This window comes from Janthinobacterium breve (assembly GCF_051380895.1).
Lineage (GTDB): Bacteria > Pseudomonadota > Gammaproteobacteria > Burkholderiales > Burkholderiaceae_D > Janthinobacterium.
In genome coordinates, this window is sequence record NZ_JBNYXY010000015.1 from 115344 (window position 1) to 161138 (window position 45795).

General features: G+C 58.2%; 39 protein-coding genes, 2 rRNA genes and 3 pseudogenes (1 of these 44 cut by a window edge). 12 read left to right on the top strand and 32 right to left on the bottom strand.

The window, feature by feature from the left end; genetic code table 11:
* Nucleotides 1–1099, top strand: partial view of an Asp-tRNA(Asn)/Glu-tRNA(Gln) amidotransferase subunit GatB gene (gene gatB / locus ACQ4W0_RS27260; protein WP_436579625.1) — the 3' portion only. Its footprint begins 377 nt before the window's first position; only the last 1099 of its 1476 coding nucleotides appear in the window; its start codon lies beyond the left edge, outside the window; its stop codon occupies nucleotides 1097–1099.
* A 119-nt stretch (nucleotides 1100–1218) separates the two neighbouring features.
* Nucleotides 1219–2256 (top strand): oxidoreductase, encoded by a 1038-nt coding sequence (locus ACQ4W0_RS27265; protein ID WP_436579592.1) that lies wholly within the window; start codon nucleotides 1219–1221, stop codon nucleotides 2254–2256.
* 6 nt (nucleotides 2257–2262) lie between these two features.
* Here ACQ4W0_RS27265 and ACQ4W0_RS27270 read toward each other — a convergent pair whose 3' ends face one another.
* The 5 genes from ACQ4W0_RS27270 to ACQ4W0_RS27290 form a co-directional block, all read right to left on the bottom strand.
* Nucleotides 2263–2577, bottom strand: a complete 315-nt coding sequence (locus ACQ4W0_RS27270; RefSeq protein ID WP_426089311.1) for a hypothetical protein — start codon at nucleotides 2575–2577, stop codon at nucleotides 2263–2265.
* A complete protein-coding gene (locus ACQ4W0_RS27275) occupies nucleotides 2577–3041 on the bottom strand; it encodes a carboxypeptidase regulatory-like domain-containing protein (RefSeq protein ID WP_436579593.1) in 465 nt (154 codons plus the stop codon). Before ACQ4W0_RS27275 ends, ACQ4W0_RS27270 begins: the two co-directional genes overlap by 1 nt.
* A 65-nt stretch (nucleotides 3042–3106) precedes the next feature.
* Entirely contained in the window at nucleotides 3107–3298 is a 192-nt protein-coding gene (locus ACQ4W0_RS27280; RefSeq protein ID WP_092716721.1) for a YqaE/Pmp3 family membrane protein, read from the bottom strand.
* Nucleotides 3299–3391: 93 nt separating this feature from the next.
* Nucleotides 3392–4258: an alpha/beta fold hydrolase gene (locus ACQ4W0_RS27285; RefSeq protein WP_436579594.1), complete on the bottom strand. Its 867-nt coding sequence runs from the start codon at nucleotides 4256–4258 to the stop codon at nucleotides 3392–3394.
* Between the two features lie 21 nt (nucleotides 4259–4279).
* Nucleotides 4280–5173, bottom strand: a complete 894-nt coding sequence (locus ACQ4W0_RS27290; protein ID WP_436579595.1) for a LysR family transcriptional regulator — start codon at nucleotides 5171–5173, stop codon at nucleotides 4280–4282.
* 126 nt (nucleotides 5174–5299) lie between these two features.
* Between ACQ4W0_RS27290 and ACQ4W0_RS27295 the strand changes: the two genes are divergently transcribed.
* Both ACQ4W0_RS27295 and ACQ4W0_RS27300 read left to right on the top strand, forming a co-directional pair.
* Nucleotides 5300–6043: a sulfite exporter TauE/SafE family protein gene (locus ACQ4W0_RS27295; protein ID WP_436579596.1), complete on the top strand. Its 744-nt coding sequence runs from the start codon at nucleotides 5300–5302 to the stop codon at nucleotides 6041–6043.
* Complete coding sequence (locus tag ACQ4W0_RS27300; RefSeq protein ID WP_436579597.1) at nucleotides 6043–6285, top strand: GNAT family N-acetyltransferase; 243 nt, start codon at nucleotides 6043–6045, stop codon at nucleotides 6283–6285. The genes ACQ4W0_RS27295 and ACQ4W0_RS27300 overlap by 1 nt, the downstream gene beginning before the upstream one ends.
* Here ACQ4W0_RS27300 and pyrE read toward each other — a convergent pair.
* Nucleotides 6282–6944 carry an orotate phosphoribosyltransferase gene (pyrE, locus tag ACQ4W0_RS27305; RefSeq protein ID WP_436579598.1) on the bottom strand — a complete coding sequence of 221 codons (663 nt, stop codon included), beginning with the start codon at nucleotides 6942–6944 and terminating at the stop codon, nucleotides 6282–6284. The genes ACQ4W0_RS27300 and pyrE overlap by 4 nt on opposite strands.
* A 108-nt stretch (nucleotides 6945–7052) precedes the next feature.
* On the opposite strand from pyrE, the gene ACQ4W0_RS27310 reads away from it, so the two are divergent.
* Nucleotides 7053–7829 carry an exodeoxyribonuclease III gene (locus tag ACQ4W0_RS27310; RefSeq protein WP_436579599.1) on the top strand — a complete coding sequence of 259 codons (777 nt, stop codon included), beginning with the start codon at nucleotides 7053–7055 and terminating at the stop codon, nucleotides 7827–7829.
* A gap of 6 nt (nucleotides 7830–7835) precedes the next feature.
* On the opposite strand, the gene ACQ4W0_RS27315 is transcribed toward ACQ4W0_RS27310, so the two are convergent.
* The 13 genes from ACQ4W0_RS27315 to ACQ4W0_RS27375 all read right to left on the bottom strand — a co-directional run bounded on the left by ACQ4W0_RS27315 (nucleotide 7836) and on the right by ACQ4W0_RS27375 (nucleotide 20610).
* A complete protein-coding gene (locus ACQ4W0_RS27315; protein WP_436579600.1) occupies nucleotides 7836–8735 on the bottom strand; it encodes an RluA family pseudouridine synthase in 900 nt (299 codons plus the stop codon).
* A gap of 1 nt (nucleotide 8736) precedes the next feature.
* On the bottom strand, nucleotides 8737–9639 hold the full coding sequence (locus tag ACQ4W0_RS27320; RefSeq protein WP_436579601.1) for a M48 family metallopeptidase: 903 nt from the start codon (nucleotides 9637–9639) through the stop codon (nucleotides 8737–8739).
* On the bottom strand, nucleotides 9620–10879 hold the full coding sequence (locus ACQ4W0_RS27325; RefSeq protein ID WP_436579602.1) for an AmpG family muropeptide MFS transporter: 1260 nt from the start codon (nucleotides 10877–10879) through the stop codon (nucleotides 9620–9622). The genes ACQ4W0_RS27320 and ACQ4W0_RS27325 overlap by 20 nt, the downstream gene beginning before the upstream one ends.
* A complete protein-coding gene (metW, locus tag ACQ4W0_RS27330; RefSeq protein ID WP_070222822.1) occupies nucleotides 10879–11490 on the bottom strand; it encodes a methionine biosynthesis protein MetW in 612 nt (203 codons plus the stop codon). Before metW ends, ACQ4W0_RS27325 begins: the two co-directional genes overlap by 1 nt.
* Nucleotides 11487–12686, bottom strand: coding sequence for a homoserine O-succinyltransferase MetX (metX, locus tag ACQ4W0_RS27335; protein WP_436579603.1), 1200 nt, complete (start codon nucleotides 12684–12686; stop codon nucleotides 11487–11489). The genes metW and metX overlap by 4 nt, the downstream gene beginning before the upstream one ends.
* A gap of 134 nt (nucleotides 12687–12820) precedes the next feature.
* A complete protein-coding gene (gene ptsP / locus ACQ4W0_RS27340; RefSeq protein ID WP_436579604.1) occupies nucleotides 12821–14563 on the bottom strand; it encodes a phosphoenolpyruvate--protein phosphotransferase in 1743 nt (580 codons plus the stop codon).
* 44 nt (nucleotides 14564–14607) lie between these two features.
* Nucleotides 14608–14877: an HPr family phosphocarrier protein gene (locus tag ACQ4W0_RS27345; RefSeq protein WP_034749416.1), complete on the bottom strand. Its 270-nt coding sequence runs from the start codon at nucleotides 14875–14877 to the stop codon at nucleotides 14608–14610.
* Nucleotides 14878–14969: 92 nt separating this feature from the next.
* Entirely contained in the window at nucleotides 14970–15374 is a 405-nt protein-coding gene (locus tag ACQ4W0_RS27350; protein ID WP_035824452.1) for a PTS sugar transporter subunit IIA, read from the bottom strand.
* Between the two features lie 2 nt (nucleotides 15375–15376).
* Nucleotides 15377–16345 (bottom strand): glutathione synthase, encoded by a 969-nt coding sequence (gene gshB, locus ACQ4W0_RS27355; RefSeq protein WP_436579605.1) that lies wholly within the window; start codon nucleotides 16343–16345, stop codon nucleotides 15377–15379.
* Between the two features lie 97 nt (nucleotides 16346–16442).
* The gene (gene gshA / locus ACQ4W0_RS27360) at nucleotides 16443–17741 is read right to left on the bottom strand and encodes a glutamate--cysteine ligase (protein WP_436579606.1); all 1299 of its coding nucleotides are present in this window, start codon (nucleotides 17739–17741) and stop codon (nucleotides 16443–16445) included.
* A 204-nt stretch (nucleotides 17742–17945) separates the two neighbouring features.
* Nucleotides 17946–19481 (bottom strand): ammonium transporter, encoded by a 1536-nt coding sequence (locus tag ACQ4W0_RS27365; RefSeq protein ID WP_436579607.1) that lies wholly within the window; start codon nucleotides 19479–19481, stop codon nucleotides 17946–17948.
* Nucleotides 19482–19492: 11 nt separating this feature from the next.
* Nucleotides 19493–19831, bottom strand: coding sequence for a P-II family nitrogen regulator (locus ACQ4W0_RS27370; protein WP_010393464.1), 339 nt, complete (start codon nucleotides 19829–19831; stop codon nucleotides 19493–19495).
* A gap of 11 nt (nucleotides 19832–19842) precedes the next feature.
* Complete coding sequence (locus tag ACQ4W0_RS27375; RefSeq protein WP_436579608.1) at nucleotides 19843–20610, bottom strand: TorF family putative porin; 768 nt, start codon at nucleotides 20608–20610, stop codon at nucleotides 19843–19845.
* Nucleotides 20611–20879: 269 nt separating this feature from the next.
* Here ACQ4W0_RS27375 and ACQ4W0_RS27380 point away from each other — a divergent pair, with 269 nt between their 5' ends.
* Both ACQ4W0_RS27380 and ACQ4W0_RS27385 read left to right on the top strand, forming a co-directional pair.
* Nucleotides 20880–21128, top strand: coding sequence for an accessory factor UbiK family protein (locus ACQ4W0_RS27380; RefSeq protein WP_092716695.1), 249 nt, complete (start codon nucleotides 20880–20882; stop codon nucleotides 21126–21128).
* Between the two features lie 111 nt (nucleotides 21129–21239).
* Nucleotides 21240–22103 (top strand): annotated as a pseudogene (locus ACQ4W0_RS27385) (YifB family Mg chelatase-like AAA ATPase); the annotation flags it as partial.
* A gap of 469 nt (nucleotides 22104–22572) precedes the next feature.
* Here ACQ4W0_RS27385 and ACQ4W0_RS27390 read toward each other — a convergent pair.
* The gene (locus ACQ4W0_RS27390; protein WP_436579609.1) at nucleotides 22573–23610 is read right to left on the bottom strand and encodes a hypothetical protein; all 1038 of its coding nucleotides are present in this window, start codon (nucleotides 23608–23610) and stop codon (nucleotides 22573–22575) included.
* Nucleotides 23611–23811: 201 nt separating this feature from the next.
* On the opposite strand from ACQ4W0_RS27390, the gene ACQ4W0_RS27395 reads away from it, so the two are divergent.
* The gene (locus ACQ4W0_RS27395) at nucleotides 23812–25611 is read left to right on the top strand and encodes a hypothetical protein (RefSeq protein ID WP_436579610.1); all 1800 of its coding nucleotides are present in this window, start codon (nucleotides 23812–23814) and stop codon (nucleotides 25609–25611) included.
* Nucleotides 25612–25621: 10 nt separating this feature from the next.
* Nucleotides 25622–25765, top strand: a pseudogene (locus ACQ4W0_RS27400) (transposase); the annotation flags it as partial.
* A gap of 194 nt (nucleotides 25766–25959) precedes the next feature.
* On the opposite strand, the gene ACQ4W0_RS27405 reads toward ACQ4W0_RS27400, so the two are convergent.
* The 10 genes from ACQ4W0_RS27405 to ACQ4W0_RS27450 all read right to left on the bottom strand — a co-directional run bounded on the left by ACQ4W0_RS27405 (nucleotide 25960) and on the right by ACQ4W0_RS27450 (nucleotide 43437).
* Nucleotides 25960–27144 carry a hypothetical protein gene (locus ACQ4W0_RS27405; protein WP_436579611.1) on the bottom strand — a complete coding sequence of 395 codons (1185 nt, stop codon included), beginning with the start codon at nucleotides 27142–27144 and terminating at the stop codon, nucleotides 25960–25962.
* Nucleotides 27141–33389 carry an AAA domain-containing protein gene (locus ACQ4W0_RS27410; RefSeq protein ID WP_436579612.1) on the bottom strand — a complete coding sequence of 2083 codons (6249 nt, stop codon included), beginning with the start codon at nucleotides 33387–33389 and terminating at the stop codon, nucleotides 27141–27143. Before ACQ4W0_RS27410 ends, ACQ4W0_RS27405 begins: the two co-directional genes overlap by 4 nt.
* Entirely contained in the window at nucleotides 33386–34045 is a 660-nt protein-coding gene (locus tag ACQ4W0_RS27415) for a 4Fe-4S single cluster domain-containing protein (RefSeq protein WP_436579613.1), read from the bottom strand. Before ACQ4W0_RS27415 ends, ACQ4W0_RS27410 begins: the two co-directional genes overlap by 4 nt.
* Before the next feature lie 3 nt (nucleotides 34046–34048).
* Nucleotides 34049–35896, bottom strand: coding sequence for an AAA family ATPase (locus ACQ4W0_RS27420; protein WP_436579614.1), 1848 nt, complete (start codon nucleotides 35894–35896; stop codon nucleotides 34049–34051).
* 657 nt (nucleotides 35897–36553) lie between these two features.
* Nucleotides 36554–37045, bottom strand: a complete 492-nt coding sequence (locus ACQ4W0_RS27425; RefSeq protein WP_436579615.1) for a helix-turn-helix transcriptional regulator — start codon at nucleotides 37043–37045, stop codon at nucleotides 36554–36556.
* 367 nt (nucleotides 37046–37412) lie between these two features.
* A complete protein-coding gene (locus tag ACQ4W0_RS27430; RefSeq protein ID WP_436579616.1) occupies nucleotides 37413–38351 on the bottom strand; it encodes a hypothetical protein in 939 nt (312 codons plus the stop codon).
* Nucleotides 38352–38851: 500 nt separating this feature from the next.
* Entirely contained in the window at nucleotides 38852–39979 is a 1128-nt protein-coding gene (locus tag ACQ4W0_RS27435; protein ID WP_436579617.1) for a TniQ family protein, read from the bottom strand.
* The gene (locus tag ACQ4W0_RS27440) at nucleotides 39937–40827 is read right to left on the bottom strand and encodes a TniB family NTP-binding protein (RefSeq protein ID WP_436579618.1); all 891 of its coding nucleotides are present in this window, start codon (nucleotides 40825–40827) and stop codon (nucleotides 39937–39939) included. The genes ACQ4W0_RS27435 and ACQ4W0_RS27440 overlap by 43 nt, the downstream gene beginning before the upstream one ends.
* Nucleotides 40824–42749: a TnsB C-terminal domain-containing protein gene (locus ACQ4W0_RS27445; RefSeq protein WP_436579619.1), complete on the bottom strand. Its 1926-nt coding sequence runs from the start codon at nucleotides 42747–42749 to the stop codon at nucleotides 40824–40826. Before ACQ4W0_RS27445 ends, ACQ4W0_RS27440 begins: the two co-directional genes overlap by 4 nt.
* On the bottom strand, nucleotides 42739–43437 hold the full coding sequence (locus ACQ4W0_RS27450; RefSeq protein WP_436579620.1) for a TnsA endonuclease N-terminal domain-containing protein: 699 nt from the start codon (nucleotides 43435–43437) through the stop codon (nucleotides 42739–42741). Before ACQ4W0_RS27450 ends, ACQ4W0_RS27445 begins: the two co-directional genes overlap by 11 nt.
* 77 nt (nucleotides 43438–43514) lie before the next feature.
* Between ACQ4W0_RS27450 and ACQ4W0_RS27455 the strand changes: the two are divergent.
* From ACQ4W0_RS27455 to ACQ4W0_RS27465, 3 genes and pseudogenes are all read left to right on the top strand, one after another.
* A pseudogene (locus ACQ4W0_RS27455) lies at nucleotides 43515–44210 on the top strand (ATP-binding protein); the annotation flags it as partial.
* A 64-nt stretch (nucleotides 44211–44274) separates the two neighbouring features.
* The gene (locus tag ACQ4W0_RS27460; RefSeq protein ID WP_436579621.1) at nucleotides 44275–44820 is read left to right on the top strand and encodes a hypothetical protein; all 546 of its coding nucleotides are present in this window, start codon (nucleotides 44275–44277) and stop codon (nucleotides 44818–44820) included.
* Nucleotides 44821–45000: 180 nt separating this feature from the next.
* Nucleotides 45001–45345, top strand: a complete 345-nt coding sequence (locus ACQ4W0_RS27465; protein WP_436579622.1) for a DUF1840 domain-containing protein — start codon at nucleotides 45001–45003, stop codon at nucleotides 45343–45345.
* Nucleotides 45346–45405: 60 nt separating this feature from the next.
* On the opposite strand, the gene rrf (ACQ4W0_RS27470) is transcribed toward ACQ4W0_RS27465, so the two are convergent.
* Together rrf (ACQ4W0_RS27470) and rrf (ACQ4W0_RS27475) are read right to left on the bottom strand one after the other, a co-directional pair.
* Nucleotides 45406–45518 (bottom strand): 5S ribosomal RNA (gene rrf / locus ACQ4W0_RS27470).
* A 177-nt stretch (nucleotides 45519–45695) separates the two neighbouring features.
* Nucleotides 45696–45795: ribosomal RNA gene (rrf, locus tag ACQ4W0_RS27475) — 5S ribosomal RNA — on the bottom strand; the annotation flags it as partial.

Sequence of the window (45795 nt, forward strand, 5' to 3'; positions counted from 1 at the left end):
CCTGACGCGCGCCCACCTGGAAGAAGACGCCGGCAAGTCCCTGCATGAAGACTATGCGGGCATGAGCGGCATCGACTTGAACCGCGCCGGCACGCCTCTGCTGGAAATCGTCTCGGAACCGGAAATCCGCAGCGCCGCCGAAGCCGTGGCCTACGCCAAGGCCCTGCACTCGCTGGTCATGTGGCTGGGCGTGTGCGACGGCAACATGCAGGAAGGCTCATTCCGCTGCGACGTCAACGTCTCCGTGCGCCCCGTCGGCCAGAAGGAATTCGGCACCCGCTGCGAAATCAAGAACCTGAACTCCTTCCGCTTCATCGAGGAAGCCGTGCACGTCGAAGTACGCCGCCAGATCGAACTGATCGAAGACGGCGGCAAGGTCGTGCAGGCAACGCGCTTGTATGATCCGGACCGCAAGGAGACGCGCGAAATGCGCAGCAAGGAAGACGCCCAGGATTACCGCTATTTCCCGGACCCTGACCTGCCGCCGCTGGTCATCTCGCCAGAGTGGATAGCCACCGTCAAGGCCTCGATGCCGGAACTGCCGGCCGCCATGCGCGCGCGGTTCATCAGCGAATACGCGCTGCCGGACTACGATGCGCTGGTGCTGACGCAATCGAAATCCATGGCCACCTATTTCGTCGCCGTGGTCGACAAGGCCGGCAAGGAAAACGCCAAGGCCGCCGCCAACTGGCTGATGGGAGACGTGGCGTCGACCCTGAACCGCGAAGGCGTGGACCTGGACGACGCGCCCGTCTCCGCGGCGCAGCTGGCCGCCATGCTCAAACGCATCGCCGACGGCACGATCTCGAACAAGGCAGCAAAAGAGGTCTTCGCAGGCATGTGGGAAGCGAAGTCAAACGACGAAAACCTGGTCGACGCCATCATCGATGCCAAGGGCCTGAAGCAAATTTCGGACTCGGGCGCCCTGGAAGCCATCGTCGACGAAGTGCTGGCGGCGAACCCCAAGTCGGTGGAGCAGTACCGTGCCGGCAAGGAAGCGGCCATCAACGCGCTGATCGGCCAGGCCATGAAGGCATCCAAGGGCAAGGCCAACCCGGCCCAGCTGACGGAACTGCTGAAGGCCAAGCTGGCGGGATAAGCGCCCCTGCTTGCCAGGAAGGGATGCTGCGGCATCCCTTTTTTATGCACCGCATCGGCGCTGGCACCGCCCGCTTGCAGGTATGATCATGGATTCTTCCACGCACCCGCGAATACGCCATGAACAAGATCAAAACCGGTCTGGTCGGCTACGGCTTTGCCGGCTCCACCTTCCACGCTCCCGTACTGTCCACCATCGAGGCCCTGGAATTGACGGCCGTCGCCTCCAGCAAGCCGGAACTCGTGCAAAAGGATTGGCCGCACGCGACCGTGTATGCGGAAGCGGCGCAGCTGTTTGCCGATCCGTCCATCGAGCTGGTCGTCATCGCCGCGCCCAATGCAGCGCATTTCAGCCTGGCCCTGGCGGCCCTGCAAGCGGGCAAGCACGTGGTGGTCGACAAGCCATTTACCATTTCCAGCAATGAGGCACAGACCCTGATCGCCCTGGCGCAAGAGCGCAAGCTGGTACTCAGCGTGTATCACAACCGGCGCTGGGATGGCGACTTCCTGACCCTGAAAGCGCTGCTGGCGCAAGGCACCTTGGGCCGCATCGCCAGCGTCGAATCGCATTTCGACCGTTTCCGCCCCGAGATCCGCCAGCGCTGGCGCGAGTCCGGCGCACCCGGTGGCGGCTTGCTGTACGATCTGGGCCCGCACATGCTGGACCAGGCGATGCAGCTGTTCGGCCAGCCGGAAAAGCTGTACGCCGATATCGCCCTGCAGCGCGATGGCGCGCAGGCTGTAGATTATTTCCACCTTGTGCTGTACTACGACCGGCTACGCGTGGTGCTGCAAGCCGGCTGCCTGGTGAAGGCGCCAACGGCGCGTTTCGCCGTGCATGGCGACAAGGGGAGTTTCGTGAAGTTTGGCCTCGACCCGCAGGAAGACGCCCTGAAGGCGGGCGGCAGGCCGGGCCAGCCCGGCTGGGGCGTGGACCCCGTGCGCGGCGCGCTGCACCTGGGCACGCAGCCGGACGGGCATTGCGAACACATGGAGATGCAGGCGGGCCGCTACCAGGACTTTTACCAGGGCATGGCCGACGCCATCCGCCACGGCGCAGCGGCGCCCGTGGCGGCCGAAGACGCGGCGGCGACGATACGCCTGATCGAACTGGCGCTGCAAAGCGCTGCCGAAGGGCGCGTACTCGCGGTCAGCTGATCAAGGTTAATTAATGACGAAGGCCAGCACCACAGCGCCCAGCGCCAGCAGGGCCAGGCCGCAAATGAACAGCAGCTCGCCCCACCATTCGTAGCGCAAGCGCGACTGGCCGGGGCGCAGCGACATGAACGAGAGCACGGCGCTGACGAGAAAGACGATGGCATCGACGGCGAGCAGCTTGTCGATGGCCACGCGCACCTCGCCGCGCGGCGCCAGGTGCCCGATCGACAGCACCGTCATGCATACACCGACCATCGTCGCCGACGTGGGCAGGATATGCGCCGACAAGCCCCGTTCGGGTGCCTTGCCGTCGCCTGGCATCAAGGCCGGCCCTGGTTCGTTCCCGCCGGCCAGACCAGCTCCACGCGCGCGGACGATCCCGCCTTGACCTGCACCTTGCGTTCCAATGTCTTGCCGGCCAGCGTGGCGCGCAGGCTGTAGCTGCCTGGCGCCAGTTTCGCCAGCAGGAACGGTCCGTTGGCCGTCATTTCCAGCACCTGCGCGCCCTTGGCGTCGCGTATCTCCAGCTTCACGTCGGAGGCAAATTCCGCCTTGCCCGCCGCCTGCACGGAAAACACCAGGCTCAAAGGCCAATGCCGGCTGGCGCTCTTGATGGCAGTCGACTCATCGAGGCCGATGCCGCCACTCAGGTATTCCACCGCGCCGCTCTTTTGCACGGGCGGCAAAGCGCTATCGCCCTGCGCCTGCGCCGCACTTCCCAGCAACAGCCCGGCAGCCAGCATTGCCGCCGCCAGGCCCAGCGTACCGCGTCTGTTTTGTGCCATCTCACTCTCCTCATGTCGATTGAATCAGAATAGGAAGCGCAGCTTAAACAGGGCTTAGCCCCATATCAGCGCCGGCGCATGGCCTCGGCGATCTTCTGGTCCGTCTTGTACTGGCTCAACGCATACACGGCCCAGATCGTCGCTGGCAGCCAGCCGATCAAGGTGATTTGCAGGATCAGGCAAATGATGCCGGCAATGGGGCGGCCGATGGTGAAAAAGGTCAGCCATGGGAGTATCAGGGCAATCAGCAAGCGCATCGTTCGTTCCTTGAGTATTCCCCTGTGCCGCGGGGACCGGGCCGGCGCGCCGGCGGTAAAATCAATTTATCCGATTATAACGATACCTGGGACTCACGCCGGCACGGGTGGGAGCAGCTTTTCCATCCAGGCCAGGATCGCGGCAAAGATCACGTCGCGGTTCACTTCATTGAAATTCTCGTGGTAATTGGCCGGATAGTAGTGATAGTCGAGCAGGCCCTCGGGCACGCTGCGCAGCATGCTTTCCGTGGCGCGGCTGTCGGCCAGCTTGTCGTCGCCGGCCACCACGGCGAACAGGGGGAAGCCCCAGCCCGACAAGCCGCCCGCCAGTTCCTTTTGCGCCGACGTCAAGGCATGGGCGAAGCGCACCGACGCTGCACTGGCGCGGATGCCGTCGCGCTCGTCCTGGAAATGGCGCGCGGTGATGGTTTGATCATGCGTCAGCAGCATAGTCAGATTCCCCAGCGGTACCTTCATCGTCGGAAAGCGCTTGGCCAGCCAGCCGGACAGCATCTGCAGCACCTTCGGCACGGGAATCGCATTCACGTAATACGGCGACGAGATGATGAAGCCCCGGATGGCCGGGTCGCCCGCAAAACGCCGCAGGCCCAGGTGTGTGGCGATCAGGCCGCCCATGGAATGGCCCATGACGAAAATCGGCAAGCCCGGATACGCCTGCTTGACCCAGGCGAGGAACCGTTCCTCGTCGTCGAGGAAGGCCTCGAATGACGGAATATCCACCTTGCGCTTGCCATCGTGGCCCACCATGTCGAAGCTGACGGTGGCGATGCCGTGCTGGCGGAAGGTCAGCGCCGGCGTGACGTAGTCGCCCGCATGCGCCATGCCGCCGTGGATCGCCAGGATCACGGCACGCGGATGCTCCGGCTGCCAGATATGGATGGGCCGCTCGACCTGGTCGCTGCACAGCAGGCTGGCCATCTTGTCTTCTGAAAAACGCATCGCTGCTCCTGTCATGCCCTGTCACGCCTTCAGATGATCGATCAACTGGCGCGCATACAGGGGTAATTCACTGAACTGGCGCACGCAGATCGTCAGATTGCGTACCGACCAGGGATCGGATAATTCCAGGCAGCGCAGCGCCATCGTCTGCTGGCAGCGACTTGCCGCCGCCAATGGCACCACGCTGATGCCCACGCCGCTGGCCACCATGCGGCACACGGCATCGAAACTGCGCAGGCGCACGCGCACCTTCAACGGACGGCCCAGGCGCGCCGCGTGCATGCCCAGGTACTGCTGCATCGCGCTGTCGTCCGCCAGGCCGATGAAATCGTGATCGAGGACGCTGGCAAAGTCGACGACGCCATCCTGTCCAAGGGCGCGGTGATGCACGCCATCGGCCGCCGCGATCACCACCAGCCGGTCGGGGCGGAACAAAAACGTCTGCAAGCCGCGCATGTCGACCGAGTCGGACACGATGCCCATGTCGGCCAGCCCTTCCGAGACGGCCTTGACGATATCGTAACTGAGGCGCTCTTCCAGGTCGATGGTCAGATTCGGATGGCGGTCGAGAAATACGCCCAGCGCCTCGGGCAAAAATTCGCTGAGCGCGGCCGTATTGCACAGCAGCCGCAACTGCCCTTTCAAGCCGCGCGCAAATTCACCGAGTTCGCCGCGCATTTTCTCCATTTGCAGTAATACCAGCCGCGCGTGATGCAGCAAAGTCTGGCCCACGGGGGTCGGCTCCACGCCACGCCGTCCGCGCAGCAGCAGGGGCATGCCCAGCATCTCTTCCATGCCGCGCACGCGCGCACTGCTGGACGCCAGCGCCAGGTGACTGCGCGCAGCGCCCGCCGTCAGGCTGCCCGCTTCCACGACGTTGACAAACAGCTGCAAGTCGACCAGATCAAAACGCATGACAGATCCCCCTTTTCGCCATCTTATCAGCCTTCGTATTTTACTTAGGCTGACTCAAAATAATCCACCTTGGCGAAAGCCGCAAGCACGCGCAGAATTCACACAAAATCACTGGGAAATAAAAAAATGGAGACGTCATTTCTGCTGGCCGTCGGCGCCAGCTTTCTCGTCGCTGGCTTCGTCAAGGGCGTAGTCGGACTGGGCTTGCCGACGGTGGCCATGGGCACGCTCAGCCTTGTCATGCCGCCCGTGCAGGCGGCAGCCCTGCTGATCGTGCCGTCGATGGTGACGAATGTCTGGCAACTGGCGGCCGGGCCGGGCTTGCGCGCCCTGCTGCGGCGCTTGTGGCCCTTGCTGGCCAGCGTTATGGCGGGCACCTTGGCGGGAGGCGCCCTGCTACCGAAGGACAGCGGCGCGTGGGCAGTCGTCGCGCTGGGCGTGGCGCTGATGCTGTACGCGCTGGCGGGACTATTCTCGCTGCAGTTGCGCGTGCCGGCGCGGCACGAAGCCTGGCTCGGGCCCTTAGCGGGCGCCGCGACAGGACTGGTGACGGCCGCCACGGGCGTGTTCGTCATCCCCGCCGTGCCCTATCTGCAAGGACTGGGGCTGGCGCGCGATCCGCTGGTGCAGGCGCTGGGCCTGGCGTTTACGGCATCGACCGTGGCGCTGGCGGCCAGCCTGGCCCTGCACGGCGACTTCAGCCTGGGCGCGGCGGGCGCTTCCGCGTATGCGCTGCTGCCGGCGCTGGTCGGCATGCTGGCCGGTCAATGGTTGCGCGGACGCATTGCACAGCCGGTGTTCAAGCGATGTTTTTTTATCGGCCTGTTCGCCCTGGGCCTGCATGCGGCGCTCAAGCCATGGCTGGCGTGATGCACATCGACTGGCAAGGGGACAGCGCGCTGTGCGCGTGGATCGACGGCCAGCAAGTGGCCATGCTCGACATCAGCAGGCGTGCCGATGAAGTGACGGTGAACATGCTGTTCGTAAAACCGCCGTTCCGGCGGCGCGGCATCGGCGGCGCGCTGTTGCGGCGGCTATTGCAATGCCACCCACAAGCCGGCGCCGCCTGCAGCGACCCGCGGCTGCGGGCGCTGCTGGAAAAAACTACTTAAATACCGTAGCGGGTGCGGTAGGCGGAAACCGCTTCTTTGTACTTTAGCAGTTCCGGATCGGCGCCAGCGCCATTCAGGTAACCGAACAAGTCGTCCAGGTTGCCGATCGAGATGACGGGAATGCCGTACTGTTTCGATACTTCCTGCACCGCCGAACTTGGCGACAACTGGCCATCGGGCCCCGAACGCTCCATGCGGTCCAGTGCGATCAGCACGGCGCATGGTTCGGCGCCGGCGGCGCGGATCATGTCCACCGATTCGCGCACCGAGGTGCCGGCCGAGATCACATCGTCAATGATGACAACCTTGCCATGCAGCTTGGCGCCGACGATGGTGCCGCCTTCGCCATGGTCCTTGGCTTCCTTGCGGTTGAAGGCGAACGAGGTGTTGCGGCCCTTGCCGGCCAGCGCCACGGCGGTGGCCGACGCCAGGGTGATGCCCTTGTAGGCGGGGCCGAACAGCATATCGAATTCGACGCCCGAGTCGAGCAGGGTCTGCGCGTAGAACTGCGCCAGCTCGGCCAGGGTGGCGCCGTCATGGAACAAGCCCGCATTGAAGAAGTATGGCGATGATCGCCCGGCCTTGGTGGTGAACTCGCCAAACCGCAAGACTCCCTTGGATACTGAAAACGCGATAAACTGCTGGCGTAAATTATTCACATTAGCCTCATTTTTTAAAAGTGCCTGTATTTTAATCCGCGCGCAGCGGCGAGACAATCGCCATGCCGCGCCCGCCGGCCCCGTCCAGCGCCCTTTCACTCTCAACCTATGCCAAAAATTATCTCCGCCAACCTGAACGGCATCCGTTCCGCCGCCAAAAAAGGCTTTTTCAACTGGATGGGCACGCAGACGGCCGATTTCATCTGCGTGCAGGAATTGAAGGCGCAGCTGCCCGACATGACGCCCGAATTCCTCAATCCGCACGGCTATCATGGCCATTTCCACTATGCCGAGAAAAAAGGCTATTCCGGTACGGGCGTGTACAGCAAGGTCGAACCGGATGCCGTGCATATCGGCTTCGGCAGCCCCGAATTCGATGCCGAAGGCCGCTACGTACGCTGTGATTTTGGCAAGCTGTCCGTCATTTCCGTGTACTGCCCGTCCGGTTCTTCCGGTCCGGAACGCCAGGAAGCCAAGTTCCGCTTCATGGAACTGTTCCTGCCGCACCTGCTGGCATTGAAGGCGCTGGGCCGCGAAGTGGTCATCTGTGGCGACTGGAATATCGCCCACCACGAGATCGACCTGAAAAACTGGAAGGGCAACAAGAAGAATTCCGGCTTCCTGCCGGAAGAGCGCGCGTGGCTGACGCGCGTCTTCGACGAAGTGGGCTTTGTCGACGTGCACCGCGGCCTGGACAAGCGCGAAGACCAGTACACGTGGTGGAGCAACCGGGGCCAGGCCTACGCGAAGAACGTAGGCTGGCGCATCGACTACCATGTCGCCACCCCCGGCATCGCGGCGCAGGCGCATACGGTCAGCGTCTACAAGGACGAGCGGTTCTCCGACCATGCGCCCCTGATCATCGATTACACCATCAAGGCGTAAGCCCCCTCACAGGCTGCGCCGGCTCTCGAAGCGGCGCGGCTCGCCCGTCAAGGGGTCGACAAACGCGATCGCACGCGCCAGCAATTGCAGCGGCTGCGACATGTCGTCTTCCTCGCATGGCGAGGCCAGCGGATAGAACGCATCGTTGACGATGGGGATGCCCAGCGCAGCCAGGTGCACGCGCAACTGGTGCTTGCGGCCCGTGTGCGGCTGCAGGCGGTACAGACTCATGTCGCCGCGCCTTTCGATCACGTCGATGATGGTTTCCGAATTCGCCTCGCCCGCTTCCTCGCGCATGAGGAAGAACTGGTCTGCCTCGACCATGCGGCTGCGATAGGTAAACGGAAAATCCCTCCCCTCCAGGTGCGGCGCCAGCGCCTCATAGACTTTGTGCACTTCGCGGCGCTGGAATAGCGTCTGGTAGGCGCCGCGGCTAGCCGGCTGACGCGAGAAGAGAACCACGCCAGCCGTCTCGCGGTCGAGGCGGTGGATGGGCGTCAGCTCGGTGCAGTCCAGGTTTTTCTTCAGGCGCGTCAGCAAGGTCTCCTGCACGAAGCGCCCGGCCGGCGTCATGGGCAGGAAGTGCGGCTTGTCGACCACGATCAAATGCGCGTCCTGGAACAGGATCTCTTCCTGGAAGGGGATCGGCGTTTCCCGTTCCAGCTCGCGGTAGTAAAAAATGCGCATGCCGCGCCGGTATGCGCTGTCTGGCGCCAGCACGGCGCCGTCGCCATTGACCACGTCGCCGCGCGCCATCCGGTCCTGCCATTGCGCGGCGCTGATCTGCGGATAGCGCTCGACCAGGAAGGTGATCATGTCCGGCCACTGCCCTTCCGGCAGCCACAGATAGCTGGCCGCCACGCCATCGCGCATGGGCAGCGGCACAGGGCTGCGACGGGAAGACATCCTAGCGCGCGGCGATGGCGTTGCTGCGGTAGGGCGGCAAGGCGTCGACGCTGACGCCCTTGCTGCGCGCGTACAGCGGCAGCACTTGCGCCATGTGGCTGTTCATCTGCGAGATGCGGTCGCTACCCGAAGGGTGGGTCGAGAGGAATTCCGGCGGCGCGCCCTTGCTGACTGCCGCCATCTTCTGCCACAACACCACGCCGGCGCGCGGGTCGAAACCGGCGCGCGCGGCCAGGTCCATGCCGATCAGGTCTGCCTCGCGTTCATCGTCGCGCGAGAACTTCAGCATCACGCCCTTGGCGGCCATGTTCGTGGCGGTGCTGGTCAGGTTCGGATCGACACCGAGCCAGGCCGACAGGCCAGCGCCAGCGAGCTTGGCGCCGACGGCGGCCAGATTGCCCTTGCCGGCCTGCGCTTGCGAATGTTCACGCAAAGCGTGTGAAATTTCATGTCCCATGACGACGGCTACTTCATCGTCAGTCAGATTCAGCTTGGTAATAATGCCGCTGTAAAAAGCGATCTGTCCGCCCGGCATGCAGAAGGCGTTGACCTCGTCGGAATTGAGCAGGTTGATCTGCCAATTCCAGTTGGCCGCCGCCTCGTTCCAGCGCGTAGCGAAGGGGATGATGCGCTGGGCGATAGCGCGCAGGCGTTTCACTTGCGGGTCGCTGTCGGGCACCAGCGCATTTTTTTCCTTCGCTTCATTGACCAGCTGCGTATATTGCTGCTTCGATTGTGCATTGAAATCGGTACCGCCGGCAAAGATGCGCGAGGTCGACAAGGGGCGCACCTTGATGCCATCCTGCATCGTAGCTTGCTGAGCGTGGGCGGACAAAGGGGCCAGGGCCGTGGCCGCGCACAGGCTGGCCAGGATGGCGTAACGTCTAAGGGATATTGGTGCCATTGGCAGACCTCCATGGAGCAATTTTAGGCAGCATCATCATGGCCGGGAAGGCCAGGAAGAAGCAAACAATGAAAAACGAAAACCAGCCCAGTTCGGCGACAAGAAAACCGACCGAGGCATTGATCAGAGTGCGCGGCACGGCGCTCAGACTGGAAAACAGCGCATATTGCGTGGCCGTGTAGCGCGGGTCCGTGGTGCGCGACAGGAACGCGACAAAGGCGGCCGCGCCCAGCCCCAGGCTGGCGAAGGCTTCAAAACCGATCACGGCGCTGAGCAGCATGGTGTTCGGCCCCACCTGCGCCAGCCAGGCAAAACCCAGGATGGCGATGGCCTGCAGCGCGCCAAATACCCACAGTCCCCGGTTGATGCCCAGCTTGAGCATCCATATGCCGCCCACCACGCCGCCGGCCAGGCTGGCCCAGAAACCCGTGGTGTTGGCGGCCAGGCCGATCTGCGTCATGGAAAAACCCAGGTCCAGGTAAAACTTCGTCGCCAGCGCCGTGGCCATGCTGTCGCCGATTTTATAGAGTAATACGAAGGCGAGGATCCACATTGCGTTACGCCAACCATCGCGCGCGATGAATTCCTGGAACGGCAAGATAATCGCTTCGCGCATGGTCTTCGGTGGCGAGCCGTAGACGGTGGGTTCCTTGATCAGCAAAGTGCAGACCAAGCCCGGCAACATGAAGGCGGCCGTGATCCAGAAGACGGGCTGCCACGGCATGCGGTCGGCCAGGATCAGCGACAGCGCGCCCGGCACCATGCCCGCCACCTTGTACGCGTTGACGATGACGGCGGCGCCCAGTCCCTGCTCGTTATCGGAAAGGATTTCGCGCCGGTAGGCGTCGATGACGATGTCCTGGCTGGCCGACAGGAAGGCGACGCCGCCGGCAGCGGCCGCGATCAGGCCGATCTGCGTAAGCGGGTCGAGCATGCCCATGCCGCCGATGGCAAAAAACAGCGCCACCTGCGTCAGGGCCATCCAGCCGCGCCGGCGTCCCAGCCCGAGGATGCGGTAGCGGTCCATCAGGGGCGCCCACAGGAATTTCCAGATATACGGGAACTGCACCAGGGCGAACAGCCCCAGCGCCTTCACATTCAGTCCCGACTTGGCCAGCCATGCCTGCAGCAAATACAGCAGGATGAACAAAGGCAGGCCGGAACTGAAGCCCAGCACCAGCACGGCCAGCATGCGGCCGTTGAAGTAGGAACGCCAGCCTGGCGCCGGACTTGTCGTCATCAATGCACCGCTTTTTTACGCAGGCGGAAGACGGCCAGGTCACCGCGCAGGTTCGGCAGCACGGAGACCATCTTGCCTTCGGCCAGGGCCACGCATTCGATCACTTCCAGGCCGCACTCCTCGGCCAGTTCGCGGAAGTCGTTGATGGTAGCGCAGCGCACATTGGGCGTGTCATACCACTGGTAGGGCAGCGATTTCGACACGGGCATGCGTCCTTTCAGCAGCGCCACGCGGTGCGGCCAGTAGGCGAAGTTGGGGAAAGAGACGATGGCTTCGGCACCCACGCGCACGATATCGCGCAACAACGGCTCGACCTGCTTCATCATCTGCAAGGAGGACAGGCACAGCACCGTGTCGAAGCTGTTGTCACCAAAGATGGCCAGGCCTTTTTCCATGTCCTGCTGAATCACATTGACGCCGCGCAAAGTACTGGCCAGCACCTTGTCGTCGGCAATCTCGATGCCATAACCGCTGCATTCCTTGTCGCTTTGCAGATACTGCAGCATCACGCCTTCGCCGCAGCCCACGTCCAGCACATGCGCGTTGTTCGGCACCCAGTGGGCGATGAAGGCCAGGTCAGGGCGCAGTGCGCTCAATTCGTCAAAAGTCATGCGGTCTCCTTGGCGCCCTGGCGGACGGCGGTGTGCTGTGCAAGAGCGGGCAAGCCCGCCCCGATATCGTTCCATACCTGGCCATAATAGGCGCGCACCATGTTCATGTAGCGCGCATCTTCCAGCAAAAAGGCGTCGTGGCCGTGCGGCGCGTCGATTTCCGCATACGTGACCTGGCGGCGGTTGCACACCAGCGCTTCGACGATTTCGCGGCTGCGCTCAGGCGAGAAGCGCCAGTCGGTGGAAAACGAGGCGAGGAAGAATTTGGCTTTCGTGCCCGACAGGGCCTTGGCCAGGTCGCCGCCATGCGCGCGCGCCGGGTCGAAGTAGTCGAGCGCCTTGGTAATGAGCAGATAGGTGTTCGCGTCGAAGTATTCGGAGAACTTGTCGCCCTGGTAGCGCAAATACGATTCGATCTCGAAATCGATGCCGAAGCCGAATTTGTAGTCACCCGTCTGCGCCGCGTCGCGCAGCTTGCGGCCGAATTTCTCGGCCATGTCGTCATTCGACAAATAGGTGATGTGGCCCACCATGCGCGCCACGCGCAAGCCATTCTTCGGCACCACGCCGTGCGCATAGAAGTCGCCGCCATGGTAATCGGGGTCGGACAGGATGGCCTGGCGCGCCACGTCATTGAAGGCGATATTTTGCGCCGACAGCTTGGCCGTCGAGGCGATCACCACGCAGTGGCGCAGCCGCTCGGGGAACATGATGCTCCACGCCAGCGCCTGCATGCCGCCCAGGGAGCCGCCCATCACGGCGGCGAACTGGATGATGCCCAGCTCATCGGCCAGGCGCGCCTGCGCGCTGACCCAGTCTTCCACCGTGACGACGGGGAAAGAAGCACCATATGGCTTGCCGGTGGCGGGATTGGTGTGCATGGGGCCCGTCGAGCCGAAGCAGGAACCCAGGTTGTTGACGCCGATGACGAAGAATTTGTTGGTGTCGAGCGGCTTGCCGGGACCGACCATATTGTCCCACCAGCCCGTGCTCTTCGGCTCGTCGGCATACACGCCGGCCACGTGGTGCGAGGCATTCAGGGCGTGGCAGACCAGCACCGCGTTCGATTTGTCGGCGTTCAGGGTGCCGTAGGTTTCATACATCAACATATAGTCCCGCAGCGATGCTCCGCTTTGCAGCTGCAGGGGTTGCGCAAAATACATGGTTTGCGGCGAAACAATTCCAATGGATGACATGTGTGTCGGTTTATAAAAGGGGGTGGCCCCACGGGCCATGGTCGATGCAGCACCGCGATGATAGGTTCTGCAACTTTAACACCAGGAAACATCTTGCCGCGCGCGATGTCTCCTGATGCTGATAAAGCGACAGTTTACATGAGCTGCAACTGTTGTACGGCTTCCGCGATCACATTTGGTTCCATGGAGCGCATAATTTTGCGCATTTGTGGTGCGATCAGGCCCAAGTCGCTGTTGAGGATCTCTTGCTTGACCGCCAACAGCTGGGCCGGATGCATGGAAAACTCGCGCAGTCCCATACCCAGCAGCAAGCGCGTGAGCTTCACGTCGCCCGCCATTTCGCCGCAGACGGCCACGTCGATGCCCGCCTTGTGGCCGGCGGCAATCGTCATGGAGATCAGCTGCAGGACGGCCGGGTGCAGCGGATTGTACAAATGCGCCACTTCGTAATCGACGCGGTCGATGGCCAGGGTGTACTGGATCAAATCATTCGTACCGATCGACAGGAAATCCATGCGCTTGACGAACATGGGCAGGGCCAGCGCGGCGGCCGGTATCTCGATCATGGCGCCCACTTCAACGGCATCGTCGAACTTGACGCCCTCCTCGCGCAGGCTGGCCTTCGCTTGTGCGATCATGGCCAGCGACTGGTCGATCTCGAAGGCATGCGCCAGCATGGGGATCAGGATGCGCACCTTGCCGAAGGCCGAGGCGCGCAGAATCGCGCGCAACTGCGTCAGGAACAGCTGCGGCTCGGCCAGGCAGTAACGGATGGCGCGCAAGCCCAGGGCGGGATTCAAGGCTGTATGGTCGGACTGGTCGAGCGGTTTGTCGGCGCCGATGTCGAGCGTGCGGATGGTCACCACGCGCCCTTTCATCGACTGCACCGTGTTGCGGTAAGCCTCGAACTGTTCGTCCTCGGTAGGAATCTTGTGGGCACGGCCCATGAACAGGAATTCGGAGCGGAACAGGCCCACGCCGCTGGCGCCCGATTCCAGCGCAAACGCGCAATCTTCGGGCAATTCGATATTCGCCAGCAGGGTGACGGGCGTGCCGCACCGGGTGACGGCCGGCGTCTTTTTCAGCTTGCCCAGCTTCTTGCGCGCGCGCTGCATGGCCACCTGGCGCTCGCGGTACTGTTCCAGCACCAGCGCGCTGGGATTGGCGATGACCACGCCGGCGTCGCCGTCGATGATCAGCCAGTCGTCCTGCTCGATCAGCATCGACGCCTGCGACATGCCAACGGCTGCCGGGATATCCAGGCTGCGCGCGACGATGGCCGTGTGCGAGTTCTGTCCGCCCACGTCGGTAATGAAGCCGATGAAGGAGCGGTCGCGGAACTGCAGCATGTCGGCCGGCGAAATATCGTGGGCGACAACGATCATCTGCGCCAGCAATTCATCGTCGACGGCAGCTTTCGGCAGCAGCTGTTCAGTGCCCAGCAAGACCTTCAGCACGCGTTCGGCCACTTGCTGGATATCGGCCTTGCGCTCGCGCAAATACGGGTCTTCGATTTCATCGAACTGCGCCGACAATTCATCGATTTGCGTCAACAGCGCCCATTCGGCGTTGTAGTGGCGCGAACGGATGATGTCAAGCGGCGCTTCGGCGATCAGCGGGTCCGACAGGATCAGCGCATGCACGTCGATGAACGCACCCAGCTCGGTGGGCGCGTCTTTCGGCAGCTCGTTCCACAGGGTTTGCAGCTCCTTGTGGACGGCGGCGATGGCGTTTTGCAAGCGCTGGACTTCGGCTTCGATCTGTTCCTGGGCGACCAGGTAATGTTTGACGTCAAGGGCGGCCGGCGCCAGCAGATGCGCGCGGCCGATGGCGATGCCGCGGGAGACCGGGATGCCGTGGAGCGTGAAAGATGCCATGGGGTGACCTGTCGGAATGCGGCTGCGGCTGCGTTCGGCGGGCATTACTCGCCTTCGCCAAACCTGTCATTAATCAGGGCGGTGAGCGCATCGACACATGCCTGCTCATCATCGCCCTCGGCTTCCAGTGTCACTTTCGCTCCCTTGCCGGCGGCCAGCATCATTACGCCCATGATGGACTTGGCGTTGATGCGGCGCGCGTTACGGGTCAGCCAGACGTCGCTCTTGAACTTGGCGGCGAGCTGGGTAAATTTGGCGGAGGCGCGTGCGTGCAGTCCCAGCTTGTTGATGATTTCGAGTTCTCTTTGAATCATTTTTGTATGGTCTCTATCCCTGAATGCACTACGCTGATGACAATCTTGGCCTATAAAACCCGCCGCCTTCAGGGCGGCGGCCATGCACTTCCTTATTCGCCCACGCGGATGCGGTTATCGACGCGCACGGCGCCGCTTTGCGCACCGGCCAGCGCCATCTCCACCACCACGTCAAGCGTGTCGCGGCGATACGTGATGGCGCGCAGCAGCATCGGCAGGCTGATGCCGGCGATGACTTCCACCCGGCCCGCATCGGCCAGCTTGTTGCAGCAGTTCGACGGCGTGCCGCCCTTCACATCGGTAATCACCAGCACGCCGGAGCCGTCGTCGAGGCGACAGATGGCGTCCGACGCCAGCTTTTGCACTTCCGCCAGGTCCTGGTCGGCGACGACGTCGATGGCTTCAAAACGTTCCGTTGGCCCGCGAAACACATGCGCGCAGGCGGCAATGAACGCCTGTCCCAGCGGTGCGTGTGTCATGAGCAAAATCCCTACCATAGTCATTTCACCTTCTGGCGCTGCTGCGCTTGCGCAACGCCATGCTCGACGGCATCGACAAACATGGCCGCCACGTCAAACCCCGTCTGCTGCATGATTTCCTGGAAGCAGGTCGGACTGGTGACATTGACTTCCGTCAGATAGTCGCCGATCACATCCAATCCTACCAGCATCAGGCCACGCGCGGCCAGGATCGGGCCCAGTTTTTCAGCGATTTCCAGGTCGCGCGCCGTCAATGGCTGCGCCACGCCCGTACCGCCGGCGGCCAGGTTGCCCCGCACTTCGCCCGCCTGCGGGATGCGCGCCAGCGAAAACGGCACCGGCTTGCCGCCGATGACGAGGATGCGCTTGTCGCCCTTGACGATGTCGGCGATAAAACGCTGCGCCATGATGGTCTGCGCGCCGTTCTCGCTCAAGGTCTCGATGATGGCGCCCAGGTTCAGCCCATCGGCCTTGACGCGGAAGATGCCCGTGCCGCCCATGCCGTCGAGCGGCTTGAAGATGACGTCCTGGTGCTTGGCGTGGAAGGCGCGCAGGCGCGCTTCGTTCGACGTCACCAGGGTCGGCGAGGTGAATTCGGAAAACTGCGCAATGGCCAGCTTTTCATTGTTGTCGCGGATGGCGGACGGTTTGTTGAAGACGCAGGCGCCCTGTTTTTCCGCCAGCTCCAGCAAATACGTGCCATACACGTATTCCATGTCGAACGGCGGGTCCTTGCGCTCGATGATGGCGTCCAGGGTCGACAGGCGCACTTCCTCGGTGGATATCACCTTGTACCAGTCGTGTTCATCGCCCGTCAGCTCGATATGCTGTACCAGTGCCGTGACGATGCCCTCTTCCAGCGCCATGTCCTTCTGCTCGAAGGCATAAACGGCATGGCCGCGCCTGGCCGCCTCGCGCATCATGGCGAAAGTGGAGTCTTTGTAAGTCTTGAAGCCTGCCAGCGGGTCGGCAAGGAATGCAATTTTCATGGTGCGTCCAATCGGGGAGCCTGGATAAGGAATGCTTGATTCTAGCCGAGATCGCCAGGCACAGTAGTCACCGCGCCCGGCAAGCTGCTGGGATGGATCAATACACCTCGGGATTCGGGTCCGTGCGCTCCATTTCCAGCGATGCGGCCAGCAAGGCCAGTCGCGCCACCACGCCATACACATAGAAGCGGTTCGGCGCGGCCGTGCCCGGCTTGGCCTTCAAGTCCGGCACGGCATGCTGCTGGGCAAACGCCAGCGGCACGTACTGCGAGCCGGGCGCGTTCAGGTTCTGGTCCACGCCCCGCTCTGCGTGCACGCGATAGAAACCGCCCACCACATAGCGGTCGATCATGTAGACGACAGGTTCGGCCACGGCATCCTTGATGCTTTCAAAGGTCGGCACGCCTTCCTGGATGATGACGTCGGTGACGACCTTGCCATCCTTGACGATGGACATCTTGTCGCGCTGCTTGCGCGACAGGTCGCGCACTTCGCTGGCGTCGCGCACTGTCATGATGCCCGTGCCATACGTGCCCGCATCGGGCTTGACGATGACGAAGGGCTTTTCCTTGATGCCGTATTCCTTGTATTTCTTGCGGATCTTGGCCAGCAGCACGTCGACGCTGGCGGCCAGCGCATCTTCGCCCTCGCCTTCCTGGAAGTTCACGTCGCTGCACTTGGCGTGGAAGGGGTTGAGCATCCACGGGTCGACATCGATCATCTTGCCGAATTTTTTCACCACTTCATCGTAGGCCGCGTAATGGTTGCTCTTGCGACGCAAGGCCCAGCCCGCGTGCAAAGGCGGCAGCAGGCTTTGTTCATGGATATTTTGCAAGATATCGGGGATGCCATCCGACAAGTCGTTATTCAGCAGAATCGTGCACGGGTCGAAATCCTTCAATCCCAGGCGGCGGCCATTGTTCAGGCGCACGAGCGGCTCGATGACGAGCATGTTGCCATCTGGCAACGCCAGCGGTGTCGGTTGAGTGATCTCGGGCGACCAGGAGCCGAAGCGCACATGCAGGCCCGTCTGGCGGAATATCTGCATCAGGCGCGCCACGTTCTGCAGATATTGCGGCGTGGTGTTGTGCAATTCCGGCACGATCAGCAGGTTGCGGGCGTCCGGGCAATACTTGTCGATGGCGGCCATGGCCGCCTGCACGGACAAGGGCAGCATTTCCGTGGCCAGGTTATGAAAACCGCCAGGGAACAGATTGGTATCGACAGGCGCCAGCTTGTAGCCCGCATTACGCAAGTCTACCGAGCAATAAAAGGGCGGCGTGTGCTCTTGCCACTCCATGCGAAACCAGCGCTCAATGGCCGGCGTCGCAGCCAGAATCTTTTTTTCGAGGTCGAGCAGCGGTCCGGTCAGGGCCGTGACGAGATGGGGAACCATAGTTACATCCTTAAATTATGTGCAGTATTTAAAAAAGCACACAGAACTGCCGACTATATTACCGTGTAAGTACCCCAAATCGGGGCAAAAGCCTTGTTTTAAAGACCTTTTCCATTCCCACAACGAAAAAAAGGCACCTCAATGAGGCGCCTTTTCAAGCCAGGCATGCCGCGCCTGGGCGCTGGCATGCCAGATTATTATCATTTAACCATGATATGCCTGCTCGCCATGACTGGTGATATCGAGGCCTTCGCGCTCTTCTTCTTCCGGTACGCGCAGGCCGATGACGATGTCGACCAGTTTATAGGCGATGACGGAGACCACGGCCGACCAGATGATGGTGGTGCCGACCGCTTGCGCCTGCACCCACACCTGGTGGCCGATCGAGTACGGATCCGCCGACATCTTGTTGGTGACGTAGTCGAAGATGCCTTGACCGCCCAGTTGTGGTGCAGCAAACACACCCGTCAGCAAGGCGCCGAGGATACCGCCCACGCCGTGCACGCCGAACACGTCGAGCGAATCGTCGGCGCCGATCAGGCGTTTCAGGCCATTCACGCCCCACAGGCAGATGACACCGGCCAGCAAGCCGATGACCAGGCCACCCATCGGACCGACAAAGCCGGCCGCCGGGGTGATCGCCACCAGGCCGGCCACGGCACCCGATGCGCCACCGAGCATGGATGGTTTGCCTTTGCTGATCCACTCACCAAACACCCACGACAGGGTGGCGGCAGCGGTGGCCAGCAGCGTGTTGACGAAGGCCAGGGCAGCCACGTCGCCCGCTTCCAGCGAGGAACCGGCATTGAAACCGAACCAGCCCACCCACAACAGGGAAGCGCCGATCATGGTCATCGTCAGCGAGTGCGGCGCCATCGATTCACGGCCATAACCGACGCGCTTGCCGATCATGATCGCGCCCACCAGGCCGGCGACGGCGGCATTGATATGCACCACGGTGCCGCCGGCGAAGTCCAGCGCGCCTTTTTGCCAGATCCAGCCCGCCTTCAGGGCTTCGCTGGCCGAGGTGGCGGCATTGGTGATCAGGTCAGGCCCCGTCCAGAACCAGACCATGTGGGCCGCTGGCAGGTAAGCGAACGTGAACCACAGCACGACGAAGGCCAAAACTGCGGAAAACTTGGCGCGCTCGGCAAACGCGCCGACGATCAGTGCGCAGGTGATGGCAGCAAAGGTGCCCTGGAAAGCCACGAAGACGAACTCGGGAATCACGACGCCCTTGCTGAAGGTGGCAGCGGCGGCAAACGTGCCCTTGGCCGGATCCCAGATGCCGTTCAGGAACAAGCGGTCGAAGCCACCGAAGAAGGCGGTTTTTTCCGTGAAGGCGATCGAGTAGCCGTAGATGCACCACAGAACGATGACCAGCGCGAACACCATGAACACTTGCATCAGCACCGACAGCATGTTCTTCGAGCGCACCAGTCCGCCGTAGAACAGGGCCAGGCCGGGGATGGTCATCAAAATCACCAGCAAGGTGCTGATCATCATGAAACTGGTGTCGCCCTTGTTGGCGACAGGGGCAGCGGCTGGCGCGGCAGCGGCCGGGACGGGAGCTGCGGCAGCGGGCGCGGCGTCAGGAACCGGCGTCACGGCGGGGGCGGCGACGGCCGTGGTCGTGGCCGCTTCCGTCTTGACGGGCGCATCGGCAAAGCTCGGTGTGGCGACGCCAAACGCACACAGGCAGGCTATCCCGGCGAGCAATTTTGTTATATTTTTATGCATCAATATTCCCCTTAGAGCGCTTCGTTGCCGGTTTCACCGGTACGGATGCGGATGACTTGTTCCAGGTTGTAGACGAAAATCTTGCCATCGCCGATTTTACCGGTACGCGCGGCACCTTCGATCGCTTCGATGGCTTGGTCAACAATGGCGTCATCAACGGCCGCTTCAATCTTTGTTTTTGGCAAGAAATCGACGACATACTCAGCGCCACGGTAGAGTTCCGTGTGGCCTTTCTGACGGCCGAACCCTTTGACTTCGGTGACGGTAATGCCTTGTACATTGATAGCCGACAAGGCTTCGCGCACTTCGTCCAGTTTGAACGGTTTAATGATTGCTGTAATCATTTTCATGGCAGTCTCGCTTAAAAGGTTTTGGACAAGGTCAGCACGAGACCGGATTTCGCCAGGTTCTTGCCATTCGGTGCCAGCGACGTGATATTAGCCTTGACGGCGGCCAGAGCCACGGTCACCACACCGAAATCCTTGGTCACGCCGATCTTGTAATCGCTATAGCTGAGAGCATCGTTGTGCTCGACCTTCTGACGCCCGGCATGCAGGTTCAACATGTAGCCATCATGCACTTCCACGTTGGCCCCCACATCGAGGTAGCCGCTGTTCTTGCTGTCAGGCACGCCAAACAGATTGCTCGTCGAGTGCGAGTACTTGATATACATAGGGCCATAGCCGAGTTGGCCGTACAGCTCGAAGGTGTTGGCATTGGTGCTCAGCCCATTCGAAGGATAGAAATAGTACAGGCCGCCCACGTCATAGGTAAAATCCTTGCTGATCTCGCCCCGCTTGCCGCCGTAGATATCCCATTCCAGATTGGTATCGCCGCCGCCGTCCTTGATCCATTTGATGCTCGACAGCCAGGTGCCCACGTACAGACCCGTCGGATTGTGGGTATAGTCGGCACCGCCGCTGATGGCAGGGTCAAGACGGCTTTGCGACACGCCGCGGTAACGGTAGTCGCTGGTCAGCGCCACGTTGTAGCTCACCACGTTATCAGGTACGGCTTCGGCCGCAGCAGGCGCTGCCACTGCATCCTGGGCCATGGCACTGCCGCACATGGCGGTCATGGCCAGCGTCAACGCTGCTACTAAAGTCATGTTCTTGGACAGATACTTCATGGCGATTTCCTTTTATTGAACTTTTAAAGCGGTTGAGGTTTAAAATCTTGGCTGGAGATCACAAAGCGTTCATCACTTCTTTAGCAGAATACGTGCCAGCTCTCTTGCCACCTTGACAGGTGCATTTCCGTCCATATCTACCCGGCAAGCCGCCAGGACTGCGGATACAGGCTGCTGAAGCACAATGAACCGCCCAGTTTCGCACCAGATTAACGCCGCTGTGCACCGCAATGGTGCGATGCACAGGCTGCACCATAAAAGGACTGACCATGGACATGAATACCTTCTTTAACGACTTGCAAGGCAAGATCCATCAAGCCATCGAAAACTCGCCTGCCAAGGATATCGAGAAAAACGTGAAATCGATGATGACCCAGGGCTTCGCCCGCCTCGATCTCGTCACGCGCGAGGAATTCGATATCCAGGCACAAGTGCTGGCCAAGACCCGCGCCAAGCTGGACGCACTGGAATTGCGCCTGATCGAATTGGAAACGCGCCTGAACGAACCAAAGGCATGAAGTACCGCCGGCAAGGTCGTGTTATAGACGGCCTTGCTGGCATACCTCAAGCCTGACAGCGTTGCAAGCGCTAGACTGATCCTGACCGCGCTCGCGCCACAGGGGAGTCTGATGAGTCTGGCCGTCCTGAAAAGCCGCGCCCTGGCCGGCATGGAGGCACCCGAGGTAAGTGTCGAAGTCCACCTTGCCAATGGCTTGCCCGCCTTTACCATTGTCGGCCTGCCGGATACAGAAGTGAAGGAATCGCGCGACCGCGTCCGCGCCGCGTTGCAAAACTGCGGCTTTGAGATGCCGGCGCGGCGCATTACGGCCAATCTGGCGCCTGCGGACTTGCCCAAGGAATCGGGCCGCTTCGACTTGCCCATTGCGCTGGGCATCCTGGCCGCCTCCGGCCAGTTGCCCGACGAGCAGTTACACCACTATGAATTCGCGGGCGAACTGTCGCTTTCGGGCCAGCTACGCCCCATCCGTGGTGCGCTGGCCATGACCTTTGCCATGCAGCGCAGCCAATCGGGCGCGCCGCGCGCCTTCATCCTGCCGCAAGCGAACGCGGACGAGGCGGCGCTGGTCAGCGATGCCTGCATCTATCCCGCCCACAGCCTGCTCGAGGTCTGCGCGCATTTTGCCGCGTCCGCCAGCCAGACCGCCCTGCAGCGCCATCAACCCGTGCTGGCAGCACACGCTTTTGCGTATCCCGACTTTGCCGATGTGCAGGGGCAGCTGCAGGCGCGACGCGCACTGGAAGTGGCGGCCGCGGGCGGCCATAACGTCCTGATGGTGGGGCCGCCGGGCGCAGGCAAGACCATGCTGGCCAGCCGCTTCCCCGGCGTGCTGCCGCCCATGAGCGATGAAGAGGCGCTGGAATCGGCGGCCGTGCATTCGCTGGGCGGCCACTTCAAGGTTGAACACTGGAAACGTCGTCCCTATAGGGCGCCGCACCAGACGGCGTCCGGCGTGGCCCTGGTGGGCGGCGGCTGTGACTTTTCGAAATAGCTGCGACATATCCGAAATAACTGCGACATTTCACGCTTGCCACAAGAATCCGAGGTCATCCCAGAATATATATGAGAATTCATGTCCTAATGGGCGCCGGGAAATTAACAAAATACCAATTAAGGAAAATATGCCACTTTTCTCTGTAGGGCCAATCACTGAAGCGTCTATCTTGCCTAGGGGCAAAGATATCCTTAATAGCATGATTTCATCTCTGCGGCTGGCAGTTGGGGCGGGGCCATCTTGGAAAGTCCGGCCATACAGAATTGGAGACCAGTCCTACGTCTCTGTTGATGTGGAAGGTGCCACAGGGTTGGTAAGTCTTACCATCGCAATCTCCGGAAGCTTTACACCACCGACTCAATGTGACATTTGCTTAGCACGTGATCCGGTGATGACCGTGTATGACGCAGTGGACGCGTTCTATATCATCGACGAGCTCCGCGCCAGGCTATAAAGCATTGGACTCACTAACAAATGGCAAAATTTCCGGCCCTAGTACAAGTGAAAGATGACGCAGATCATCAACGACCAGGTCCGAGTTTCCTTCGCGATTACCAGCGACCAAAGTACCAAGCGCATATATAGTGAAATACTTTACTTCCGTGGCACGGCAAAGAGACAACTCCAGGTATTTACGGAAGCGGAATCCAGCCATTTTTGCTGGGCTCACATATAAATACACCGTCGTATTAGCAACCTTGTCATAGAACTTGAATTTGAAGCCTTGTCCATAGCGGCCTACCAAGGTCGCGCCACCAAAAATCACTCGATTACGGGTCTCATACGATGCCCGCGCGAGTCGGCAAAAGTACTCGTTCAGCCTCAACACTCCCTCGTTGACAATACGAATCTCAAGCTCGTTGAACTCCTCTTTCGTCAACGTAACTTTTGCCTCCTTGTATGTCTCAACCAAGCGACTCAATTGATTCGTTCGATTGTACCCGCCTAACAAATTGTCGGCATCGTCGCCATTTGTGTGACGAGGAGGTCGTCCTTGGGCATCTACGTCCTTGTCGAGATTCGCGGGTTGCTGTATCCGGTGCCGTCCTACCCCATCATCTTCCGCAAGCTCCGGGTCAAACACCGTAACGAGATCGTGAAGCTTCCGTCGTAACCGCCGCTGTTTCGCATCGTCGTCAGTCTCCCCTGGACGTAGCGCATCCGAATCCGCATCTATATTCCAATGACATAGTTGATGATGGCTATCGAGAAGTCGATAGTGCGCCGTGACGTACTTCGCAGACTCCGAAGCTGGGACTCTGTAGTTCACACCAGTGACGCGTACTGGCTTCGCCCCACCCGCGCAATTCACATCATCGCAGAAGAAGTGATAGCTCTCAAGTGCGGGTTCTTCACACACAAAATACTTACGAGCGGTGTCAATGCTTACGATCTCATTAAGTTCTTTGCAATACGCGTACAGGATCCGGGAGTTAGTCATATAGCGGGGTATTGTTGATGGTTTCCCAGCATAACTGGTTGCCATACGGAAAACCAGTGCGGTTTTGAGCGAAATCGGTGCCTAGAGCTTCGGACTCCCCTTCGAAATTGCCATCCGCATGTGACTTTTTCAAAATAACTGCGACGCTCCCTAAATAGATGCCATAATTGCCTCACTACAACATTTTTAAATCGCCAGCTGTGGATAACCGTATCACGGTCATTCATGGGCACACGATATGACAGCATGCCGATTCAGTTCAAGCATAAGTTCAAAAAAATTAGCACTGCAATCAGAATCCAGGGCACTCTTGACTTCGGTAACGATGTGATGGTTGCCTGGTGGTATTCCGGTTTTTACAAAAATCCTAAGGACAATTCCCAACCACACGTCCTCGTCCATTTCCGAGAGTATATTTCACCGGGGGTAATCGGTGATAAGGTTGCACATAGACGGATACCCCTGACCTCACTTGGTCAGGTACGTGTAGGCACCGTGTGGAAAAATGATCGATGTAAAGGGGAATTGGATCTCGAACCAACAGAGTTTTCTCTCAACTTCAACGAGAGCGGATGGCGGTTTACCTCTTTGTCCGAAGCAAGGCAAAAACGCCGTGCTCCGCCATTCCAGCAAAGTGTATACAAGCTCGAGCGCGAGAATGATGCAAATTGGCTTATCGAATTTGACTTGCCGAACGGCGGCAAGCTTTTTGTGCCCTGCTTAGAATTCTTCTCACGTTGCTACGGACGGTCGGGAGAATTGAAGCGGGTAGTTGCAACCTACCCATGGGATGACGTTCCCGACTCCGCGAAAAGCCGACTGTACGCAACGCTGGAAGAGCCTGAAGAGCCCGGAAAATGGAAGGTACGGTTGCGCCGACGGATGTTCAACGGCGATGTCATCTTTCTCGCACATGCAAAATACGACACCTATACGGCAAGGCTTACCAAACGTATCAACGCCGACCTTCAGACGAAGATCGATCCAAAACTGACCAAGCCTGCATTCATACAAATTGCACCTTGGTTCCGAGGATCGGCAAAGCTCTGTGTAAAAGGCGTGAGCTTGGATGACGGCAAGTCATTTTTGGCGTTCAATATCGTTGGTATGAGCGATCCGATCGGCGAACAAATTCACCGCGGCCGCGAGAACAGCAACAACGCGAAATCACCTGCCCCAGATGGCAGCCCCGAAGCATGGACGGGAACACCAGAACGAATACTTAATATGAATGAAATCATCGATCTGACCGGTGATGGCGAACCTGATGGCGACTCTCCGGCCGTAGAAATACAGGATTCAGATTTTGTGACTCTTGGCCTTGAACGTACGGTGATCGACATGCGTGCAGATCAAGCAAAATCTGTCGCTGGTAAGCATGGAAAAGGCGGCGATGCTTCAATGTTCTCGGCAGGAGAAGCGCATGGGAGCGGTAAAGGTATCGGGCATGCTTCGATACACGCACCGCAGACGTACGAATCACATGGGATTTTGCGGGATATGTGGGATGCAATGGGCAGTCTTCACCGCAAGCGACCAGACCTGATTAGATCCTTGTCCTGGTTCACTTTTGAAGACGGGCTGAACTCCACATCGGAATATAAATTAATTCCGCTTACTCCTTTTGACATCGATGAAGACGTTACGACTCAAGTAAAACGATTTCCATATATAGAGCCACCCAAACCAGGCCTGCGAGGTTTTTTGGTCGCAAGACTTACCTTGGCCGACGGGCCTGCCTATATCATAGAACTACAACGCCGTCCAAAATTAGTGAAAGACAAAGACGGAGAACCCAAGGCGGGCGAAGACCAGTTTCAAGGTATGGTATTTAGGTTGGATCACGAAAGCCAGTTGGTTCCCTGGCTTCGCTATTTTAGGGAGAAAATTCGCCACGCTAAGGGTGTTGTTCGGCGACTCACTGGCAACTGTCCTGGAGAGGCAGAGTCATTCTCACATCGGAGTCCGACAGAGCTGGTCGACGGCTGTTTACTGCGTGAGTCTATTGTGTTACACGCGCTCAATAAAGTCACTGGAAAACGATAAACTTCCACGGTTACCCAAGCCCTGGGTGGTCGAGCGCAGCTTCGCCTGGCTAGAGAAAAACAGGCGACTGTGGAAAAACTGCGAGCGATGGCTCAACACCAGCTTGCAGTTCATCCACCTGGCTTTCCTGGCGATGCTGCTCAGGAGATCGTGAACACGTTCTTAGGAAAAATTCAGATGGCCACTTACGAGCAAATTCGCAACGATATTCTTTCTTGACTCTACGAGGTCGAATGGCTGATATAGGGCGATAAGTGCCTGTTGCGCGATATAAAATGTTTGCTTAGGTTTAAGAAGCCAATGCCGAGGTGGCTCTTAAATTATCGGTACACGCTGCGTGTCAATTGGTTAGGGAAATGTTCGACAGTTAGATTCAAGACTCTCGGCTGTCCGGGTATCGAGCGATAATTTCAGGGGAACAGTACCCACGCCCAACGCACGTTCAATTACAAGGTTGTCGCCTTGCTCGGCGAGCAGTTCCTGCAGGCGGGAAAAGTCACCGCACCACAGTGTCTCAACATCCTTGTCGCGGCGAGTATCGCGGTCCGCCGTGACCGCTACCGTGCGTACCTGTATCCGCCCGGTCCGGGCTTGGCCGCCAATCTCAACCCCATAACCTGGCAATGATGGCTTCTTCGCCACGATTTGGCCATCGTTTGCCCATGCGGTTTCCATTCCCTCATGTACCTCGTATCCCAGTTGTGCCAATCCATTCAGGATTGCCTTGCGGCGTGCTTCAGCAAAGCGTTCTTCAGTAGCCACCGGCGTCACTTCAGCCGGGACAGCGCGCTGTGCGCGCATTTCCTTGAGCGTGGCCGCTAGGTCGATGATCATGCTGTCCAACTGCAGTTGCTGATGTGCGTCGAATGGCATTGTCTCGATCGTGCGCAGGCGTTCATTTAACGCTGCCGTCTGTTCTGCTCCGAGTAGCGATTGGAGTTCCGCGATCTGGTGATCAATGCGTTCGATCCTTGGGTTTTCGATGGTAACTGCCTTCCAGGCATCAATTTCTGGCACCTCGATCATTAGCCTTTTTGCGTGTTCCTGTTGCGCACTGGTCAATCCATTCGCCTTTGGAGTAAGCATGGCAAGTCCTTGCGCGAGAACGGCATCGGTATCTATCACTTCTTCGCCGGAAGCCAGGGCCCGCAATTCTGCCGGAACAACGACGCCTCGCGATTCCAGGGTACCTATAAGGGTGCTGGCATTGATCTGGCCTTGACGCCGGCGCTTGCGCGCTTGAACCAGCTTTTCAACGCTATGTTGCCGGCGTCGTTCCAGATCAGCATGCAAAAATGCCATTTCGTCGGGCACGTTCTTTTGTAAGTCAGCGAAGGCATCTCGGGTGAGCAAGTCGCCCAGTTCCTTTCTGCGTAACAGCGTCGACGCGATCTCCGCGTCGGATAATTCCTCCATCCGCTGTCCTTCACTTGTCCATGTAGCGATGGACTGGTCCAGCTGACGGAACAGGTTCTCGCATATTGCCATTATTTCTTCACGCGTGACGATGCGTACAACTTTCGGGCCACTCATGCTATCGGTTCCTTTTGTATTGCGGATTCAATGGCAAATTCCAACCTTGCCTTCTCGGCGATATTGTCGTGGTACCAGGCGCGAGATGAAATCCGATGTAGCTTGGGAATCGTACGTTTTAATACCGATGGACGCCAGATGTCGCGTGCCCGGGCACGACTCAGCAATTCGTGCCGGGGCGCATCGCATTCGATACCAATCATGTAGAGGCCGGTCTTTGGATCGGCAATTGCGAAATCCATGCCGAACGCATCGCCTTCCTGCGCCGTCACTGGATTAAAACCCAGCGAATGCAAGAAATCGAGGACATCGCTCGCGAAACCGTCCAGCTTCTGGCCTTGCTGCATTCGGGCGCTCACGCGTTCACTATGTAGCCGTCCCAGTAGTGCATTGCCAGTCTGCAGATCACCACTAGACATGGTACGCGCGTATTCCATGTAACCTTGCAGATAGTCGCGGGGAATCGTCGGTCGGCGCCTGGTGGTGAGCATGTCGGAAATGTCGACAATTGGCATAGACGTTACCAGCACGACTTTTTGTCGCGCGCGTGTTACCGCCACGTTCAGACGCCGCTCTCCGCCTTTTTGTCCGAGCACACCGAAGGCGCGTCGAAAGGTTCCCTGGCTATTTCGCCCGAATGTAGTGGAGAAAACGATCACATCACGTTCGTCACCCTGGACGTTTTCGACGTTTTTGACGAATACCGCCATGTCTTCGCCGTTCTCGCATCTAGCGGCTTCCTCTTGGTAAGCGGTGCGGAATACCGGATCAGCTTCGGCTCGCTGCTCCAGCTTTTCCTCGATCAAGTCCGCCTGCTTCATGTTAAACGTCACGACACCCGTGGACGGCCGCTCGGAATAGGGACGACGCCACAGTTCGGCCAGGACATCCACCACGCGATCGGCCTCATCACTGTTTGTCTGTTTCTCATACAGGCCATTCACCTGAATCAGTTCTAGCGGCTTGATGGCCCGGATGGTCGCGTCAGGATGGCGTGCCGGGACGCTGAGATTATTCTCATAGAAAGCAGCGTTCGAGTAACCAATGAGTTCCCGGTAAGCCGAGCGATAGTGGATCTGCAGCGTGGTGATTGGCAGGGCACTTCTCGCGAGTTGCAGCAAGTCCGGACAGTCCTTGATCTCACGGCGATTCCAGGTTTCTTCAAATTGCTCCTTTTCTTGTTCGCTGGCGTCGTCGTCGGGCTGATCGCCATCGAAGATGTCCGCCTCGTCGCTGTCGGTTCGGCCAGAGAAGAATGCGCTTGGGGGCATTTGCTTTTCGTCGCCACTGACAATGGCGATGTTCGCGCGGAACAGGGTCGGTAGTGCATATTCCACTGGCATCTGTGATGCCTCGTCGTAGACGATCGTATCGAAGAGGTTATTCTTTAATGGGAGAACCCGGCTGGCGACGTCAGGGTTCATGAGCCATACGGGACGCAACTCCATCAGACCCATGCCTGCACCCAATTCAATGAATTCGCGCAACCTACGTGAGCGTTGACCTTTCAGACGTGTGACGTCCTCCCATTGCTTGGAACTGGCCAATTGGCCGCGCTCAATTCCCTCACGTAAAACATCACGGTTCAGCCGACGCATCTCTTCATCAGCCACTGCCAAGGATTGCACCTTGGCGACCGTTTCAGTTTGTTCCAGCAATAACTCGGGACTAGTTTGTTCTATTCTGCGTTTCCAGCCCAGCCGAGCCTCCCGGTTGATCAAGCGGCGAACCTCACCGTCCAGATCGCCCATTGGAATCGCGCTCATCGAGGCTTCGTGCGTGCGCATCACGGCAAATATCTCAAGGGATTCTTTACTCAGATTCCGCGACCGCATGCGGAACTGCTGGTAGGCTGCTAAAGTCGGCAGCGCATCCTGAATGCGATTGGGAATAGTGCGGAATTCGATATTTTGCGAAATGGCCTGATGGCACTGGGTTGCAAAATCCGGCTCGATCCATTCTTCCAATAGCAATAGGGCCTGTGTGCTGTGCTGACGCGCCGCATGGCGCACGAAAGCGCGCTCAAAGCCATCCAGTAGTTGCTCGACCGGAGCGCGGTCGCCCGTCATGACGGCTGCGTCAAACTCCGCCCCCCGCGGCGCAATCGCCAAATACTGTGCCAGTTCGCGCACTTCCTCCAGCTTGCGCAAGCGCGTCAAGCATTCGGCCGCCAGTGTCGGTCCACAGGTCGTTTCGATCGCATCCAGATGAAGTTCATCGGATATAGTAGTCAGTGCCTGCCGGATCGGGCGCCACTGCAGCTCGAGGCGCGCGGCAGCGAGCAATTTGGCGATCGTATCTACCTCGGCTGTCACTCCCGCCTGCGATGCAAATTTTAATGCCAGCTTTCTTCGAAGGTAGGTGAAGGGATTCAGGCGGTCAAAGAATTTGAGCGGGCGGGCCGCCAGGCTGGTCTGCTGCTCGACCTTGTCCAATTCGGGATCCTGCAGACTTGCCAGCGCGCCCGAGAGTAAATCATGGTAGCTAGCGCCACTTATGGCAAGTAACTCCTGATGGAGTTTCCGCAGCGCGGTATAGAGCAAATGGCCTGGCGCATCGGCTTTGTCGGCAGGGCGAAACAGCGGCAACCAGTGAGCCAGGCGTTTGCGTTGACTCTCATCCAACGCTTCCAGACGCGGTGCATTCTGGTTCAGCCAAGCGCGATGCGGAGCTGGATCGTCGACATCAAATCGGGTTGGATGCTGGTTCAATATCTCCATGCGGCTATGCTCGGCGTCGAGGAAGGTTCTGAACGCGACATGAAATTCGTCGAAGGTTCCACGATCGGTCGCGAACGCCTTCAAGTGGGCCAGTGCACTGCCTTCAAATTTCGCGGGTAGCCAGTATCGGGCCAGTGGTGCACATTCCTCCTCGACCGTCGTCAGGACCGATGAATCGAGTGACGATAGCTTGGTGCGCAGTTGCGGCATATTCAGCGGAGGGCTGCCTACTTCCAGTTCGATGAGCTGGCCCAACAGGACTCGGTAGCTCAGGCCTGTCGCCTCATCCACCTGGTGTAGGGCCTGGTGCAGCCGGTCTAACTCACTTTCCAGTGTTTCAATTTTGGCGGCAACGCGTTCGCGCTGCCGTACCCAGCCATTATCAAATTGCGAGCCTTTGAACATGCCGTCCAGCTGCTCACGGACCGCGCGTATCGTCGGCTCGCGGTCTTTGTTGACGTCGTTGATCATGATAATGCGGTCACCTAGCCCTTCGGCCACCAGACGTTTATACACCACCTCCAGCGCCGCATGCTTCTGGCACACGATAAGCATGCTTTTCTTGCGGCCGATGGCATCGGCCACCATATTGACGATGGTCTGGCTCTTGCCGGTTCCCGGCGGCCCTTCTACGAGCAGGCCCGGCCACTGGCGTGCCTTCAGAACGGCGGACTCCTGTGAGGGGTCGCTGGCGACGGTCAGGTAGCGGTCAATTTCCATGGCCTTTTCGACTGGTGCATCAAATTCCGCCTTCTCCTTGAGCCTCAGCATGGATTCCAGCGCGGTACCGGATGGGGAAAGCGTCTTGAGTTGCCTGAGGTCTTCGCCGATGGCCTGGCCACTGAAGGTCACGTGGAACAAAACGGCAGCGCATCGCAACGACGCAGTGCCGGCTGGAATGTCATAAGAGGGCGCCGGCAGGGAAGTCAACTGTCGCTGCTCGGGCGTTGCCAGCATACCAAAGGCATCGAGGACGTCGCCCATTTTCAGCGCCGAGCGGCCCAACACCTCGTCAGCAGCGCTGCGCCAATCTTTGACCGCCTCGCGTCCCAGCAACCCTTCTAATGCTGGATTGATGCGGACTTCTTCGCGTTCCGTATCGAAGGCCAGCGAGACTTGTCCCCGTGCTCCCAGCTCCATCAGCAGTTTCACCGGCCAAAGCAGGACCGGGGTGATTCTGGGGCGCGTCTTGCTGCGGTTGTCCTTGATGAGGAGAAACGGGAAGCCGAGATACAAGCCATCGATACCGGTATCGCGCTTATAGATCGAAGTCTGGCGGTGTAGGGCTGTTAGCCTGGCGACCAGAGGGATATTGTCGGCAAGGATCCCTGGGTCGATTGCGACCGATTGGGAATTACGTTGCAACAGGTGCTCCAACAAGGCCGCACCACTCTGCCGTGGACTACTCAGTTCCAGCATGTCGGCGCGGCCGGTGGACTTCCCGATCGTCATGCGCACCAGCGGGCCGCGCAATACTGCAGATGATAGTTTTTTTTCAAAAAAATCGAGTATCTGCGAAACATACTGCTGCTTTTGCGGTTCCAGCCACTGATCCGCCGGCACCGCCAAGATCAGGATGACTTCATGCAACGGCAACCGACGTTCAAGCCGGAACTGCTCTGCCAGGTCATCGATGATTTTCTTCCCGGTGCGAGCAAAGCCGGCAATACGGTCGTCGACCTTTCGGAACAGTTCAGTACGTAACAGGCTCAGTTCGGCCCGCGCAGCCAACGGGTCAAAGCTGAGAATATCCTCTTGCTTGGCCAATTCATGAGCTTGTTCCAGCACGGCGTCAACCGAGCGGAATTGCGAGACAGCCGCACTCAGCAGGACAATCAGGTCTTCTTCGCTGATCGTGCGCCGCTCCGACAGGGACAGCAGGCCTGGATGGTCGGAGTCAGGGAACAACAGCCGTTGCTGGTCCCATATCGCTGCCAGACGCGCGCGCGAGGTGGAAAGTAAATTGATGCGAACTGTCTGCTCATTGAGTTCGATCCCCAAGTTGGCGGCGCGGTGCCGCACCACCTCGGCCCGCATCCGGAGTTGCGATAGCCAGGTCTCCGTTTGCAATCGCTGCAAGAAGGGAGGGACGGCGCCGGTGATGAGGTCATATGCCTCCAGTGCATTCTGCAACAGCCAGCCGGGCGTGACGATTTCCCCGCGCAGAATCAGCGGAATCTCCGGATTGAGCAGCTTGAGTGCAATCATCAGCCGGCAATCTTCGTCGACACCTTCCAATTGCACGACTTGGCGCAAGCCCGCGAGCGTGGCAGGCGCGACCTTCGCTTGCTCAGCCCAGGTCGTCAGTACACCACGATGTAAATGATCTTTTGCCTCATTCCAGTGCTCACTCTCAGCGGCGGCTAACGCGAACACGGCAGGTTTGTGATAGCGCCTTTTGTTCAGCACGATACTATTTCCGTCCATGCTGTCGATCTCAAGGGTCACTGCCGAGGGTGCATCCACCGCCTCACCCTCCAGCCAGCGCCGAACCTGCTGCCATTGCCAACGCTGGTGCCGGTCCCGTGCCAGTAAGCCACGAAACAGCAGGTGGAGTTGGGGATCAAGATCATCGGGTAGTGTGATGCCATTCGCCAGGACATGGATCAGGAATGATTGGGGGTTGGACCCTGCAAAGCAGGCGCCGTTGGTCAGTTGTTCCAGCAGAATCATGCCCAGACTCCACCAGTCGGAGGCGGCAGCCACGCCACCTGCAATAGCTTCCGGCGCCATGTAGCGCGAGGTTTCGAGGGGGGAAACGATATCGAGGTCAAACTCTGAAAGACGGGCGGAGCCAAAGCCGTTGATGACCAGATCCAGCGGGTCGCGACTACGCACCAGCAACGTACCTGGCCGCAGGTCGCGATGTCGCAGACCAGCTTCGGAGAAGCAATGCAGTGCCTGGCCCAGCTCAGAAATTACATGACGGATGGTCGCCATGTCGCTGAAAGCGATACCGACATCGGCCAACGTCCCGCCACTCAGTTCTTCGGCCACCTCATAGGCCCTGCCATCCCACCGACCAGTGGTGATGATCTCCGGCACGTGTTCTCGCGGTAGACGACCGATCACTTCGTACACTGCGGGGTCCGGCTCTGCACCAGGGAGGTAGAGCGTTAATACCGCCTGGCGATTGGTGTCACGATGTTGACTGATGTAGCGCTCGCGCACACTGTCGGTACTGGAAATACGACGCGTTACTCGCCAGCCGTCAATTTGCGTCTCTTCCGACGCCAGTGGCAGCGGCGCAGTCGTTATTGGAGCATCCTCATGGCTGGCCGGGTCGGCGTCACAGGTCAGGCACATCAAGTCGCCTGCATGCATCTGGTGGCCGTTTGTGCACAGCAGGCCGACTATTACGGGCAGGCACTCAACCTTAGTGACGATTTCCTGTGGCCGGTCGCCGACCTCGCGAATGGGAAGCGCGGATAACTCCCACTGACAAGGTACGTTGTCGACGACGCCCTCACAGAACCATTCCTCCACAGGACGTTCGGTTTTGCAATTCGGACAAAAACGCATCATGATGGGTGTGCCTTGGTGGTGCGCGCCTTGTCGGCGCTGATGTGAACGCGATGGCCCTGGTTAATCAATAGCTCTTGCAAGCGCAAAAAGTCCCCACGCTGGGGGATGCCGGCAAACCAGACGCTACCATCCGGGTCAAACATGACATCGAGTGACTTCTCCTGCGCTTTGCAAGGCGGTTCATACACGCTGAAGCGATCAATGCCGAGGGCCGTGAGTAGATGAAGGCGCTGGTTGTCGCTACCGCGCAAGGGCATGGTATGCGGGGCATCGAGGTCGAATGGATCTGAGATCAGTGCATCGATGAACCCCGTCGCGTGTCGCAGCACAGCTGCCAGCTGCTCAATCGGCTTGCCACTGTAGACGAGAATGTCGGCCGACGTCGTGTTGCGTAGTGCAGCCAGCAGCACAACAAGTGCCTCAGGCTGTTCGAATGGTTCGCCGCCAGAAATCGTGATGCCTTCGGCGGCGGGTAGCCACTGCGCGAGATGCGCCATCACGCCTTCCACGGTCGCCTGTCCCTTGTTAGCGTCCCATGTGTCTGCAGAAATGCAGCCTGGACAACGGATACTGCAGCCTTGCAACCAGATGCCAATGCGTCGTCCGGGGCCGAGCGTGGTCACAGGGAAATGTAGGCGTGAGATACGAATATCCATGGACTAGCGCTTTCGAAGGCGCAGTGCGGCCGCATCCATTCCTGTGAGGATGAAAGCGTCACCCGCTTGCGCGTTCTGATCGAACAATCCTCTCGCCAGCGGATTGATCAGATAGGCTTCGATCTGGTTGCGGATGCCTCGGCCGCCGTTCGACAGGTCGCGTAGGCAAAGTTGCTTCAGCGCGGCTTCCGATACCTCGTCCAGTTCGATGGCAATACCTTGCATACTGACGTCATCGAGTACGGTACGCAGCATGTGCTCGAAAATCTGTTCGGCAACTTCCTGCCGAACGAAATCGAAGATGATGATATTCTCGCCGATCCGGTTCAGGATTTCAGGCCGGTTCAACACCACCTTAAAATGGTGCTCGATTTCGCCTCGCACCTTTTCCTGCACGTTGACAAACGGCTCCCCGGGCACCACGTTTGGCACACGATCGCCCAATTCATTCTGTCGGTAGATGCCCAGGTTCGAGGTGAAGATAATCAGTGCTTCGGAGAAGTAGACGCGATCACCACGACCTGAAGTGAGCACGCCATCATCGAGGATCTGCAGAAACTTATCGAGGATACGCGGATGGGCTTTCTCGATTTCATCGAAGAGCACCACGCTGAAGGGCTTTTCTCGAATCGCATTGGTCAGTTCGCCGCCGACGTCATACCCGACGTAACCGGGCGGCGCGCCGATGAGGCGCTGGTCCGCATGTTCGGAACTGAATTCGGACATATCGAAACGAATATATGCGCTCTCGTCACCGAACAGCAAACTCGTAATGGTTTTAGCTAACTCGGTCTTGCCTACACCGGTGGGGCCAGCCAGAAATGCGACGCCGCGCGGACGTCCGCCTTTACGTTGCGCACCGACGCCGGTCATTGCGCGCTTCACCAGATCCAGCAAATGCGTGACCGCGTGCGTTTGCCCCTTGACTCGCTTGCTTACCTCTGCTTCCGCGTTGCGGATCTTGTCGCGATCGATTTGTAGCCAAGGGTCTTCGGTGACGCCGACTTTGTAGCGCCTGACAGCATCCACAATTCTTTCCATGGGAACACTCTCCACCCGCGCCAGTGTGGCGATGGCGTTCATGTCCGACAGTAGCAAGCCTTCTGTGCCATCGATGAATGCGCGCTCGGCATCGGCACGGATGTCAGGGGCTGCTTGTTGGAATCCGGGAACCGCCCGCAGCAGCGCGGGTGACAAGGCACGCCGTGCGGCGCTGTCCGGTTTCGCGACAGGAATGTGGCGAACCCGCGGATTGTCGATCAGGATCCAATCCGGAATATCGCTTTCTTTATCGACAATCCATATGATGGTGTTAAAGAACGGACGGCGCTGCTCCCCATGCGGGCGTGCCTGCGCTGTATGTCCCAGCACCAGGGCGCGCGTGAACATGCTGTGTTCAGCGGTGGTGAGCGATTCTGCCCGTACCGTCAGGCGTGAGGCGAAATCGATGATCAGTGCAGTGGGCGGTCCGGTAAGCCCGACTAGGCGTTCCATGACCGCACCTACACTGTCGATGCCACCTGGTGCTACTCCATTTACTGGTGCCAAGCCCAGGCTGCCAAGGAGTTGATCTGGTGACTCGTTTGCTGCTACTCCCTTTGCAGGGACAGCAAAACCCGTCAACGGATTCCAGGCGATAAATTGGGTGTAGCCTGCCTCGCGCAAGCCATCGCAAAGCGTACTGGTTAGGGACTGGGCCGTAACGATTCCAGGCGACACCTCGCACGCTTGCAAATCGCGGACATTACCGGAGAGAACGAATTGGCTTTTTAGCGGCGCGAACCGCAACAGATCTCGCAGCCATCGGGGTTTCAGAAATTCCAGTTGCGGCTTCGTGCTGTGGTCACTCATTGCATCGTTTATCTGTTGTGCTGTGTTCGGCGAGGCCACATTCTCTATTCCGGTTGGACTGAGTAGTGCAATGACATACAAGCTGGAACGAAGGTCCCGGAGCGTAGTCACCTCGTAATATTTTGGTTGCCAGTAGCAATTCTACTTGCAATACGAAAAACTTAAAAGAAAGGAAAGACCGATTATTGCTTTGGGCTAATTGGAATTAATTGCGAAGGTCTGAGAACTGGTGCGGAAGCGGGCCTTCGCATCGCTTACTTCTTGAGCTAGTCGGAAGAGTGCTGAAGCTTGGTTTTATACCTTTAGTGCCTCGATGGGTCACGTGGTTCGTCGGTGGTGGCATTCTACGAGAATGCGCGGCGTCAACCTATACGAATCGCTGACGGCGATGATGCGAATACTTTAACGGCTCGCTGCTTTGAAGAACAGCTGTCCGTTTTGAGAAATGCGTGGCCACTTTGAGATGAGATTTGGCATCCGATTTGCGAGAAGAATCGGTGTCCACTTTGCCGTGAGAATCAGTATCCATTTTGATGAGAATACTCAGTTAGACAAGCTAGTTATAGAAGGTACTTGGTAGCCAATTTCATAAAGACCTATTCATCGCGTTGCCCCCATGTTCACCGGATACAATCCCGCCTGCTGCTACAAATACAGCTATAGCCAGAGATCGCTGCGTGTACTGTCCAGTTGACGAGCCAGCTGGGCGACGCCCCCCCAAATGCGCGCCGGTGGGACGGCTTCCAGATGCGCGGTTTCCTCGACCGCCATCACTACCACCTGCAAGGGCGTTTCGTCCAGGAAGTGCAGCAACTGCGATGTATGGTTTGCCGGCACCTGTCCGCTAGCCAAGGCCTGCTGCAGCTGCTCGCTAGTTAGTTCGCCCCGGTAACTGACACTTGCATTTTTTGCCGCCATCCACAAACCGCGCTTTTTCTCCCTGGCCTTGATCGCCGGCGGGGCAAAACTGAGTCCAAGTACCCCCAGCAGATTCACCACGCGTCCAAAACTCAAGTCGGCAATGGTTCCAGCCTCCAGTTGCTGCACCGTCTGGCGCGAAAGACCAGCCAACTTCGCCAGGCGTAGCTGCGTCAGCCCAAGGGACAGGCGACGTACGCGAACTGCATTGCCGACTTCGTAGATGTTCATAAGCTGCCGTTCTGTGGAAGTACAAAATATTTTACATCCATTTACAGCGCCTAAGGCCCCAGCAACAGCGGGGCTTACTTCAGTTTTACTGTAAATTTATACAAGTTTAACAAAACCAACAAACCACGCAGCTGCTGGACGTCGGCACTTGGCCGTGGCCATGAAGAATAACATCTTGCTCCTCCGAAAAATACACGAAATCTCAGTACCTTGAATGGGCTACACTTGGCTGCGCTGAATGAGAACGAGTGGCGGCGCTTTACGCGATTCGGCGGCGGCGACCTATGCGAATCGGTGGCGGCGGCGATGAGAATACTCACGTGCCGGCGCGACCGGCTTCATTGCCCGCACTCGGCGAATAATGCAACTATCGCGTCTTCGCATGTGTGGCGCCAGCATGAAAATCCCAATGGGGTACCCAGTAATTTTTCTCATCAACGGCAACGTAAAAATTGCCGTCAGCTTGTACAGAAATCTTGCTATCTTCGAGCCGCTTGCCGACCCTGCGCGGTAACCCATGAAAGTAGGCTAGTGCAACCGATAGCCACTGGCGAAGGAAAAGTGGATCAGTACTCGCCGCGCTGATTAAAGAGATTAGATCTATTTCAAGTTTTTTTTTCCGGTTGGCACGAGCTTGGCTTTTCTTGTGCTCAATGTTCACGCCGGCGCCATACTTGCTATTGATAAATCCAACAAACCCAGTAATTTCGGCCTGTTGGCCAGGTACCCTCGCCAGATACCGATTCAGTGACAACTGCCCTGGGACAGACATCCCGTCCGCCTCGCACTCCGCCAATAGCGCGGCCGCCGGCTGCAGGGATAACCGGACACTTCTGAGTGTAATCTTGCTATCAGCCATCCGCCCAAGCAGGTCATCTCTATATGCCAACAGTATTTTCGCTGGCATGCTCTCCGGTAGCAATAGCGAGACAATGGCTTTGATGCGGCGATGCTCGGATGCATGCTCGCGTAGGCTAGCGTCCACGACCACTCGTAATGTTTCATTTAACCAGCGCATCGGTAAGCGAACCCGCCGCAGGCCTTCGGCGTTGAAATGATCCAACAGGTTTTCGTAACTCGGTATCGCGCCCCACTTCTTGTCAATGTCGTAGAAGAATAGAAAATATCGATGAATCGACTGCGCGGCGATTTGCTTCGGCACTTCGTTGATGAGCCAGAGGCCGAACTCCTTAAAAAGAACCGTTACTTGCAGTGTCGACAAACCAGCCTCGTCAAGATTGGCCCGGCTAAAGAACGTGCCTGTCCAGTAGCAATCCGCGCAGCGCTTGCCGCGTCCGGCAGGCATCTCGCAACCGCACAATGGACAGGGAATAAGACCAATTTCGTTACAAGCCTTGCACAATGGAATTCTGTTGATATAACTTGCAACGATACGGTGGTGCTTGCAACTTCGACACGTGGCATACACGCTGCTTGTTGCCGCTAAAACATCGCTTGGTATGTTAACTAGGGTGGTGTCGATCGGTGGTCTAGTGACAACGGCATGCCGGGGCCGGAAATACATGGAACAGCTATTGCAGACGGGACCATAGGATGTGATTTTTCCGATGTTGTAATCAGTCTTTCCACACCTGGCGCAGGGCACGTCGTTCTCGCATGTCGTGCAGATAGCAGTCAGGTCGGCCTTGGGCAAGCGGGCGAACTGCTCACACGCAGGGCATTGTCGGCGCTCGAACACCTTGGGATAACACGACGAGCAGAAACGCTCTCCACGATATACCCGATGCGCTTTAAGCATGTTGCGCCCACATTGATCGCAACACTGTACCACCGGTGAAGAGGTCCTCATGAAATCCGCCGCATTTTACGTTGGAGACGCGCCCATATGCGTGTGACCACCTTGCGTGGTAATGGGGCAATTTCTCCGGTTTTGCTGTTTGCTTTTCGACTGCGCGATTGATTTGGCAGAGCGTCAACAATATCGCGAATGTGCGCAGGTAAATTTGGCAGACCTTGCCTCAATGTAGCGGACCTCAGTGACGATGCTTGCGCCGATTCCAGCAAGTGCCTCGGGCCAGCGGCCAGCAGTTTGCCAGTGGCAGCCAAAAGTACTGCGCGCTCACCAACCGGCAGCAATTCAAAACCCAACCCGGTGACCGCAGGACGCATTCCAAGTATGTCGGCGCCCAACATGGCCAGGCAACCGGCCAAGTTACATGACGAGTTGCGTACAGCGACGCGCACCAACATAAGGAAATATCTGCTGAGGAAAAACCATTCGGCGGTGGCTAATGTGAATTCACCGTATTTTCCATATCCACATCTGACGACATCATCAGCTGTAATTTGGAACGCCAATGGCCCGGCGTCAGCGGCCATTGTGTGGCACGCGCGCAGGTCATAACCACATGATGAGCAGACGCTCAAAAGGCTCTGAGGCGGTGACAGCCGGTGTGGTTCGATGGGGGCCGTACAGTGACAACAACGATCAAGGAGCGCCGCGCCGTGGACGCGGCAACAGCTATGCCAGGCAAGGCGCCATTGAAGCCGATAGAAGGGAGAGTTATCGGTGCCAAAGCACTGCGGGCAGTATTGGAGGCCGCCGTGACGCTGGCGGTTGCGCGAGCCCAGTGCCAAAATCCAGGGAATGACCGCTACGTCGCCGGGTACCGTCGTTCCGAGCGCTATTGCAATTATTCGCAGTGACGCGGCGTCCAGCGCGGACATATCAATGCCAGACATGCGCTCCAAGATGCGTAATCGTTCAGTGGCGACGCCTCTATCAAGATCAAGCGTCCAGACTCGCCACTTCGGCCAGAGTTCTCCGGTGAGCACGAGTGGATCACAGCCTTGCGACAAGGCCACCCGAACAAGCCAAGTCGAGAGGAGTTCGTCGGCCTCCAGTGGTACCGGCACCGGCCAGCGAGACTCTATCCGACCAGTTCCCGGATGCCACGTGTGGGACGCAACCATACTTTACTCTCCACGATAGTCTTATCGATCTGTTCCTTGCCGGACTTGATCGCTTCGACAGCGCACTCAATCAACAGGCGATGCAGATTGCCCGTGTTACCTTCGGAGATCGTGTAGAGCCGCTGGGCAAGCTCCGGCGCATGCAGATTTGACCGTAGCTTGAGTGGCAATATCTTTTCGAATCCAGCCAGCAGACGTTGAAAGTCGACATTGAGTTCCCAGGCTGGCAGCGCCATAACGTCGAATCGACTGGCATGCTGCGGGTCTGTATGCAAAACACGCACAGCCTCTCGTGTACCGACACCGACGATCGGGATCGCCAGCTCATTACAAAGCAGTTTGATTGCATTCATGACCTCACGCTGCTTCACCGGCGAACCCGTTAGCAGGGAGTGAAATTCATCAATAATAAGCATGCGGACGTGGCAAGCCCTAAACAAATGGATAGTTTGATATCTGAGCTTTGATGTCGGGTCGGTTGCCCGATAGGGCGCAAAAAATTGTTCCAGGATCGAGATGTACAAGCCTTTCTCATCAGCACTTGGCGGCGCCTCTGCGACGATGACCGGCTTGACTGGTTCAGATTCGTCATTGACATAAGGTTGCCCACACAGATGACGAAACCGCGCGACGATCGTCGTCTTGCCGTTGTTGGAGTCACCGACAATGAGTAGATTGGGCATTCGTGGACGCATGGGTTTAAGAATCAACCCCTGAAGCGTATCGAGGATGTTTTGTGCGACCTTGTAGCCTATCCAGCGAGGCTGATCCAGAAATTCAATCCGCTCTGCAGCGCTCAGCGCCATGACGTGCCGGAAGTCTTCGTGAATGTGTTCGTAAGTGCTCATGCAATATCCCCAAAGTCGCTAATTTCACCATCAAGCAGGCCATCTTGTAACGCCATAGCGGATTCCACTGGCAACTTCGGCATTGGCAATGGCTGGGCAGGCGACACATTCTTGGCGTGCTCTTTCCGACGTTGCGCCTGCCGGCGGGCCGCCTTAGTTTTCTCCGCAGCCTCATCAACTCGGCTGCGCAGCTCGGTGATCGCATGAAGAATCTGATGCTCGTTCACGCTGGCCACGCCGTCGCGTTTCAATTTGTCCTTCGCCTGCTGATATTCCCAAATGCTCATCGCTGGCAAAGTCAGGTCCGCCAGTGGTATCTTGAAATAGTGCTCAAGCTTGGGATCAAAAAACCAGATCGTACTGATGTCACGCGGGTCGCGTCGAAAAATAAGATCTTTCTTTTTCTTCGTGTTCTCGTCCTGGGCGTTAATCCATGGCCGCAATGCTTCGGCGTAGTAGCTCAGGCCATCGATAGTGACACCAAAAGTTTGCACAGTACGGCGGAAAAAAGGCAGAAAATCGAGCAGGATGGTGAGCCTGTCGACGGGCCGGGGTGGCACACCAATACCCTGGACCTCAGCGTTGCCAAAGATTCCAATTTCCCATTTGCGTATTGGCGACAGGCCGATCGCGGAATGCAGGCGTCGATGGTAGAGCTTGGTGATAAGGGTAACAAGCCACTCCTCAAATTCCGACTTCGTGAGCGTCGCGTGCTTCTCGGAGTCATAACCGTCCCGTTCCTTCACGGAAGAAAAGGTGGTACCAGGCAGGTCGTGGATCTCACGCAGTAGCGTGCCGAGCATACGTTCGATATGGCCGCCGTATCGCGGTTGTTTGACTGGCCGAAACTCCAAACTGATGCCGTACATCAGACACGACTGTTGAAAATTATTCGAGCGGAAATCTGCGCCGTTATCAACATAAATTGTCCTTGAAACACCCCAAACAGGCCATTCCGCGTCCACCTTGTGCAGCAACATCCAATCATCTTTAGGCAACATGGAATGCGCAACGCACATGGCGACCGAGGTCTCCGATGGGGGATCGAATGACAGGTAATATCCCGTCACCACACGTGTATGCACATCCATTGCCAGCGTGATCCAAGGGCGGCCAATCGGCTTTCGGTACACATCGTCAACCAGGATGATATCGGCTGGGGTGTGATCAATTTGCATGACGGCGAGCGGGAAGGTTGCGTTTGGAAAGCTGCCTGCGGCGGGAAGAAATTTGTTCTTGGCTTTTTCCTTGTGACCACGGCCGCGTAACTGCTCTTTCTCGGCAATACGTGAAATCCTCGCGCGGATTGCTGTGGGACTGGGCGCAGTCATCCCTTTAGCTTGGCAAGCACGCAAGACCTCGGTGATTGCTTTCTGTGCGGTGGGTCGCTGCGGCGTTAAATAAAAATCACGAATTACCTGCTCAATTAACGCCTCAGCATCCTGATCAATTCTGCCATTTCCCTGTTTCCAGCCACGCTTTTGCGGAATAAGTGCCGTCACAACCCCATATGCCTTATAACGCTGAAGCCAGCGATACAACGTCGCCGGGTTGATCTTCAGTTCGCTCGCCCGCACCTCGACATTCTCGCGACCAAGACGGCCTGCGTCGACGAGCGGCTTGATTGCTGCAAGGCGCTCCTGAGCGATACGCCAATCTTCATCGGCGATATCCCCCAAATCCTGGCTGGCATTCTGCGTGACAGTTGGCGAACGCTCGATCGAGCGCAGATCACCAATGCGCAAAGATACGCTTTGGCCTGTATCGACATCCACGCCGATGAGTGATTCAAAATCGAGCACTTGGACGATACGGAAGACGGTCTCACCACGCTGGACGAGCCCTCCTACGTTCACATTAACGCGCTCGCGGATGGGCTCGAAAGCGTCATTGGGCATTACATATTGGGTCTCAGTAGACATTTATCGGAATCCAGACTTCAGAAAATTCGTTGATGCTTTTGCTGACGTCACAGTCCAAACGCCGAGTTGCAATCAGATGCCAGATGTGCGCCACACCCTGGCTCCGGTATAGCCCCATGAAATGGCGAGCAAGAAGGTAGTGAATGGGTGCGGCCCCCATCTGTTGAACGCTGTCGATCACACATTGGCTCTCCTCTGGAGAAAAGCTCATACGCTTGTATCGCTCGAAGAAGCGGACATTTTCAAAGACTTTGTCGCGCACGCGCGACTCGTCATATATGCGGAACTGCCAGCCTTGCTCATGCGCGTAATGTCGTGCGGCCTTCCATTTTGGCAACCAGCTACGCCAATGTCGCCGCCATTCCTCTTCAGGTTTGACTTCAACGAGCAAAGGCTTGGGATAGTCACTGTAACTGCGGTTGCCCAGCTTGTAATACACCAAGAAATCAGGAGTGTAGGTATAGGACTGCCCATTTACCCCAAAAAATGGTATCTGCGCAGGTTGAGCGATGACGTCGAGCACATCCAAAAAGAACTCGGACCGCATCAAAAAATCCCGCTCTAGCGTAGACTCGAATGGGACTGCAACGTCGCCCCGGAAAGGATATACCCCGGATACGCTCCTGCGGGTGGGCTTGATTTTGCGAGTTTGGTGCGGCACAAGCTCGTCGCAGCTATTTTGATTCATACCGGGTCCAGTCGCAGCTATTCTGTAAAAAAGCGTCGTATTAATTTCAAAAAAAACGTCTAACTCATTGATTTTTTAGCTCGTTTGTCGCTCTTATTAAAGAATATCACAGCGGCAACGTGCCGCGCCCGGGAGAAATCTCGCTGGCACACTGCGGCGTGTTGTTTCTCGATGAAATCGCCGAATTCCAGCGCCGGGTGCTCGATGTCTTGCGCCAGCCCATGGAATCGGGCGTGATCAGCATTTCGCGCGCGGCCCGCCAGGCCGAGTTTCCTGCCCGCTTTCAGTTGATCGCCGCCATGAATCCCTGCCCGTGCGGCTATCTGGGCCACGCTTCAGGCCGTTGCCGCTGCACGCCCGACGCCGTGCTGCGCTATCACAGTCGCCTGTCCGGCCCGCTGCTCGACCGTATCGACTTGCAAATCGAAGTTGCCGCCATGCCGCCGGCGGCGCTGGGGCGGCACGCAGGCGCAGGCGAAAGCACGCAGTCCATCGCCACCCGGGTCGCAGCAGCTTTTGTCCTGCAACTGGCACGCCAGGGGAAAGCAAACCAGCGCTTGAGCAACATGGAAATCGAACAGCATTGTCGCCTGGACGCTCATGGTGAACAGTTGCTGCATGGCGCCATGTCGCGCCTGCACTGGTCGGCGCGCACCTACCACCGCGTACTGCGCGTGGCGCGCAGCATCGCCGACCTGGCGGGCAGCCCCACGATCACGCAGCCGCATGTCGCCGAAGCGATCCAGTACCGGCGCGTATTGCCTGAGATATAAGGCGCCCAGTGAAAGCCAAGCGTGCACGATTGCGCGTGCCTGGAGGCACTGCTACCATCTGCTGATGAAAAAACCATCACTTGCCCTTTTCCTGGCCGCGCTCGCGACAGCTTGCACGCTGTCCGCCTGCAGTCCGAAATTCGACTGGCGCGACTATCGCAGCCCCGACGCCCAGTTCACGGCCCTGTTTCCAGGCAAGCCGGCGGTGCTGACACGCGAGATTGATCTCGATGGCAAGAAAGTCAGCCTGACCATGACGGCGAGCGAAATCGACGGCAGCACCTTTGCCATCGGCAGCGCGGTGCTCGACAGCGCAGAACAGGCGCAAGCGGCCCTGCCCGCCATGCAGACAGCCCTGTTGAAAAATATCAACGGCACCGTGCGCAGCGAAAAATCCACATCGGCGGCCAGCAGCACTGCTGCCGGAATGCACCAGCGCAGTTCGCTCAGCATCGAGGCCAGCGGCACGCAGCAAGGCAAGCCTGTCTTGCTGGTCGGCCGTTTTGTGGCACAGGACAAGCGCATCTTCCAGATCATCATTCTCGGTGAAGAGCGCAAGCTGTCGCGTGACACCATCGACACCTTCTTGGATTCAGTGAAACTAGATTGAGACTTAATGATCGCTTAAACGGATATTTTGACGATGAACAAGCGCTTGTAAATACGTGCGTTGTCCAACAGATGGGAATATCCGGCGCGCAAATATGCAATCCGGGCAATCGGACAGCCTGTGCGATATTTCAAGTCGTGATATTGTTTCGACACTAACAACAAGTTTCAGAAAGCGCTTATGTTGATCTCATTCAAATCCAAATCCTCCCCTGAAGTGCTGATGTATCAGGAACATGCCCAGCGTATCCTCGACATCCTGCACAAGAACCCCACGCGCGGCGTCATAACGCCAACGGAAGCGGGCGATGCCCTGGCCCTGCTGGAAAAAGAAGTCGCGGAAAGCAAACTGCATCCGGAAAACGACATCGAACACGATACCCATACGCCGGAAACGCTGGAAGATGGCGAAACGGGCGCACATGCGCGCGCGCAAAAAGTGCATTTTTCGCAGCGCGCCTATCCACTGATGGAGATGCTGCGCTCGGCCAAGGCAGAAGGTGAAAGCATTACCTGGGGCATCTAGTCCCATGAGCGCTGCAGACGAAAAAAAACCCCGCACACGCGGGGTTTTTTTATATAACAAGCCTGACGATAACCTACTTTCACACTGGTTGCAGCACTATCATCGGCGCAAAGTTGTTTCACGGTCCTGTTCGGGATGGGAAGGAGTGGGACCAACTTGCTATGGTCATCAGGCATAACTTTTTCAACAGCTTGCTCCCAGTGGGGCAGCAAACCATCTGATCTCAGGAAGCGAATTATATACGAATTTACCTGGAGATGGGGCCAAAAGTGGATTTTTATAGCGAAAAACAGCAGACGAAAAAAAACCCCACCATGACTGGCGGGGTTTTCTTCTACTGCGAATAACAAGCCTGACGATAACCTACTTTCACACTGGTTGCAGCACTATCATCGGCGCAAAGTTGTTTCACGGTCCTGTTCGGGATGGGAAGGGGTGGGACCAACTTGC

Excerpts from the sequence above, each read along its gene's own strand:
- ACQ4W0_RS27265 (WP_436579592.1), top strand. The coding sequence starts at position 1,219 with ATGAACAAGATCAAAACCGGTCTGGTCGGCTACGGCTTTGCCGGCTCC.
- ACQ4W0_RS27270 (WP_426089311.1), bottom strand. The coding sequence starts at position 2,577 with ATGCCAGGCGACGGCAAGGCACCCGAACGGGGCTTGTCGGCGCATATC.
- ACQ4W0_RS27275 (WP_436579593.1), bottom strand. The coding sequence starts at position 3,041 with ATGGCACAAAACAGACGCGGTACGCTGGGCCTGGCGGCGGCAATGCTG.
- ACQ4W0_RS27280 (WP_092716721.1), bottom strand. The coding sequence starts at position 3,298 with ATGCGCTTGCTGATTGCCCTGATACTCCCATGGCTGACCTTTTTCACC.
- ACQ4W0_RS27285 (WP_436579594.1), bottom strand. The coding sequence starts at position 4,258 with ATGCGTTTTTCAGAAGACAAGATGGCCAGCCTGCTGTGCAGCGACCAG.
- ACQ4W0_RS27290 (WP_436579595.1), bottom strand. The coding sequence starts at position 5,173 with ATGCGTTTTGATCTGGTCGACTTGCAGCTGTTTGTCAACGTCGTGGAA.
- ACQ4W0_RS27295 (WP_436579596.1), top strand. The coding sequence starts at position 5,300 with ATGGAGACGTCATTTCTGCTGGCCGTCGGCGCCAGCTTTCTCGTCGCT.
- ACQ4W0_RS27300 (WP_436579597.1), top strand. The coding sequence starts at position 6,043 with ATGCACATCGACTGGCAAGGGGACAGCGCGCTGTGCGCGTGGATCGAC.
- ACQ4W0_RS27310 (WP_436579599.1), top strand. The coding sequence starts at position 7,053 with ATGCCAAAAATTATCTCCGCCAACCTGAACGGCATCCGTTCCGCCGCC.
- ACQ4W0_RS27315 (WP_436579600.1), bottom strand. The coding sequence starts at position 8,735 with ATGTCTTCCCGTCGCAGCCCTGTGCCGCTGCCCATGCGCGATGGCGTG.
- ACQ4W0_RS27320 (WP_436579601.1), bottom strand. The coding sequence starts at position 9,639 with ATGGCACCAATATCCCTTAGACGTTACGCCATCCTGGCCAGCCTGTGC.
- ACQ4W0_RS27325 (WP_436579602.1), bottom strand. The coding sequence starts at position 10,879 with ATGACGACAAGTCCGGCGCCAGGCTGGCGTTCCTACTTCAACGGCCGC.
- metW (WP_070222822.1), bottom strand. The coding sequence starts at position 11,490 with ATGACTTTTGACGAATTGAGCGCACTGCGCCCTGACCTGGCCTTCATC.
- metX (WP_436579603.1), bottom strand. The coding sequence starts at position 12,686 with ATGTCATCCATTGGAATTGTTTCGCCGCAAACCATGTATTTTGCGCAA.
- ptsP (WP_436579604.1), bottom strand. The coding sequence starts at position 14,563 with ATGGCATCTTTCACGCTCCACGGCATCCCGGTCTCCCGCGGCATCGCC.
- ACQ4W0_RS27345 (WP_034749416.1), bottom strand. The coding sequence starts at position 14,877 with ATGATTCAAAGAGAACTCGAAATCATCAACAAGCTGGGACTGCACGCA.
- ACQ4W0_RS27350 (WP_035824452.1), bottom strand. The coding sequence starts at position 15,374 with ATGGTAGGGATTTTGCTCATGACACACGCACCGCTGGGACAGGCGTTC.
- gshB (WP_436579605.1), bottom strand. The coding sequence starts at position 16,345 with ATGAAAATTGCATTCCTTGCCGACCCGCTGGCAGGCTTCAAGACTTAC.
- gshA (WP_436579606.1), bottom strand. The coding sequence starts at position 17,741 with ATGGTTCCCCATCTCGTCACGGCCCTGACCGGACCGCTGCTCGACCTC.
- ACQ4W0_RS27365 (WP_436579607.1), bottom strand. The coding sequence starts at position 19,481 with ATGCATAAAAATATAACAAAATTGCTCGCCGGGATAGCCTGCCTGTGT.
- ACQ4W0_RS27370 (WP_010393464.1), bottom strand. The coding sequence starts at position 19,831 with ATGAAAATGATTACAGCAATCATTAAACCGTTCAAACTGGACGAAGTG.
- ACQ4W0_RS27375 (WP_436579608.1), bottom strand. The coding sequence starts at position 20,610 with ATGAAGTATCTGTCCAAGAACATGACTTTAGTAGCAGCGTTGACGCTG.
- ACQ4W0_RS27380 (WP_092716695.1), top strand. The coding sequence starts at position 20,880 with ATGGACATGAATACCTTCTTTAACGACTTGCAAGGCAAGATCCATCAA.
- ACQ4W0_RS27390 (WP_436579609.1), bottom strand. The coding sequence starts at position 23,610 with ATGGCAACCAGTTATGCTGGGAAACCATCAACAATACCCCGCTATATG.
- ACQ4W0_RS27395 (WP_436579610.1), top strand. The coding sequence starts at position 23,812 with ATGCCGATTCAGTTCAAGCATAAGTTCAAAAAAATTAGCACTGCAATC.
- ACQ4W0_RS27405 (WP_436579611.1), bottom strand. The coding sequence starts at position 27,144 with ATGAGTGGCCCGAAAGTTGTACGCATCGTCACGCGTGAAGAAATAATG.
- ACQ4W0_RS27410 (WP_436579612.1), bottom strand. The coding sequence starts at position 33,389 with ATGATGCGTTTTTGTCCGAATTGCAAAACCGAACGTCCTGTGGAGGAA.
- ACQ4W0_RS27415 (WP_436579613.1), bottom strand. The coding sequence starts at position 34,045 with ATGGATATTCGTATCTCACGCCTACATTTCCCTGTGACCACGCTCGGC.
- ACQ4W0_RS27420 (WP_436579614.1), bottom strand. The coding sequence starts at position 35,896 with ATGAGTGACCACAGCACGAAGCCGCAACTGGAATTTCTGAAACCCCGA.
- ACQ4W0_RS27425 (WP_436579615.1), bottom strand. The coding sequence starts at position 37,045 with ATGAACATCTACGAAGTCGGCAATGCAGTTCGCGTACGTCGCCTGTCC.
- ACQ4W0_RS27430 (WP_436579616.1), bottom strand. The coding sequence starts at position 38,351 with ATGCCTGCCGGACGCGGCAAGCGCTGCGCGGATTGCTACTGGACAGGC.
- ACQ4W0_RS27435 (WP_436579617.1), bottom strand. The coding sequence starts at position 39,979 with ATGGTTGCGTCCCACACGTGGCATCCGGGAACTGGTCGGATAGAGTCT.
- ACQ4W0_RS27440 (WP_436579618.1), bottom strand. The coding sequence starts at position 40,827 with ATGAGCACTTACGAACACATTCACGAAGACTTCCGGCACGTCATGGCG.
- ACQ4W0_RS27445 (WP_436579619.1), bottom strand. The coding sequence starts at position 42,749 with ATGTCTACTGAGACCCAATATGTAATGCCCAATGACGCTTTCGAGCCC.
- ACQ4W0_RS27450 (WP_436579620.1), bottom strand. The coding sequence starts at position 43,437 with ATGAATCAAAATAGCTGCGACGAGCTTGTGCCGCACCAAACTCGCAAA.
- ACQ4W0_RS27460 (WP_436579621.1), top strand. The coding sequence starts at position 44,275 with ATGAAAAAACCATCACTTGCCCTTTTCCTGGCCGCGCTCGCGACAGCT.
- ACQ4W0_RS27465 (WP_436579622.1), top strand. The coding sequence starts at position 45,001 with ATGTTGATCTCATTCAAATCCAAATCCTCCCCTGAAGTGCTGATGTAT.